General features: G+C 43.0%; 61 protein-coding genes and 1 pseudogene (1 of these 62 only partly in view). 26 read left to right on the top strand and 36 right to left on the bottom strand.

The annotated features are described in order from the left end of the window. A protein-coding gene (locus HY035_04175; protein MBI3377586.1) for a sulfurtransferase TusA family protein crosses the window boundary here: on the bottom strand, window positions 1-160 show its 5' portion. Its footprint begins 83 nt before the window's first position; 160 of the gene's 243 nt are visible here — the first part of the coding sequence; the start codon lies at window positions 158-160; its stop codon lies beyond the left edge, outside the window. Between the two features lie 28 nt (window positions 161-188). Next, the gene (locus HY035_04170; GenBank protein MBI3377585.1) at window positions 189-668 is read right to left on the bottom strand and encodes a DsrE/DsrF/DrsH-like family protein; all 480 of its coding nucleotides are present in this window, start codon (window positions 666-668) and stop codon (window positions 189-191) included. A gap of 203 nt (window positions 669-871) precedes the next feature. On the opposite strand from HY035_04170, the gene HY035_04165 reads away from it, so the two are divergent. Then, complete coding sequence (locus HY035_04165; GenBank protein ID MBI3377584.1) at window positions 872-2230, top strand: sigma 54-interacting transcriptional regulator; 1359 nt, start codon at window positions 872-874, stop codon at window positions 2228-2230. A gap of 1 nt (window position 2231) precedes the next feature. Here the strand turns inward: HY035_04165 and HY035_04160 are convergent, their stop codons facing one another. The 8 genes from HY035_04160 to tgt form a co-directional block, all read right to left on the bottom strand. Further along, window positions 2232-3188, bottom strand: a complete 957-nt coding sequence (locus HY035_04160) for a methyltransferase domain-containing protein (GenBank protein MBI3377583.1) — start codon at window positions 3186-3188, stop codon at window positions 2232-2234. 27 nt (window positions 3189-3215) lie between these two features. Further along, window positions 3216-5300 (bottom strand): AAA family ATPase, encoded by a 2085-nt coding sequence (locus HY035_04155; GenBank protein MBI3377582.1) that lies wholly within the window; start codon window positions 5298-5300, stop codon window positions 3216-3218. Between the two features lie 4 nt (window positions 5301-5304). Further along, window positions 5305-6366, bottom strand: coding sequence for a metallophosphoesterase (locus tag HY035_04150; GenBank protein ID MBI3377581.1), 1062 nt, complete (start codon window positions 6364-6366; stop codon window positions 5305-5307). Window positions 6367-6442: 76 nt separating this feature from the next. Further along, the gene (locus HY035_04145) at window positions 6443-6787 is read right to left on the bottom strand and encodes a type II toxin-antitoxin system PemK/MazF family toxin (protein MBI3377580.1); all 345 of its coding nucleotides are present in this window, start codon (window positions 6785-6787) and stop codon (window positions 6443-6445) included. Between the two features lie 8 nt (window positions 6788-6795). Continuing rightward, window positions 6796-7035 (bottom strand): hypothetical protein, encoded by a 240-nt coding sequence (locus tag HY035_04140; protein ID MBI3377579.1) that lies wholly within the window; start codon window positions 7033-7035, stop codon window positions 6796-6798. A gap of 140 nt (window positions 7036-7175) precedes the next feature. Beyond that, a complete protein-coding gene (locus HY035_04135) occupies window positions 7176-7553 on the bottom strand; it encodes a co-chaperone GroES (GenBank protein MBI3377578.1) in 378 nt (125 codons plus the stop codon). 63 nt (window positions 7554-7616) lie between these two features. Beyond that, window positions 7617-8516 carry a cation transporter gene (locus tag HY035_04130; protein ID MBI3377577.1) on the bottom strand — a complete coding sequence of 300 codons (900 nt, stop codon included), beginning with the start codon at window positions 8514-8516 and terminating at the stop codon, window positions 7617-7619. Next, window positions 8495-9640: a tRNA guanosine(34) transglycosylase Tgt gene (gene tgt / locus HY035_04125; protein MBI3377576.1), complete on the bottom strand. Its 1146-nt coding sequence runs from the start codon at window positions 9638-9640 to the stop codon at window positions 8495-8497. Before tgt ends, HY035_04130 begins: the two co-directional genes overlap by 22 nt. Before the next feature lie 285 nt (window positions 9641-9925). Here tgt and pyrE point away from each other — a divergent pair, with 285 nt between their 5' ends. Then, on the top strand, window positions 9926-10483 hold the full coding sequence (gene pyrE / locus HY035_04120) for an orotate phosphoribosyltransferase (GenBank protein MBI3377575.1): 558 nt from the start codon (window positions 9926-9928) through the stop codon (window positions 10481-10483). Here the strand turns inward: pyrE and glnE are convergent. Next, on the bottom strand, window positions 10474-13254 hold the full coding sequence (gene glnE, locus HY035_04115) for a bifunctional [glutamate--ammonia ligase]-adenylyl-L-tyrosine phosphorylase/[glutamate--ammonia-ligase] adenylyltransferase (protein ID MBI3377574.1): 2781 nt from the start codon (window positions 13252-13254) through the stop codon (window positions 10474-10476). The genes pyrE and glnE overlap by 10 nt on opposite strands. A gap of 388 nt (window positions 13255-13642) precedes the next feature. Between glnE and HY035_04110 the strand changes: the two genes are divergently transcribed. Continuing rightward, complete coding sequence (locus HY035_04110; GenBank protein ID MBI3377573.1) at window positions 13643-13831, top strand: CooT family nickel-binding protein; 189 nt, start codon at window positions 13643-13645, stop codon at window positions 13829-13831. Window positions 13832-13872: 41 nt separating this feature from the next. Here HY035_04110 and HY035_04105 read toward each other — a convergent pair whose 3' ends face one another. Then, complete coding sequence (locus HY035_04105; GenBank protein MBI3377572.1) at window positions 13873-14100, bottom strand: NifU family protein; 228 nt, start codon at window positions 14098-14100, stop codon at window positions 13873-13875. Window positions 14101-14250: 150 nt separating this feature from the next. On the opposite strand from HY035_04105, the gene HY035_04100 reads away from it, so the two are divergent. Further along, window positions 14251-14718, top strand: a complete 468-nt coding sequence (locus tag HY035_04100) for a hypothetical protein (GenBank protein ID MBI3377571.1) — start codon at window positions 14251-14253, stop codon at window positions 14716-14718. Window positions 14719-14752: 34 nt separating this feature from the next. On the opposite strand, the gene HY035_04095 is transcribed toward HY035_04100, so the two are convergent. The 15 genes from HY035_04095 to HY035_04025 form a co-directional block, all read right to left on the bottom strand. Next, on the bottom strand, window positions 14753-15496 hold the full coding sequence (locus HY035_04095; protein MBI3377570.1) for a glycine zipper family protein: 744 nt from the start codon (window positions 15494-15496) through the stop codon (window positions 14753-14755). A 67-nt stretch (window positions 15497-15563) separates the two neighbouring features. Further along, complete coding sequence (gene mnmA / locus HY035_04090) at window positions 15564-16748, bottom strand: tRNA 2-thiouridine(34) synthase MnmA (protein ID MBI3377569.1); 1185 nt, start codon at window positions 16746-16748, stop codon at window positions 15564-15566. Window positions 16749-16751: 3 nt separating this feature from the next. Then, window positions 16752-17624 (bottom strand): M28 family peptidase, encoded by an 873-nt coding sequence (locus HY035_04085; GenBank protein MBI3377568.1) that lies wholly within the window; start codon window positions 17622-17624, stop codon window positions 16752-16754. Between the two features lie 197 nt (window positions 17625-17821). Further along, entirely contained in the window at window positions 17822-19966 is a 2145-nt protein-coding gene (locus HY035_04080) for a cysteine--tRNA ligase (protein MBI3377567.1), read from the bottom strand. Window positions 19967-20048: 82 nt separating this feature from the next. Further along, window positions 20049-20426 (bottom strand): metallopeptidase family protein, encoded by a 378-nt coding sequence (locus HY035_04075; protein ID MBI3377566.1) that lies wholly within the window; start codon window positions 20424-20426, stop codon window positions 20049-20051. 120 nt (window positions 20427-20546) lie between these two features. Next, the gene (locus tag HY035_04070; GenBank protein ID MBI3377565.1) at window positions 20547-21086 is read right to left on the bottom strand and encodes a DUF4337 domain-containing protein; all 540 of its coding nucleotides are present in this window, start codon (window positions 21084-21086) and stop codon (window positions 20547-20549) included. Between the two features lie 25 nt (window positions 21087-21111). Then, window positions 21112-22272 (bottom strand): metallophosphoesterase, encoded by a 1161-nt coding sequence (locus HY035_04065; GenBank protein MBI3377564.1) that lies wholly within the window; start codon window positions 22270-22272, stop codon window positions 21112-21114. Window positions 22273-22375: 103 nt separating this feature from the next. After that, window positions 22376-23551, bottom strand: coding sequence for an MFS transporter (locus tag HY035_04060; GenBank protein MBI3377563.1), 1176 nt, complete (start codon window positions 23549-23551; stop codon window positions 22376-22378). Window positions 23552-23681: 130 nt separating this feature from the next. Beyond that, a complete protein-coding gene (locus HY035_04055) occupies window positions 23682-24242 on the bottom strand; it encodes an HDIG domain-containing protein (GenBank protein ID MBI3377562.1) in 561 nt (186 codons plus the stop codon). A gap of 166 nt (window positions 24243-24408) precedes the next feature. Continuing rightward, on the bottom strand, window positions 24409-24693 hold the full coding sequence (locus HY035_04050; protein MBI3377561.1) for a hypothetical protein: 285 nt from the start codon (window positions 24691-24693) through the stop codon (window positions 24409-24411). Window positions 24694-24710: 17 nt separating this feature from the next. Further along, complete coding sequence (locus HY035_04045) at window positions 24711-25694, bottom strand: chromate resistance protein (protein MBI3377560.1); 984 nt, start codon at window positions 25692-25694, stop codon at window positions 24711-24713. A gap of 92 nt (window positions 25695-25786) precedes the next feature. Continuing rightward, window positions 25787-26809 carry a cation transporter gene (locus tag HY035_04040; protein ID MBI3377559.1) on the bottom strand — a complete coding sequence of 341 codons (1023 nt, stop codon included), beginning with the start codon at window positions 26807-26809 and terminating at the stop codon, window positions 25787-25789. Continuing rightward, window positions 26806-27444 (bottom strand): fused MFS/spermidine synthase, encoded by a 639-nt coding sequence (locus tag HY035_04035; protein ID MBI3377558.1) that lies wholly within the window; start codon window positions 27442-27444, stop codon window positions 26806-26808. Before HY035_04035 ends, HY035_04040 begins: the two co-directional genes overlap by 4 nt. Continuing rightward, window positions 27444-28361, bottom strand: a complete 918-nt coding sequence (locus HY035_04030; protein MBI3377557.1) for a fused MFS/spermidine synthase — start codon at window positions 28359-28361, stop codon at window positions 27444-27446. Before HY035_04030 ends, HY035_04035 begins: the two co-directional genes overlap by 1 nt. 600 nt (window positions 28362-28961) lie before the next feature. Beyond that, window positions 28962-29375 carry a hypothetical protein gene (locus tag HY035_04025; GenBank protein ID MBI3377556.1) on the bottom strand — a complete coding sequence of 138 codons (414 nt, stop codon included), beginning with the start codon at window positions 29373-29375 and terminating at the stop codon, window positions 28962-28964. Window positions 29376-29389: 14 nt separating this feature from the next. Here HY035_04025 and HY035_04020 point away from each other — a divergent pair. Then, window positions 29390-29638: pseudogene (locus HY035_04020) on the top strand (elongation factor 4). Between the two features lie 84 nt (window positions 29639-29722). On the opposite strand, the gene HY035_04015 reads toward HY035_04020, so the two are convergent. After that, a complete protein-coding gene (locus HY035_04015) occupies window positions 29723-30277 on the bottom strand; it encodes a phosphatase PAP2 family protein (protein ID MBI3377555.1) in 555 nt (184 codons plus the stop codon). A 206-nt stretch (window positions 30278-30483) separates the two neighbouring features. On the opposite strand from HY035_04015, the gene hemW reads away from it, so the two are divergent. Both hemW and HY035_04005 read left to right on the top strand, forming a co-directional pair. Then, the gene (gene hemW, locus HY035_04010; protein MBI3377554.1) at window positions 30484-31707 is read left to right on the top strand and encodes a radical SAM family heme chaperone HemW; all 1224 of its coding nucleotides are present in this window, start codon (window positions 30484-30486) and stop codon (window positions 31705-31707) included. Between the two features lie 194 nt (window positions 31708-31901). Then, window positions 31902-32816: a branched-chain amino acid transaminase gene (locus HY035_04005; protein MBI3377553.1), complete on the top strand. Its 915-nt coding sequence runs from the start codon at window positions 31902-31904 to the stop codon at window positions 32814-32816. Window positions 32817-32886: 70 nt separating this feature from the next. On the opposite strand, the gene HY035_04000 is transcribed toward HY035_04005, so the two are convergent. Further along, window positions 32887-33219 carry a cytochrome c3 family protein gene (locus HY035_04000; protein ID MBI3377552.1) on the bottom strand — a complete coding sequence of 111 codons (333 nt, stop codon included), beginning with the start codon at window positions 33217-33219 and terminating at the stop codon, window positions 32887-32889. A 267-nt stretch (window positions 33220-33486) separates the two neighbouring features. On the opposite strand from HY035_04000, the gene rfaE1 reads away from it, so the two are divergent. Then, a complete protein-coding gene (rfaE1, locus tag HY035_03995) occupies window positions 33487-34455 on the top strand; it encodes a D-glycero-beta-D-manno-heptose-7-phosphate kinase (protein ID MBI3377551.1) in 969 nt (322 codons plus the stop codon). Here rfaE1 and HY035_03990 read toward each other — a convergent pair. Next, window positions 34448-34810 (bottom strand): response regulator, encoded by a 363-nt coding sequence (locus HY035_03990; protein ID MBI3377550.1) that lies wholly within the window; start codon window positions 34808-34810, stop codon window positions 34448-34450. The two genes, rfaE1 and HY035_03990, sit on opposite strands and share 8 nt — an antisense overlap. Before the next feature lie 101 nt (window positions 34811-34911). Here HY035_03990 and HY035_03985 point away from each other — a divergent pair, with 101 nt between their 5' ends. Continuing rightward, window positions 34912-35316 (top strand): helix-turn-helix transcriptional regulator, encoded by a 405-nt coding sequence (locus HY035_03985; GenBank protein ID MBI3377549.1) that lies wholly within the window; start codon window positions 34912-34914, stop codon window positions 35314-35316. Here HY035_03985 and rimI read toward each other — a convergent pair. The 3 genes from rimI to HY035_03970 all read right to left on the bottom strand — a co-directional run bounded on the left by rimI (window position 35297) and on the right by HY035_03970 (window position 37749). After that, on the bottom strand, window positions 35297-35761 hold the full coding sequence (gene rimI / locus HY035_03980) for a ribosomal protein S18-alanine N-acetyltransferase (protein MBI3377548.1): 465 nt from the start codon (window positions 35759-35761) through the stop codon (window positions 35297-35299). The genes HY035_03985 and rimI overlap by 20 nt on opposite strands. Continuing rightward, the gene (gene tsaB, locus HY035_03975; GenBank protein MBI3377547.1) at window positions 35743-36447 is read right to left on the bottom strand and encodes a tRNA (adenosine(37)-N6)-threonylcarbamoyltransferase complex dimerization subunit type 1 TsaB; all 705 of its coding nucleotides are present in this window, start codon (window positions 36445-36447) and stop codon (window positions 35743-35745) included. Before tsaB ends, rimI begins: the two co-directional genes overlap by 19 nt. 96 nt (window positions 36448-36543) lie before the next feature. Further along, window positions 36544-37749, bottom strand: a complete 1206-nt coding sequence (locus HY035_03970) for an MFS transporter (GenBank protein MBI3377546.1) — start codon at window positions 37747-37749, stop codon at window positions 36544-36546. A gap of 73 nt (window positions 37750-37822) precedes the next feature. Here HY035_03970 and HY035_03965 point away from each other — a divergent pair, with 73 nt between their 5' ends. The 10 genes from HY035_03965 to HY035_03920 all read left to right on the top strand — a co-directional run bounded on the left by HY035_03965 (window position 37823) and on the right by HY035_03920 (window position 48278). Beyond that, window positions 37823-38725, top strand: coding sequence for a zinc ABC transporter substrate-binding protein (locus HY035_03965; GenBank protein ID MBI3377545.1), 903 nt, complete (start codon window positions 37823-37825; stop codon window positions 38723-38725). Next, window positions 38722-39492: an ABC transporter ATP-binding protein gene (locus HY035_03960; protein MBI3377544.1), complete on the top strand. Its 771-nt coding sequence runs from the start codon at window positions 38722-38724 to the stop codon at window positions 39490-39492. The genes HY035_03965 and HY035_03960 overlap by 4 nt, the downstream gene beginning before the upstream one ends. Continuing rightward, a complete protein-coding gene (locus HY035_03955) occupies window positions 39492-40286 on the top strand; it encodes a metal ABC transporter permease (GenBank protein ID MBI3377543.1) in 795 nt (264 codons plus the stop codon). The genes HY035_03960 and HY035_03955 overlap by 1 nt, the downstream gene beginning before the upstream one ends. Before the next feature lie 53 nt (window positions 40287-40339). Then, on the top strand, window positions 40340-40819 hold the full coding sequence (locus HY035_03950; protein ID MBI3377542.1) for a cytidine deaminase: 480 nt from the start codon (window positions 40340-40342) through the stop codon (window positions 40817-40819). Between the two features lies 1 nt (window position 40820). After that, entirely contained in the window at window positions 40821-41609 is a 789-nt protein-coding gene (locus tag HY035_03945) for a TIGR00159 family protein (protein ID MBI3377541.1), read from the top strand. Beyond that, on the top strand, window positions 41606-42247 hold the full coding sequence (locus HY035_03940; protein ID MBI3377540.1) for a YbbR-like domain-containing protein: 642 nt from the start codon (window positions 41606-41608) through the stop codon (window positions 42245-42247). Before HY035_03945 ends, HY035_03940 begins: the two co-directional genes overlap by 4 nt. A gap of 139 nt (window positions 42248-42386) precedes the next feature. Then, the gene (locus HY035_03935; protein ID MBI3377539.1) at window positions 42387-43730 is read left to right on the top strand and encodes a phosphoglucosamine mutase; all 1344 of its coding nucleotides are present in this window, start codon (window positions 42387-42389) and stop codon (window positions 43728-43730) included. 16 nt (window positions 43731-43746) lie between these two features. Continuing rightward, window positions 43747-46131 carry a DNA internalization-related competence protein ComEC/Rec2 gene (locus HY035_03930; protein MBI3377538.1) on the top strand — a complete coding sequence of 795 codons (2385 nt, stop codon included), beginning with the start codon at window positions 43747-43749 and terminating at the stop codon, window positions 46129-46131. A gap of 913 nt (window positions 46132-47044) precedes the next feature. Continuing rightward, on the top strand, window positions 47045-47491 hold the full coding sequence (locus HY035_03925; GenBank protein MBI3377537.1) for a hypothetical protein: 447 nt from the start codon (window positions 47045-47047) through the stop codon (window positions 47489-47491). Between the two features lie 25 nt (window positions 47492-47516). Continuing rightward, the gene (locus HY035_03920; protein MBI3377536.1) at window positions 47517-48278 is read left to right on the top strand and encodes an AAA family ATPase; all 762 of its coding nucleotides are present in this window, start codon (window positions 47517-47519) and stop codon (window positions 48276-48278) included. A gap of 14 nt (window positions 48279-48292) precedes the next feature. Here HY035_03920 and galT read toward each other — a convergent pair whose 3' ends face one another. Together galT and bioF are read right to left on the bottom strand one after the other, a co-directional pair. Then, complete coding sequence (gene galT, locus HY035_03915; protein MBI3377535.1) at window positions 48293-49291, bottom strand: galactose-1-phosphate uridylyltransferase; 999 nt, start codon at window positions 49289-49291, stop codon at window positions 48293-48295. A 115-nt stretch (window positions 49292-49406) separates the two neighbouring features. Then, window positions 49407-50564, bottom strand: coding sequence for an 8-amino-7-oxononanoate synthase (gene bioF / locus HY035_03910; GenBank protein MBI3377534.1), 1158 nt, complete (start codon window positions 50562-50564; stop codon window positions 49407-49409). A 165-nt stretch (window positions 50565-50729) separates the two neighbouring features. On the opposite strand from bioF, the gene HY035_03905 reads away from it, so the two are divergent. From HY035_03905 to HY035_03875, 7 genes are all read left to right on the top strand, one after another. Beyond that, window positions 50730-51152, top strand: coding sequence for an ATP synthase F0 subunit B (locus tag HY035_03905; protein ID MBI3377533.1), 423 nt, complete (start codon window positions 50730-50732; stop codon window positions 51150-51152). After that, window positions 51149-51772 carry a F0F1 ATP synthase subunit B gene (gene atpF / locus HY035_03900; GenBank protein MBI3377532.1) on the top strand — a complete coding sequence of 208 codons (624 nt, stop codon included), beginning with the start codon at window positions 51149-51151 and terminating at the stop codon, window positions 51770-51772. The genes HY035_03905 and atpF overlap by 4 nt, the downstream gene beginning before the upstream one ends. Then, complete coding sequence (atpH, locus tag HY035_03895) at window positions 51769-52308, top strand: ATP synthase F1 subunit delta (protein MBI3377531.1); 540 nt, start codon at window positions 51769-51771, stop codon at window positions 52306-52308. The genes atpF and atpH overlap by 4 nt, the downstream gene beginning before the upstream one ends. Window positions 52309-52312: 4 nt before the next feature. Further along, complete coding sequence (locus tag HY035_03890) at window positions 52313-53821, top strand: F0F1 ATP synthase subunit alpha (protein MBI3377530.1); 1509 nt, start codon at window positions 52313-52315, stop codon at window positions 53819-53821. Further along, entirely contained in the window at window positions 53822-54691 is an 870-nt protein-coding gene (atpG, locus tag HY035_03885; protein MBI3377529.1) for an ATP synthase F1 subunit gamma, read from the top strand. It abuts the gene before it with no gap. Between the two features lie 104 nt (window positions 54692-54795). Continuing rightward, window positions 54796-56220 carry a F0F1 ATP synthase subunit beta gene (gene atpD, locus HY035_03880; GenBank protein ID MBI3377528.1) on the top strand — a complete coding sequence of 475 codons (1425 nt, stop codon included), beginning with the start codon at window positions 54796-54798 and terminating at the stop codon, window positions 56218-56220. A 39-nt stretch (window positions 56221-56259) separates the two neighbouring features. Next, window positions 56260-56670: a F0F1 ATP synthase subunit epsilon gene (locus tag HY035_03875; GenBank protein MBI3377527.1), complete on the top strand. Its 411-nt coding sequence runs from the start codon at window positions 56260-56262 to the stop codon at window positions 56668-56670. 63 nt (window positions 56671-56733) lie between these two features. On the opposite strand, the gene HY035_03870 is transcribed toward HY035_03875, so the two are convergent. Next, window positions 56734-57384: hypothetical protein (locus tag HY035_03870; protein ID MBI3377526.1), on the bottom strand; the 651-nt coding region annotated here is incomplete at its 5' end.

Raw genomic sequence — 57384 nt, 5'->3', positions numbered from 1 at the left:
GCATTGCCGGGATATCTGACTTCGCGCCTTTATCTGTCAGCTCAACTAAAAGAACCTGTCCGCTCTCCATAGAATCCAGCGCCTTCTTTGTCTTCACCACAGGCATCGGGCAGTTTAATCCCTTACAGTCCAGAAACACATTAGCCTCTGATTTGTTCATATTTTTCACCTCCATCTATCATAATTATTCAAATAAACAGGTTTATATTCGCGTCCAGGGCAAAATCCAGAAACTCCGCTGCCCCTGCTATTTCAACTCCTTCAATAAGGTCTTCCTTTTCAACCCCCGTCATTTCGAGTGTTGGAGCACAGGCTATCATTCTGACACCGGCTTCTAAGCAAACCTGCAAGAGTTCCGGTATAGTTGGCCAGTTAATCTTTTTAATCATGCCTTTCATCATTATGCTCGCCATGGCCGTCATCCCCGGCAAAACACCAAGAATGTTAGGAAACGGAATAGGTGACGGCATAGCAGGATTTGCAATTGGAGCAACTTTAAGGGAGCGGATCTTCTTTTTGTTCACTATATCAACTCCATACAGCGTAAAAAATATCCCTACTTCCACATCCATCGCCGCTGCTGTTGAGGCAAGTATCAAAGGCGGGTATGCCATATCCAGCGTCCCTTTTGATGCAATAATCGCCATTCTCTTTTTCTTGTCTTCCATATCTCCTCCAAAAAAGATTTTGAATCTTAAAAAGCAAATTCCATGCCTCACGTTTTATGTCTGAGGCAAGAGAATGTACCGTCTAAAAATCCTTTAAATTCAATAAGTTCTCTGCATCACAAAATTATCTGCTTGACAGCAGCGTTAATTTTATTGTTAAATTTTGTTAAATAAATGTTAAGGGGGTTTCAATGCTTAACAGAATGGAAGGCTTTTTCAAAGATACAAACTTCTTGATGAGTGTGCTCGAAACCATGGCAGATGGACTTATGGTAGTGGACAAAGAAATGAATATTTTGTTCTTCAACCGTGCTGCTGAAGAGATGACGGGCTATCAAAGAGATGAAGTTATGGGCAAGCTGTGTGCAATATTGGATACAGATATCTGTGTACTATTGCCCAATTTAGAAAATGGCAAAAAATGCAAGCTCTTTGAGAAAGGCCGCGCTGTCAATAAGAGATGCAATATAAAGGCAAAGGATGGGAGGACAGTTTATCTGCTGAAAAATGCGGTTGTTTTAAAGGATGACAGCGGCGAAGCTATATGTGCTATAGAGGTAATAACAGATATATCTTCATTATTACTGAAAGAACTGGAGATCGAGGAACTTAGAAACGAGCTCAAGAATGAATATGGTTTTATGGGCTTAATAGGCACAAGCCGGGTAATGCAAAAATTATATGAACAGATCAAAAACACATATATGAGTGAAGCCCCTGTTGTAATATGCGGTGAAAGCGGAACCGGCAAAGAACTTGTTGCCCATGCAATACACAAATTAAGCAGGAGACAAAAAGGTCCTTTCATAAAAGTCAACTGCGCTGCTTTAAATGAATCTTTGCTTGAAAGTGAGCTTTTCGGTCATGTAAAGGGGGCCTTCACCGGGGCTATAAAAGATAGAGAGGGCAGGTTTGAGGCTGCTAAAAATGGCAGTATTTTCCTGGATGAGATTGGTGATATGTCTCCGTCTATGCAGGCTAAACTTTTGAGGGTACTTCAAGAAGGTGAAATAGATCGTGTAGGAGACCATAGACCTGTTCATGTAAATGTAAGACTGATCAGCGCTACAAACAAAGACCTGTGCAATCTTGTAGACTCAGGACAGCTTAGAGAAGACTTCTTCTATAGAGTAAATGTTATCCCAATCTATACCCCTCCTTTAAGGGAAAGGGAAAAAGACCTTCCCATCTTAATATCTCATTTCCTAAAACAAATAAATCTCATTAATCAGAGAGACATACAGGGGATTACACCGGAGGCATTAGGCGCAATGAAGGCATATCGCTGGCCCGGTAATGTTCGGCAGCTGATAAGCGCCCTTGAATATGCGGCAATAACCTGTCAGAACGGGATAATAGGCATTTCTAACCTTCCGGAGTCTATCTTGCAGACGGAAGAGAAATCAGACTCTCAGGGGAAAAATTATAAAAATCGCGATTACATTATTTCTGCCTTATCAAAACACAACTGGAATAAAACCATTACTGCAAAGCATCTCGGTATAAGCAGGGTTACGCTCTGGAAGATGATTAAAGAATTAAATATCGAAGTTGTGAAATGAATTACAGATTGAAAGCCTGAATAATAACCGCCTCACCAATGAGTTTTTCTTCTATTTTTCTGAACCCTGTTTTTGAAAGCCAGTTTTTTATCTCGTCAGTAGAATAGCTTCTTCCGCCTTCTGTATTGACGAGCATGTTAACAGAGAAGAGCGCCCCCTGCGGAGGATGCGCCCTGTCTTTCAGGAGCCTGAATTCCTGAATGACTATCCTCCCGAGTTTGTTCAAGGCCCTTTTGCATTTCTTAAGCAAATAGAGATTATCTTTTTCTGAAAGTGAATGCATTATCTGGCTTGCAAAGATGAGGTCGTAGCCTTTGCCGATGTTGTCATGAATAAAGTCGCCCTCTATGAAGTTTATATTTTTAATTCCCTCTTTTTTCACGACACGCCTTGCGATCTTTACGGTCTCAGGCCTGTCAAAGAGCGTGACGTCAATTCCTTTTTTAGCCATCTCAATGGAATATGTTCCCGGCCCTCCGCCGAGGTCAAGTGCGGTTTTTGCTCCCCCTGCTCCAATTGCTTTAATAACGGATTTAACTTTCAATGATGCAATATTATGCATGCCCATAATAAACGCCTCATGGTCGTGAGCCTTTCTGATTGGCTTCCCCGTCTTTATAGTCTTGTCCAGTTCTGACCAGTTCTGCCAGAGCGAATCAGCATGTCTGAGAATATCACCATGATAATAAGCGCTGCCTCTGACAAGAAACTTTGCTGAAATCGGAGCGTTTGAATATTTGCCTCTGTTCTTTTTCAGAAGCCTTATTCCTGTAATGGCATCAAGCAGTATCTCTGTAGCCCTTAAATTTGTCTTTAGTTTTTTTGCGATTGCCTTTGCCGATTGAGGTTTAATAAGATAATCAAAAATCCTGTAGTTGTTTGCAGTCAGCAGCACCCTCGAAGCCCAGAACCCTCCCCAGAGTTTTCTTAATTCTCCTGCCTCTTTAAGCGCTGACATGATTCCCCCCGTTGATATCGGATGCTCTCATAACTCTAAACTTTTATAGTCTTCTCTTAATTCTTTACCAACTTCATCAAACAGTCCTTTTATATGATTATCCATAGTTAAGTAGATTATTTGCCATCCTTTTTTTGTAATATCAGCCAGTTGTTCTACTACAGTTTTTCGTCTTTCCCAATCAGTGTGTTGAAACGCATCATCTAAGATAAGAAAAAGACTGTCTTGTTTTAATAATTTTGAACTAAACCCAATCCGCAATGCCAACATTACTTGTTCTTTTGCCCCTGTACTCAAATCTTTTAGGGAAAAATTGCTATAGTCATCAGAGACTGTTAAGTTGTCTCCATCTAACGCAAGTTTATTATAACGCTGTGTCAGGTCTTTTAATGGCTTTAATACCATATCAGATTCTAATCCTTCTCGTATTTTTATATCCTCCTCATTCCGTAATTGAGAGATTACTCTATGAACTATAATTCCTGCTATAATTTTAGCTTCTAACTCATTTAATTGATTTTGCTTTTCAAGTCGCTTGTTACGTAGATTCTCTAAAAGCTGCTCCCAGCCAATACTTAAATCATCTCCTGTTTTGCTGCATACTTTAGGTTTCAGGTCTTCAAAATCTTTTTCTTTTATTCCAATTTTATTTTTAATTTCGTTGAGTTTTCGTTCAACCTTCTCAATCTCCTCTTGACTATATTTAACTCCAACATCCTCATGCAAATAATCTGTCTCATCCACTCTCAGTTTATTTAATTTTAGTTGTCTTTCCTTAATCTCATTTTTCAAATTATTAATTTTTTGCTTTATGCCGCTCAAAGTTGAATTCCAATTGGATTTTTCAATTTCTTGGCCTGCAAGATTAATAAATTTTTGTTGAATAGAAAAATAATCATTAGATAATTCTCTATCTAAATTTTTTAATTGCTCATCTAAAGTTTCTGCTTTATCATAAAATTTTCTTTGCATCTCCAGTTCAGTTTCTATTAAAGCAATATCTGTTAATTCTTTCCCAGTCCGATTCGTAAATTCTACTTTGATTTTGTTTAGTTCTCCATTTTGACCCGTGTGTTTTGAGGCGTCATATAATTTCTTGATATACATTACAGCAACCGCAAGCGTACCTAAAAAAGATACAATGCTGGCAAATTTTTGTTCGGAAAAAATTAGAATAACTGTAATTACAGCTAAGATACCCCCTACGAAAAGCAAAAGGTTGCTGGGTTTTTCAATGATCTCTGTAGTCAAATCCTTATAGTTGGATAATGCCTTCTGCAACCAACTGAAGTTTTTGCTCCTTTCCACCGCATCTTTATAATCTTTCCCCAATTTCTCATGAGACCCCATTTTGCTTATATACAAAGAAAGGGCAGTTTCTATTTGCTTTAATCCATCTTCTGAAATTTTGCTTAATTCTGTTTCTAATTCTTTGACCTTCTCTGCAATTAAATATGCTTCATGGAATTTTGCCTTGGTAAGTTTTTCTAACTGCTCCTGTAATGATTTTTCTTGTATTTTATAGGTTTCTATTATTCCCTTTAAATATTTAGTTTCGATTTCTGCAAACAATTTATCAATTTCCACTAATTCTTCTTTTAACGAGTAATAATCTTTACCGCCTCGCCTATCCATAATGATTCTGCCATCCTCCAATTGGGCAGACTTCACAGTTTTTGAAATGTTATCATTATCAATTTTATCCAAAAGACTAATGCCTGATAAAATTTCCTTCATAAAATTTTTACTAATACCGTCATTGGTGTCTTCTATCAAAGATTCTGCCCCTTTTGACACAATAAGTTTAACCATCGAAGGTAGTAATCCTCTTCCGTCTTTTTCCCAATAATCTTCAAGTTTGTTTCTGGTTGAGGGAGAAAACTCAACTGGACTATTGACCAAACCACTAATCCAAACCTTTCCTGAACCGCCTTCTCTAACGCATTTCCAACGGTCTTTATTTTTAAACAAAGCACAGATAATAAATTCAGTTAAAAAAGTTTTCCCCTTTTCATTCGGACTGTATATGAGATTTAAGAGACTTAATTCTTTATTAAATTCCTGAATTGGCCCAAGATTTTTAACACTTATCTTATCAATTTTGATTCCCATACTTTTACTCATTCAAAATAATTTTAAGTGCTTGCTCTAACATATCATCTCTTTTAGTTCTTTCATCCCCAAAATTCCATTCTAATCTCTCTATTTCTTCTTTTACCTTTTCTACTATACTGATACGCTCCGTGTCATTAAATACAGCCACTTCAGTCAAATCAGGTTCTTCATCATTGTAGAAAGCGATTTCTCTCAAAGTAGCTTTTATAACTGTTTCAAGTTGTTTTTTGTCAGAAGTGTACCCTTTAACTTTCAAGCGAATTTTTGCTTTAGATATTTCATTTTCATTGAGATTCCATCTTTCAACCACACCAACTATTTTATTTTTGATAAAATCAAATTCATCTTCGGTTGGCAATACTATTAAAGTCTCGTTAAAGAATATATAATCTGTATCAACCGTTTTAGAAGTAATATTAATGCTATTTGTATCAACAATTAAAAAACTTCTTTCCCCTGTTTCATTAATATCCAGTCCACAAGGTGAACCTGCATAGAAAACTTTACCGAGTTCCATTCTTTTATGGATATGACCTAATACAACTTTTGCGGGCTTATAATACTCTATGTCAGTCCTGCTTAATGGCATATAAATGCCCGGCTCATAGGGATTTGGAAGTCGAGAGCCTTCTAAGTAATCACCATGTCCAATCAACACCCAACGTTCAGACAAGTCATCTTTGTATTTTGCGATAATTTCCCCCATAGATTTATCGGGTATATAAGGTGTGAAAAAGAAATATAATGGAGGTTCTCCCAATGGTAGAATTTTGGGTTCATTGAAAATTTCAATATTATCCGCTGTAAAATATTTAGAGCTTACACTTGAATCATGATTCCCTGGGATAATATAGAATTTAATTTGTTCATATTTTTTCTGTTTACAAAATTCATCAAGTTCAGAGTAATTCTGGCTTTCTTTATTAAACAAATCCCCTGCAATAATCAGTATTTTAATGTCTTCGTCAAACATTTGATTAATAATATTCTCCAATGCATTCCACCGCTCAAGGTATTCTTCTCTTGATTTCAAATGTAAATCTGCTGTAACAGCTATTTTCATATTTGCGTCCCCTTTTTATTATAAGAATTGGGTGACTTGTTGGAAATTTTAAAAGAATGTCCCATTTTTATTTTTTCTACAAATTCAAATGCACTTTTAATGCCTCGTTTATGTTTTCACAGATGCTGTAGTCTGCGATTAGTCCAATCGTGTCTTTGAGTCTTTGTTTTGATATTGTCCTTATCTGATGTGCAAGGACAACTGAATCGTGAGGAAGTCCGGCAGTGCCTTTTTTTAATAAAACTTCATTCGGATAAATCTTTCTTCCTTCTTTTAATGAGGTCAACGGCAGGACGGTTACAACAGGCATAACTATATTAAAATCTTCATCGCTTATAACTAAGACAGGTCTTTTCCCTCTCTGTTCCGAACCGGTAACAGGATTCAGATCCGCTGAAAAGATTCTCCACTTATAATTCATTTATTGCCCTAGTCAAAATCTGCATATTCAAAATCTTTTTCAACCTCTTTTATATCAGAAAGGAAAAGAGGATCTTTGCTTGCCCGAATAATAGCTTGTCTTATGTTGTCTTTCTTTATACTTTCAATTTCGTCTTTTATTGCAGACTCAACAAAGGCATTCATTGATTTAAAAACACCTTTCTCAACAATTTCTTTAGCCTGTGCTATTACTGTTTCATTCAGAACAAATGTTGCTTTTTTGCCCATCGCTAACTCCTTATGCCATTTTTTTATAATGTAGCATATGGAAGCTAATATTGCCAGCAATTAATGCTGGTAAAAATGCAGGCATATCAAACCGCTTAGAAATCACTTTTATCTTAACCGAGTGGATTTTAAGGATAAATTCATGTTTCTTCCTCCACAATATCCGTTCTTACCAGTGTGAGTATGGCAGAATGGGGGACTATAAGGTATTTTTTGTCTTCAAACTCTATCTCTATAGCGGCGTCTTTAAGGAAGATTGCATAATCGCCTTCTGCCGCCTGCAAAGGTATGTATTTCAATTCCTGCCTCTTTTTTGCAGACCACGGCTCTTCAAGAATTACATTCGGGTCATGGACAGGATAGCCCGGGCCGGTTTTTATAACATACCCTCCCTGTACTTTGTCTTTTTCTTTCACCGTGGGCGGAAGATAAAGCCCTGTGCTGGTTCTGTCTCCTTTCTCATCAGGCTCTATCAAAACCCTGTCGCCTACAACTATAAGATTCTTTTTGGCTTTCATAACAGATATTTTAGAATATTTTTGTGACAATTAGCTCTTCTCCCGTTCCTGTGATTGAAAAATTCATTTGCAGTCATTTCCTTCAGGTTCTACATGTACGACGATGTCAATAACAGCAGGGAAGTTGCCCTTAATTTTTTCTTCAACTGCGTCGGCAATCTCATGAGCCTTTTCAATCGGCATCTTAGGATCAACAAGGATATGCAGGTCCAGATAGATTGAGTGCTCTGTCCCCCTTGTTCTTATATCATGACACCCTTTTACGCCCTCAACACTTTTTATCACACCCTCAAGAGCCGTTGTATCAATGCAGATTGTGTCGACGAGGACATCAGAGGCTTTTTTAAGGATTTCATATCCGATTCTTGCTATAAGAAATGCTATGACAAGCCCTGCAATTGTATCTGCTGATAAGCCTGCTATGCGAAAGCCGGATTTTGTGATTACAAGGCTTACAATTACACCGACAGAGGCCAATATGTCGCTCTTTGTGTGCATCGCATCAGCAACAAGAAAATCACTTTTAAGCTCTACACCCCTTTTTCTTTCATAGATAGTAACGAATATATTTACAGCCATTGTTATCAGCATTACGGCAAAGCTTATTGAGGTAACTTGAGTATCATGATATTCAACAATCGAATGATAAACCTGTTTGAGAATTTGCAAACAGGTAGCAAATATCATCACGCCTATGATTATAGTAAACAGGGTCTCGTATTTTCTATGGCCGTAAGGGTGGTTTTCATCAGGCGGATGATATGCTATCCAGATACCGATTAATCCGACAATATTTGATACTCCGTCAAAGAATGAATGAAACCCGTCAGATGTCATGGCTATTGAATTGGTCATATAGCCGTAGATAACCTTTGCAAGAGAAACAGCCGCGTTTAAAGCAAGAGTTACGATAAGGACTTTTCTTATCGCAGGCGCATTATTTACCGGAGCAACATTTCCCATCTGTCCTTGAACTCCCTGAACTGTCCATTATTAATAGCTTCACGCATTTTTCTGAAAAAGTCTATGTAAAAATAAAGATTGTGTATCGTGTTCAGTCTCATCGAAAGTATCTCCTTTGCAAGGAATAGATGCCTCAGATATGCCTTAGAAAAATTCCTGCACGCATAACATCCGCAGTTTTCATCCAACGGAGAATTATCGGCTTTGTATTCTGTCCTCTTGATGCTGATTCTTCCCGTGCTTGTAAAAAGCGTGCCGTTCCTTGCATTCCTTGTAGGCATCACGCAGTCAAACATGTCAAAGCCTGCCTCAACTGCGGCGAGCATGTCATTCAGATCACCAATACCCATGAGATAGCGTGGTTTATCTTCAGGCATAAGCGGAGCAATAAAATTTATTATTTCATGCATCTCTTCTTTCGGCTCTCCAACACTTAATCCGCCAACTGCATATCCGTCAAAACCTATCTCAATAAGTTCTTCAAGGCTTCTCTTACGCAAATCCTTATAAATTCCACCCTGAATTATTCCAAACAACGATTGAGTTTTGAGTTTTGAGTTTTGAGTTGTTAAACTTCCTGAACTCTTAACTCTTAACTCCGAACTCATAAACTCTTTACACCTTCTCGCCCATTTTGTTGTCAGTTCAAGTGATTTAACCGCATATTCATAAGAAGCAGGATACGGCGTGCATTCATCAAATGCCATGCATATATCAGCGTCGAGGTCAGACTGAATCTCCATGGCCTCATCAGGCCCGATAAAGTGCATTGAGCCATCAAGGTGAGACCTGAAATGAACGCCTTTTTCATTTATGCTTCTCAACGCCGAGAGGCTGAAGACCTGAAAACCGCCGCTGTCAGTTAATATCGGCTTGTCCCAGTTCATGAATTTATGCAGGCCTCCGAGAGATGCTATTGTTTTATGCCCCGGTCTGAGATAAAGATGATATGTATTGCAGAGAATCACCTCAGCGCCGATTTCTTTCAGTTCTTCGGGAGACATTGCCTTCACTGTTCCCTGCGTTCCCACAGGCATGAATGCGGGAGTATTGATAACGCCGCGTTTTGTGGTTATGATTCCCAAACGCGCATTTGCATCTTTGCCCAATAATTCAAATTTCATGGTTACATTATTTTACTGATAGTTTAAACAAAAATCAGCCGAAAAATAGACATAGAAAGTTGTCATTGCGAGGATTCCTCGTCTGTCATTGCGAGCGAAGCGAAGCAATCTCTTATGACAGACTCGGAACAGGCTCCGCAATCTCAAGCTTTCACAGAAAGATTGCCACGAACCCTTCGGGTTCTCGCAATGACAGGTAATTCAAGCGTTTATAGTTCTATGTCTATTTTTCGGAATCAGCCCGGACATTGACAACCTTTTGCATTTGTTGTATTTTCAATCACGATGAAAAAACGCCTCATAGAACTTATTTTTGAAAAGGCTTTCAAATACAGCGAAGAGCCTGTATTTAAACTTGTATCAGGCAGAATGTCCAACTATTATTTCAACTGCAAAGCAGTTACTTTGCATCCCGAAGGAATGTATCTTATCGGCAATCTCATCTATGAAATGATAAAAGATTCAGGCGCTAAAGCCATCGGAGGCCTCACGCTCGGTGCAGACCCTGTTGCGTATGCTGTCTCATACACATCTCATTTAAAAGGGAAACCTGTTGAGACCTTTGTAGTGAGGAAATCGGCAAAATCGCACGGCACAATGTTGTGGATAGAAGGCAATGTCAAAGAAGGCGACAGGGTTGTGATTGTTGATGATGTTATTACAACAGGCAAATCAACCATTGAGGCAATTACAAGGGCAAAAGCGGCAGGGCTTGAAATAGTAAGGGTAATCGCTCTCATTGACAGGCAGGAAGGCGGCAGGGAAAACATTGAGGCATCAGGCTATAAAGTGGACTCCCTAATCCTCAGGGATGATGTAATGGCGCTTTACCGTCAGACATAAATATCATAGACATCTCTCACGCCTTTTCTTGTTCCCTCAAGATGCCGCAGGAATTCATCTTTATTTTTAAATCCGAGAAATTCTGCCGCTGCGATTAAAATGTTCTCATCGTCTTTCTTCAGGATATCACGTTCCCTGAGCCTGAGATAACTCTCAAGTGTTCTGTAAGAGATGTATGCACCCTTCATGGATTCTGCATGTGATTCATTGATTATTCCTGAGAGATGCAATCTCCTTATGGCATCAAAAGTATTCTGGACAAGAAGAGAAGGGCACTGGGCACAATTCTTCAGCTGCAGATACTGAACCGTGAATTCAAGCTCTTCAAGCCCACCGTATCCAAGTTTTATGTCATAACCCATTGTCTCCTTTGAAAGCTCTTTTTGTATCCTTTCTCTCATGCCGCGCATTTCAGAGGCGGACACACTGCTTCCGTGCGCGATTAAAATATCCCTTGCCATGTCCATAAAACACTGACCGGTTCTTTTATCTCCGGCAACAGGCCTTGCCTTAAGAAGCGCCTGAAATTCCCAGAATGCGGCATTCTTTGAGTAGTAACCCCTGAATGATGACATTGATGAAACAAGAGTCCCCTTTGTGCCGTCAGGCCTGAGCCTCATGTCAACCCTGTATGCGGCGCCTTCGCGTGTATATGAAATAAGAAGCCTAATGAGTTGTTCGGCAACCCTTGTATCCTCTTCCGTCACATCGCCTACAGAGGCAAAGATGATGTCAAGGTCAGAGTTGAATGTAATCTCTCTGCCTCCGAGTTTGCCAAAACCTATCATCGCCGATTCTCCGCATAGATGTTTAAGGCTCACAGAAAGAATTGCCTCAGCAGTCCTGCTTAATCTTTTTGTAAGGCCTATCACGTTTATCTTTTTCCGGAGAAACAGAAGGCTGAGCCTTATCTCTTCAACCTGACGCATAAGGCGGATAGCATCGCTTATAGCTGTCCCGCTTTCTATGCTTTCTCTTAATTCTATCTGCAATGCCTTCAAGCTTTTTTTAAGGAGCATCTCATGCCCTATCATCTCAAGATAGTCAGGCCTTCGTATCACAGCCTTTGAAATATACTCGCTTTGTGAAAAGAGATTTGTGAGCACCGGGATAAGCTCCTTATTTTCCTTAAATGCATCAAGATAGGATTCTCTGGCGCTCAAAAATGAGGCAAAAGACTGAAGATGATTCAGCGCCATGTCCGGATTGCTGCTTTTGACCGCCGCATCAACAAATGACGGCAGTATCTCACCGAGAAGCCTTCTGCCCCTCAGCGTCTGGTAATTGTAGGTTGAATTTTTTATAAGCTGGATATTGCGCATCCCTCGCTCAACATCTTTAATTCCTATTTTGCCAAGATACTCTTTAACCTCCGGGTCTGAAAGTTCCTCATCAAAAAGAGCCGCTCCGTCTGACTGCGCTTTCTCTTCTTCTCTGAATAGCGAGTTGTATATAGTTCTCACACTCTTCCTTCTGGCCTCAAGTTCCTTCAAAAAAGATTCCCTGCCTGAAAATCCCATTTTTTTGCTAAGCGCATTCAGTTCATTTTCACCATTTTCACCGGCCGGCAGGCTGTGAGTCTGGAGGTCATTCATCTGCTGCAGCCTGTGCTCAAGCGTCCTTAGAAATCTGTAGTTATCCAGAAGCACAGAATAGTCAGTCTGTCCGATAAAGTTTTTCTGCAAAAGCATATGCAGAGCCTTTTGAGTAACCCTTTCCCTTAATACAGGCTCCTTGCCTGCATAGATAAGCTGAAGGGCATGGGTAAAAAACTCTATCTCCCTTATGCCGCCGTATCCTCTTTTAATATCATTTTTTTTGAATGCTGAATCTATGCGCGTCTTTATCTGCCGTATCTCGTCAATTGCACTGAAATCAAGATATTTCCTGTAAACAAACGGCTTAATCATTTCCATGAACTCATTCCCGAGGATTGAATCGCCTGCTATGGGCCTGGCCCTCAGGAGCATTGCCCTCTCCCATGCCCTGCCCCATGATTCATAGTATGTCTCATAACCTGACAGCGGCAATGCAATGCTTCCTCTTTGTCCCTCAGGCCTTAATCTTAGATCCACCCTGTAGATAAAACCGTCTTCTGTATTTGCGGATAAAAATCTGTTAAGATTCTCTCCTAATTTGCAGTAATACTCGTGATTGGTTATCCTGTTCGCTGTAATACCCTGCGGTGTTGTTGTGCCTGAAGTTTCTCCTTCTGCAGTCCCATATACAAACATTATGTCTATGTCTGAACTGAAATTAAGTTCATCGCTTCCGAGCTTCCCGACAGAAATAACTGTAAATGCGTCCTTTTCAGGTTCGCCGTATGTTTCAGTCAGTGACTTTTTAACAACCTTTAGCGATTCATCCACGATTACATCCGCAAGCATGCTCAGTTCAAACATCGTCTCTGTAAGGTCAGCCTCTTTGAGAATATCTCTGAGTGTTATCCTGAGAAGCTCTTTTTTCTTGAACCTGCATACAACCTTTGCATCTTCATCACTGCTCATTAATTTTTCCCTTAAAGAGGCTGAGAGGGATTCCATGTCCGCAGTTTTCTCTGTTTCAGCGAGCGTATCAAACAGTATCTCAGGGGTTGAGATGCAGAAATTCGCGAGGAACTGGCTGTAGCTGAAAAGAAGAGATATTGGTATTATGTCAGCCTTCAGCTTATCAATATAATCAGGATTGTTAGCGCAGAATGTGGCAAGATTTTTAAAGCCCCTCTCAGGATCAGGCGTTGAGCCTGCCGCGTCTCTGAGCATCTTTTCCATAGGTAATTGTTGCACGAAACAGAAGGTTTCAACAAGAGGGAGTATGTGGTTACGCTGCACTGTCGCCGAACACCTTTTCGCTTTTTGCACTCGAAAGGAGGCTGTGTCTGGATTAAGGCAAGATTCACGGGTCTGTCAGAATAGGGGCTGAAGTCTCTGAGCGGATAGCCCCGCCTGAGAAATTGTAATTTCATATTATATTGAACCGGGTTGCACCCGTGCAGAGATAGTTTAAGATTGCCGAAAGACAGATACAGCCTCCTTTCATAGAAAGCGAAAAGCAATCCTATGTATCAGGCATATCAGATCGCGCCTTAGAAAACTGTCGCCATATGCCATGGATTTGATTTATACTTTATAAAAGACACTAATAGAATGGAGATAAACCATGTGTGATGTAAACGTATATATACTGAAAGACGGCACGGAAGAACTTTACTTTGAGAATGTTGACACAATAAAACCTGCGCAGGGAAAGATATACCTTAAAAACCTGTTCGGCGAGCAAAAGGTGCTTGAAGGAAATATAAAAGAGATTGCGCTCTTAAAACACAGGATAGTTCTGGAGAAAAAATAAGACATCTCCGAAACATAACCTGCTTACAGCGCTCAGCTTGATTAAAATGCCTCTACAGCTTTTACTTCAGGGATGCTCTTTTTCAGTTCCGCTTCGATTCCGCCTTTAAGTGTCATTGTTGACATAGGGCAGCTGCCGCATGCGCCCGTGAGTTTGACCTTTACGGTGTTGTCCTCTGTTACATCCACAAGCTGCACATCTCCGCCGTCACGCTGAAGAAAAGGCCTCACCCTGTCAAGCACTTCCTGTATCTTTGTCTTGTCAAGCATTTAAAACCCCCTCTGAATATTTATTGCCTTATGTCTAATTGTAAATCATTCTCACATCCAAAAGTAATGATATAAATCATATAATTGTAAGAAATGCCAAAACCAAATATAATATAAAGAATCTCAAGTAAGTATGCAACAGGAGGCGTCATGTTTCTGCCATTATTAATTGCAATTCACGTCATCGGAGTAATCCTATGGATAGGCGGCGTTGCCTTTGTGACAATGGTGGTATTCCCTATGATAATGAGGCTGGAGAACTCTCTTGAGAAAGTGCTTTTCTTTCAGGGAATTGAACACAGGTTTGCAAAGATAGCAAAAACCTCGGTGGTTGTTGTTGGTGTGACAGGTGTTTTACTTTTGCAGATTACAGGCAAATGGAATATTATGTTTAAAGCCTCAGGCGTTGGGCCTACGCTGATGGCTGTTGTCTGGTTATTCTATGTCCTTGTATTGATGTTTGAGGGCAGATTATTCAAAGCGATATTCAGCAGCGAGGCACAGCAGGATGCCGCAAAGGTCTTTTACAGGCTTTCGGTTTTTCACTGGGTAATCCTCGGATTGAGCCTTCTTGCAGTAGGCGTGGGCGTATGGGCAGGGCACGGGGGAAGATTTTGATAAAAAATATTTCCAGCTAAAAAATGCTATGGATCTAAAATTTCATTATCAAAACATGCGCAGCCCCTGTATCTTTTTCAACTATCTGCATCCTGACCTGCTTTACAGACTTTGCCTCACCCGGAAAGAAGATAATGCCGTATGCCATGGTGCTTGGTTCTATCGGCTTAGATTGAAGCGACTTCTGCTTTAAATCACTAATAATACTCTGACGCGCCTCTTTTGCATCATATCCTTTTGCTCCGCCAACAACAACTCCGCCTGCTGTGCCTAAAGCTGCGCCTCTGCCTGTCATCTTAGCCACATCCTGTCCTGTCACAATGCCTATTGCTGCGCCGATTGCTGCTCCTGCAATAGCGCCAAGGAAACCATGGTAAGCTCCTTCCTTAAAGACCTCTTTGGTCTGGACATATTTCGTTGCACGCTCGTATGCGATATTGCCGGCAAGAATGGGCCAGAGGTTGCCTTCATTGTCCTCAAGAAATGTCTGCGATGAATTTATCTCAAGCGAGTGTTTCCCCTGATTGTCAAACACAACCTGAACAGGCAGCATGCCGGCGCCGCGGATATCAAAACCAAATGCTTCCTGAGCCTCATCAGCATCCGTATAAGCCTTTGCCCCAACCGTAGCGCCTGAGATATTCTGGGCATTCGGATAGCTGCCGGGCGCCTTGAACGGCAGCGGCTGAGCCTGATAGCTTGTGGCGCAGGAAATCAAAAAAACAGAAGAGAGAATCACACAAAAAATTTTCATCAGCATTCTTTTTTTCTTTTTCATGACAATGCCTCCTTGCTCATAAAACAGACTATCTCTATATCTTTACATTAATTATATCACCAAACTATCAACTGAGCGATCTGTTCAGTTCAACTTTTGTAATTACTCCTCCTCCGATGACAATGTCTCCGTCATAAAAGACTGCGCTCTGCCCCGGTGCAGGAGCCCACTGAGGTTTATCAAAGATAACCTTAACTGTATCCGCATTTTCGCTTAGATGTATTGCCGCGGGCTCAGGCTTCATCATAGAGCGGATTTTTACGGTGGCACAGAACACCCCCCCTTGCCCCCCCTTACTAAGGGGGGGATTTGGGGGGGTGAGCCAGTTTAATTCGCTGACTCCAAACTCCTTTATCTTTGCATGTTCCTGAGAGCCGACATAGACTATATTTTTAACAGCATCGATCTTCACGACATATAAAGGATGGGGGGAAGAAATGCCGAGCCCCTTCCTCTGGCCGATTGTGTAATGATATATCCCTTTATGCTCTCCAAGTATTTTTCCGTTCATGTTCATAACAGGCCCAGGACCGCATGTGAACTGAGAGATATTGTCAATAAACTTAAAATAATTCCTATCTCCTATAAAACATATTTCCTGACTTTCAGGCCTCCGGGCAGAAGGAAGACCGAGATTGTTTGCAAGTTTTCTTACGTCTTCTTTTTTATAATCTCCAAGAGGGAATAGAATTCTCTTAAGCTCTTCCTGCCTTAAGACATAGAGGAAATACGACTGGTCTTTCTTTGGGTCAATGCCTTTTAACAGTGACGACTGACAAATGACGAGTGACGAGTCAAGTAACTCCGAACTCTGAACTCTTAACTCTCGCCTCGGCGAGCCGCCTGAGGTGGCTGAATTTTGCACTACTCTCGCATAATGTCCTGTTGCGATGAATTCAGCGCCTCTCTTATCCGCCTCTTTCAGAAGATAGGAGAATTTTATGTGCCTGTTGCATAATATGCACGGATTAGGAGTTAACCCTTTTGTATATGAATCGACAAACGGTTCAATGACTTTCTCTATAAAATCATTCCTGACATCAACTGAACTGTGAGGGATTCCAATGGCAGATGCTGTTTTTGAAGCGTCTTCTATCGCCTGCAAAGAGCAGCAGGTTGTAGCATCTGTCCTCCCCCTCGCCTCAAAGAGTATAAAACTCAGTCCTTCAACCTCGTATCCCTTCTCTTTGAGGAGATATGCGGTTACAGAAGAATCAACCCCTCCGCTCATCCCGACAATTACCTTTGGCATGGTTTATTTATCCGTCATGAAGCTCCCAAGCGCCTTATAAAGCCCCTCTATAAATTCCGCCATCTTTTTATAGTCAAGTTTTTCTGCCGTGTCGCTGTGGGCGTGGTAATGAGGATTTCTGTAGAATGCCGTGTCTGTAATCATGAACGCATCATAGCCGAATTTCCAGAATGACATATGGTCTGAGAAATCAATTCCCGGGACAAGAGATATGGTGTTGATGGATTGCACGGGAAAAGACGATGATTTTTGGAATGCCTTTTTTATTTTCTGTGTGAACTTCCTTGAGCCGATGTCCCCGACAAATGAAAGAAAGTTTCCCTTCTTAGGGTAAAACCATCTAAAAAATGGAAGTGGATAATACTGGCATCCGTCTTTATCGCAGAAATACCCTATCATCTCAAGAGATACCATCCCCTCAATCTTTAACCCCTCTTTCTTAAGGCTTTCTGCGTAAACATAACTTCCCATATTCTTTGTCCTGAAAAACGGAGGCTCTTCCAACGCGAAAGCAACAAGGCGGATTGTGTAGGGCAGTGGCTTTTCAGAAGCAAGACGCGCAAGCTCAAGAATCCCTGCAACTCCGCTTGCATTGTCATCAGCGCCCGGAGTGCCGATTATGGTATCGTAATGCGCTCCTATGACAATGATTTTATCTTTATCGGACGTGCCTTTGATCTCTGCCTCTATGTTGTAGTAGGTCTTGTCTTCAGCCTTGAATGACTGCCTCTCTACATTGCACTTGTAAGAGCGGAATTTCTCTTCTATAAAATCAGCGGCCTTGTTGAGTTTTTCTGTCTCCTGATAAGTTCTTGTGCCTATATCCTCTGAGAGGTGTTTTACGTGGGATTTAAGATTTGTCTCTAAAATATCCATAGCTGACGCATTTGCACTAATTGCAACACAAACGATTAAAAACAGCGTTCTTAAAAGACACATTCTAATAGATTTAATATAAAAAATGAAGTGTCATTGCGAGGAACGGAGTGACGAAGCAATCCCCGAGAATAAGATTGCCACGCCCTTCGGGCTCGCAATGACAATGCAACGATATTTAATGCGTTATTTTTGATTTACCCAACCTTAATCTTCCAAGCTGTCCCGTCTTTCTTGTCCTCAAGTATTATTCCCTTCTCATCAAGTTCCTTTCTTATTGCGTCTGCCGCTGCCCAGTCCTTTTTCTGTCTCGCCTCTTCCCTTGATGTTATCCTGTTCAGAATATCTTTTTCTGCCAGAGGGATCTTCTTTGTCCTTATCAATGCAGCTTGCCATTCATCAGGGGTCTTTCTGAAGATGTTCAGAACACTGCCTGCCTCTTTTAGAAGCCCCATTGCCCTCGTAACAAGCTCTTTCGCCTTTTGACCCGACGGCTTGGTGTCAAGGAATCTGTTTGCCTCTCTTATGAGTTCAAAGATATTGCCAACTGCAAGGGCGGTATTGAAATCGTCATCCATCGCAGTCAGGAATTTTCCCTTGAATGAATTGACTACATCTTCAAATGTTTTTTCCGGAGGAGAAGTCTTGCCTCCTGAGTCTTCTCTTGAGATAAAATCAGCAATCCTTGTCAGTGTCGTATAATACCTGTCAATTGAAACCTCTGCCTCTTTAAGCAGTTCGTCAGAGAATTCTATCGGGCTTCTGTAATGAGTTGAGAGCAGGAAGAACCTTATCGCCTCGGCATCATATTTATCAAGGACTTCTTTTATCGTAAAGAAGTTCCCGATGGACTTTGACATCTTCTCCTTGTCAATTGTGATAAAGCCGTTGTGCATCCAGTATCTGACAAATGGCTTGCCTGTAAATGCCTCTGACTGGGCAATCTCGTTTTCATGATGCGGGAATATCAAGTCCGCGCCTCCGCCGTGAATGTCAAAGCTCTCAGCAAGATGCTTCATTGACATTGCAGTGCACTCTATGTGCCATCCGGGCCTTCCCTTTCCCCACGGGCTTTCCCAGAAAGGCTCGCCTTCCTTTGACGCCTTCCAGAGCGCAAAGTCCATCGGGTCTTTTTTTCTTTCATCCACCTCAACCCTTGCGCCAGCCATCATATCTTCCTTGTCTCTCTTTGAGAGCTTTCCGTATTCAGTAAATTTATTCACCTCAAAATAAACGCTTCCGTCCCTCTCGTAGGCATATCCTTTATCTATAAGCCCCTTTACAATCTCTATCATCTCTTTTATATGCTCTGTAGCCTTGGGCTCTATGTCAGCGCGCGCGACTCCGAGGCTGTCCATGTCGCTGTAAAATTCTTCCGTATATTTCCTTGCAACCTCATTCCACGGAATTCCCTCTTTCTTTGCCCTGTTGATTATCTTGTCGTCAATGTCCGTGAAGTTCCTGATGAACCTGACGTTAAAGCCTTTGTATCTCAGGTATCTCTGGATAACGTCAAAGACTATGGCGCTTCTCGCATGTCCTATATGGCAGTTGTCATACACAGTGACGCCGCATACATACATATCCACACTGCCTTCAGTTAAAGGAACAAAGTCCTCTTTTTCAGCAGTCAGCGTGTTATAAATCCGCATCCTTCCTCCTTGTTTTGGTTCAGCGGCAACTCTTTCTTCTTTCTCCAGAGACACTATTCTATGAGAAAGCCCTTCCACATGGGATTCCAGTTCTTTTAATTTTTCAGAGACAGGGTCAGGGAAATAATCATAGAATTCCACAAGGCCTTCTTCCGTGGTCATCCTCACAACCTTTTTCTTTGTTATCCTGCCCGGCACTCCAACACAGATTGAATTGTCAGGGATGGATTTTAGTATCACTGAATTTGCTCCTATAACAACATTGTTTCCTATCTCTATCGCGCCGAGTATCTTTGCGCCAGCTCCGACCGTGACATTATTGCCGAGAGTCGGATGCCTTTTGCCTTTTTCTTTTCCTGTGCCGCCTAATGTCACACCCTGATACAGCAGAACGTTTTCCCCGATTTCTGTTGTCTCTCCTATCACAACACCCATGCCGTGGTCAATGAAAAGTCCGGGGCCTATCTTTGCCGCAGGATGTATCTCAATGCCCGTGAAAAGTCTTACTATGTGTGAGAGAAATCGCGGGATTACAGGGATGCTGAGGTTCCAGAGGATATGGTTTATCCTGTGAAGGAGTATTGCGTGGAAACCCGGATAGGCGAACATCACCTCAAGGCTGTTTTTTGCAGCGGGGTCTTTCTCGAAAACAGCCTTAAAATCTTGCCTTATATCTCCCCATAAGCCCATGGATATGTATTATACAATAAAAACATTATTTGCTTTAAAGATGATTCATAGAAATCAATCTGCAATAAAACAAAAATAGTCTTCATTCGTATTTTCTCATATCCTTCTCTGAAAGTCCGAAGTAGTGGCCGACTTCGTGGATGAGTGTCTTCCAAATCTGTTCAACAAGCTCCTCTTCCGTTGAGCATATGTCTTCGATATTCCTCTGATAAAGGATTATCCTGTCAGGCAGGGGATAAGGAATGGTAAAAAACCCTTCCTTATCCGCATGGGGAACTCCGCTGTAGAGCCCGAGCAGGCGATTTCTCTTTAAGTTTAATCTTTCTGCATCTTCCCTGCATGGATAATCCTCTACGGCGATCGTGATATTCATGAAATATTTTCTGTAATCTTCAGGCAATCTTTCAAGAGCCTTTTCTGCAAGCTCTCTGAATCGCTCCCTGCTCACCCTGAAAGCCATACCTTATTTTACAAAAAATACTGTATGTTTGAACAAACAGCAGACAATGATACAAACGAAGAGGTAAGGCTCATCGCAAAAGAAGCAGTTGAGGAGAGAAGAAATCAATTTTAGTTTTTTTTATTTTATAAACAGGAAGAAGCCGTTAACAAAATAAACAAGCCCGAGGCTCCCTACAATCATGCCCAAAATCCAGAGAACCTTCTTCTTCATCAATGCTGCAATTGATGACAGAAGTATTGCTATCTGAAGGAATATCACTGCAACGCCGAATGCCTTGGAGTGTTTCTGTGTTTCGTCTCTTACTGTTTCAAGGTCTCTCGCGTCTTTTTCTATCTTTGTCTTTTCCTCATCATATTTTTTTATCTTCTTGGAATAAGCCTCTATCCTCTTTTCGTAATCACTCGCAACCGCTTTCGGAATCCTTGCGCCCGATGATTTAAGCTCAAGCTCGAATCTTTCTTTCTGCAATTCATAGAGATAGCCCTTAATGCTTTTTGCCTGATAATAAGCCCATTGGTCTGATGCCTGAGATTGCGCAAGAACCGATTTGGTTGAAAATCCGCCGCCCCTGAAAGTTGAGAGAGTCGCGCATACCGCAAATATTACAGTCGTGAGCGCAAGATAATTCAGCCATTTTTCTTTTTTCTCTTCTGCCATATGTTTCTCCTGAATGATTTAAAATTTATATATCTGTCTCAAGAACAATCCTGACAAGCTCATTTTTTTGCAGATGAGTTTCAATGTTCACTGTCACGGTCCCGTCTCCGTTATCCTTAAGCCCGCTGATTTTTGCCTGATGCTCTTTCGTTTGCCCTCTGCTTGATATGCTGAATGCCTTGGCCTTATATTTATCCGCATCTGCGCGCGGCATCTTTAAAGCAAGATTTCTTATATAAATGTCTGTATGTGATGTATTTGAAACCTCTATCTCAGCTTTCTGCTCAAAACCGTCATTGCCTGAGATATTCCGTACATGCAGATTATAAGGCGCTATCACATCAATAACCATATCTCTATCCTTAACTTTGACAATTAAATAATGAAAGAATCCGCCCTTTGACGGCGATTGATCCAATGGCGAGCCGCCTCCGCCGGTGATGAAGTATTTTATCCCGTCTTTCACTGTCTCGCTGAATAGATGCTCATGCCCCGCAAAAACTGCTCTTACTCCGTATTTTTTGAAAAGTCTGTGGAGATTATCCCTGTTTGACTTATCCTTGAAAGACTTACCCTTATTCAGTTCACCGTCAAGCGCAGAGAAAAGCGGCCTGTGCATAAGAACAAATATATTTTCTGCATTCTTGTTTGCCTCAATGTCTTTTTCCAGCCACTTTAACTGCTCTCCCTGTATAGTTCCTTCCCTGCCTGCCTCATCCGTATCGAGCAGGATGAAATGAGAATTACCGTAGTCAAAAGAGCCGTAAAGATTTCTGAAGCGATCTTTTATATAATTTTCTCTCTCAAGGGCGCCGCCGGCCTCATGGTTGCCGATAACATTAAAGAACGGGGTGTCCAGTGATTTTATCCTGCTCAGGAAATAATCAATCTCATTTTTAAATCTCTGAAAAGACCCTCCGTATCCGTAATATGCATCTCCGACGCTTAAAATGAAAGAAGGTGAAATCATGTTCATCTCATCAAGCATTTTCAAAAATGCCTCCGAATACGGCCTGTCCCTGCGTGAGGGCCTGAAATCTCCGAATACAGCAAAAGTAAATTCTCCGGTTGACGGCTGTATAAGCGCTGCCGGATTAAGATGAGTAAAAGGCTTATCGCTTACAGCAAAAGATACGCCTGCTGAAAGGAGCAAAAGGATGATGATAAGATTAATTTTTCTTAACAAATTCTTTTCCTGCATAATATGGAGCCCTTATAAAACAGATGGATAGCTAATTATAAAACAAAATTTATGAAATATGGATATTCAATTCCGCTGGCGCTGCAGATTAACCGGTCTGTTTCACTGTAGAAAAACGGAATACGATAGCCGCTGTCACAAGCACTAACGCAGCTCCTGCAAAAGACACGCCATAGCCCAAATAATAAGCGACAATGCCTGAAAACAATGGTCCGGTTGTGTGTCCTATGTCCATTATTGAGCCGAGAATCCCCATCGCAGAGCCGTGCGTCTCTTTTCTGCTCAGGTCTGCTATGAATGCGGATGTGGCGGATGTGACTATTGAGAGGCTTAAACCAAAGAGAATGCTTAGAATAAGAAGCGGGAAAAATGTTTTAAAAAATGCAAAGCTCCCGATGCAGATTGCTCCGATTATCGCACCGCCAAATATCTGGGGCTGCCTTCCGTGCCTGTCAGAAAACCTTCCCATTACGGGTTTTGCGAAGGCAAGCGTTATCACCTGTGCTGAAAGGAATATCCCTATCTCATAGGCGCTAAGACCTGCATTTATCGAATAAAGAGGGAGGAATGTCTCGAATGTCCCGTATGCGAAGAGTATGGACGCCTCGACAGCGCTCGTGATTAAAATGCCTCTTGCGGTTATTACCTCCCTGAACGACTTCAGCGCCTCTCTCAGCGGCATGCTGCCAGCCTGCTTCTTTTCTGTTTTGGGGAGTCTCAATGCAAATGCCATTGTGATTATTCCCGACACTCCACAAACAAGATAGACAGTCTTATAGCTGAGTCCCGGATTGAACACCATTGCACCTATTATGCTGCCGCCTATTACTGGCGCCATGAACCTGCCTGCAAGTGTGGATGTTGAGAACCATCCTATTTTTTCTCCCCTTTCTGTGTGGAAAAGGTCTGATACCATTGCCATAGAAACAGGGATAAAAATGGCTGTCGCAAGTCCGTGATAAAACCTTATTATTGCAAGTTGCCAGATATTTGAAGCAATGAGATATAGGAAAGGCGCTGTGGAAAATACCATTGCCGAAAAGATGAGCATTCTTTTTCTCCCGAACCTGTCCGATAGTATTCCGGCAGGAATGCTTGCAACTATCCCTGTGAATGCTGAAACAGAGGCAATAAATCCAACGCCTGATGGGTCTGCGCCCAAGTGAGAGGCAAACATGGGCAGTACAGGACTTTTGGATATTGTTGAACTGAATATGGCAAAAAGCCCTGTGGAACAGAGCAGTATGAATGGGCTTGATCTCATTTATCCCTTATCTTTTTTCGTCATTGCGGCTTGTCCGCAATCCTTCCGACTTATTTTGAATCGTAAAGAAAGATTCCCGACAAGCGGGAATGACGGATTAAGTGGCTGGAATGACATAGGGAAACGGCAGTTATTCCACCACTTCTTGTTTCATTAATCCCTGAATCTCTAAATGGTATCCAAGATACCGCCTCATGGTCTTTTCGCTCTTCCCGTATTTTGGATATGTTTTCAGTATGTCCTCGAATCTTGTTTCTGCCTCTGATTCTGATTTAATTTCAACAATCCCGTCAGTGATTATATCTACGAGCCTGTCCGCATAAATGACTATCCTTTCTTCAAGCGCTTTCAAGGTATAGTCTTTTACAGGTAGTCCCAGTTCCCTTGTCTCTTCCTCTGTAAGCCCGCCTCTGATATGCTTCTCCATAATATCTGTTATGGCTTGCGGCAATCCCAACTTTCTCCCCATTTCAGCTCCGATTTTCCCGTGTTCAATCTCATGCGTCTTTGCCTTGCCTAAGTCGTGAAAAAGCGCGCCTCTGCCTATGAGTTCCATGTCTACATTTGCTTTAGCGCGTCCTGCAATCTCAAGGGCTTTTTCTGCGACTTTTATGCAGTGTTTTATATCATCTTCAGAAACCCCTGCCTTTCTGAGAACATCTATATCCGAATCCTGAATTTTATAGTCCATAGTATCTTCCTTTTCTCCGAAAAATAGACATAGAACTGTAAACGCCTTGAATTGACTGTCATTGCGAGCACCCGAAGGGTGCGAAGCAATCTCATCACAAATGGCGAGATTGCTTCGCTTCGCTCGCAATGACAACTTTCTATGTCTATTTTTTGGTCTTTTAATATTACTTCACCCCGAAATACGCCAGTGTATCTGCAATCGCCCTCTCTAAGTCATGTTGTAAATGCTCAAACTTCGCCTTTACGTCATCATGAATATGTTGTATATATTCATGCAGAGCCTCTCTGCCGTATTTTTCTTCTATTGCCTTCCCGTATTCATAAATCTTTGTGATGTCATGCCTCTCTGCCTTTTTATCAGGGTCAAGGTCAAGCCATTCATGGACATCATTGTATTCTTTGCCTGTTCTTCCTATGCTTGCTTTTATGTGCTCTTCAATGGGCGGCATTGTGTCCTCCTTTTAGTCTAAGTTTTAGATGCGTAAAGCATCTCAAATGCTTCCATCCCCTTTTCCAATGCCTCTGCATCGGCCTTAGCTGTTTTTCTTATGCCGCTGAGCAGGCCTTCTATCCCCTTTGCTTCGGCATTGCTGTATTTCCCGTCCTTTATATCAAGCTCATGGACTATCTCTGCGATCTTCCTGAGCGTCTTATCTTTAAGGTTGAATGACTTAACGAGGACTTCAAACGTGCACATCTCGCCGATATGGGTGAACTCGCCGTCTCTTACGTCAAAGGCAGTAACTCCCTTGCCAAGACTGTCTATATCTTTCTCGTCAATGAACCTGAAGACTGCATTCTTGTCTATAAACTTTTTTATCAGCCATGCGGATGCCATCCTGTCAACAAACGGTCTCTTCCGTGTAGCCCATGTCATGGACTGATAGTCTTCTGCCCGTTTTTGCGTAAGCGTAACCTTCTGTTCTTTTACACCATGACCTGAAATTCCCTTAAGCCCCGACTCCAATTCCTTTATATTCTTTTTAAGATTTTCTCCAGCCTTTGACGAGAAGAAATCCACTGCCTGTATTCCTTCAAATTCTTTCCTGATTCTGGCCATCTGCTCCATCAGTTTTTTATTATTCTGCGTTCCTCCTCCTTTTCTTACGCTGTTTATTCTTCTTTCAAGCTCCTCCAGATTTTTCATAAGGACGCTGTAATCCTTTTCCCGCTGCTGATTAAAAAGGCTGATAATTTCGCTGTTTTTCATTGTTTCAATATTTTCAACCCTGACAAATGCGGCGTCTCCTTTCATTGATGCAACTTCCGAAACAAGCCACTGAAAAAACTCATAATGTTCCTCGCTGTAAGGGAGCGCATAGACTGCTCCTTTAAGCTGTATTGCCCCTGCCTTTGAAAGCCTTCTCCATATCTTCATCCTGCTGCTTACAGGTTTCGAGGGAACGCTGTAAAAGAAAAACAGCCAGCCTGATTTAGCATCACGTATCATTTGATACTAATGTAATAGATGTTACATAGGATGTCAAGAAAAAGTTTCTCCCGGTGAGCGGGATATGGCTTTACAAAGGTAGAGGTCTTGAGCTAATGGGAATGAGAAGATATATCATCGTGAGAATGATTGTCTATGGAATGGTGGCGCTCTCCCGCTGCATTTGCCGGATCAACATGGATCGAAACATGGGAGAGATACCTGAGGTGATGGAGCAGCTGATGCCGCACCTCCAGTGCAATTTTGTGCCCCTCTTCAACGGAGTATCCCGGATTAACAGTGATACTTACCTCTGCATTGAGCCTATGGCCGATCCACCGCACTCGTACGTCGGTTATGTTCTCCACTCCATGGACATGCTCTACGGCATGCCTGATCTCTTCAATAACTTCAGGGTCCACCCCATCAAGAAGCCTCTTGAAAACCTCTCTGCCCGATGTCCATACGATATGAAGGATGACGGCTGTAATTACAAGTCCCACGATAGGGTCGGCCATTGGATATCCGAGCCAAGCGCCAGCAACGCCGAGAAGAACGGCAAGGCTTGTCAACCCATCGACACGCGCATGGTGGCCGTCGGCGATGAGCGCCGCGCTGCCGATTTCTTTTCCGACCCTGAGACGAAACAGTGCAACGGCTTCATTTCCGGCAAAACCGATGATTGATGCAATAGCCACCATCGGCAAGTATTCCATCGCCCGTGGATGCAATAAGCGGTCGATAGACTGATAGCCCGCGATAACGGCACTGGATAGAATAGTGAGCACAATGGTCACACCAGCCAAGTCCTCAACGCGTCCGTAGCCGTAAGTAAACTGCCTTGAAGGTCCCCTTCTGACGAGGGTAAAAGCGATCCAGAGGGGAATGGCGGTAAAGGCATCCCCGATGTTATGAACCGTATCAGCAAGAAGAGCAACACTCCCGGAAATCAGGACGATGACGACCTGAAAAAGGGCGGTCGCTGATAACCACAGAAATGACCATTTAACAGCATGGATTCCTTTTTGAGTCGTAAAGATTGATGGATCTACGACCCCATGGATATGCCCATGAGCGTCGTGCGAATGATCATGCTCCTTCCGGCTACTGTCGCTAAAGACCGGCGTGTTTCTCATTCCACCTGCCCCCTCTGTAAGGCTGCTTCAGGCTGTCCAATCTTGCACTGTAATCCCATGAAGAGAAGAGGAATTGCGATAGCAACGAGAATCGCCCCCTGTGCCATGATCAGGGCATTGACTCCAGCAACGGTAATCAGATAGAAAGAGGTAAGGAGTGTTCCAATGATGCTGCCGAAGGTGGAGAGCGCATAGAGAGTTCCAATCGTTTTCCCTGAGGTATGAAGGCTGCAGATCATCAGCTTTGCGGTGTAGGGGCTTACGATTCCGAGAAAAACAGAAGGCAGCAAGAAGAGTGCTGTTGATGCAAGCAAAGGGCTGATTCTCACGCCGAGGTCTTTCATGAATATCCAATCCGATATCGACGGGCTATAGAGCGGAAAAGACAAAAAGAGAACTCCAGGGACGATAATCATAATGCCGAGCTTTCTTGAAGAGGGATTGATATCGGCAAGCCTGCCGCCAAAGTAATATCCCGCCGAAAGTCCCGCAAGGAAAACACTAATAAGGCTTCCCCATACGAAGACAGAACTGCCGAAATTTGGAGCCAAGACCCTGCTCCCCAGAATTTCGAAGGACATTACGACTGCTCCGCAGGTAAAAACGACTAAACTTATTATTGTATTCTGGCTCATTATTGTGCCCCCGATTTTTGGTATTTGTAAAGATTTACCGGGGCAAAATCATCCGTGAGCACCTTTGAGTTTGTTTTGTAATCGTCACAGTGTTCACAGGTCCATCCGATTTTGCCAAGATCTATATCCATTTTCTTTGATGCCTGTATTTTCTGCGCGATGGAGAAAAGCTCTTCCTTGTCTCTTATCCTGTTTTTCAGTGTCGCAATGAATATGAAATTGTTGGATTTTCTGCCTTTAAAGATATATAGCTGGGAGAAGACCTTGTCGTATGTTACAACCATCGAATCAAAGAATTTGTTTCTGAATGGAGATAAGACATTTGAAGCGACAACGCCGCCTTCTTTCAGCCTGCTTTTTACCTCTTTAAGGAATTCCACTGTAGTCAGATGAAATGGTATATAATCATTCTGATATGCATCGAGGAAAATAATATCATACTTTTTCTGAGTTCTCTTAATGAACAGTCTGCCGTCATTAATATGCACCTTCATCCTTTCATTTCCCTTAAAATAAAAATACTTTCGGGCAACCATCTCTATATCAGGATCAATCTCTGCAATATCTATATTTGCTTCCGGATAGTACTTGTTAAAATATCGCGGCATAGCGCCCGCTCCAAGCCCGACAAATAATACATCCCTTGGCTCTCTGTCCAGAAATGCAAGTGAAATGAAAGATATTTGGGAATATTCAAAGAGAAGTCTGTCCGGTGCATTAAGGTATATCCCGCCCTGAGAAATCTCTCTCTTATTATTCCTGATGTATCTTTCATTTTTTGCGGTGTCTTCTATCACTGAGATATATTGATAAAGCGAGTTCTTTTCAAAGAGAAGCTTCTCCGATGGTTCAAGGGCCAAACTGTATGCACCCCATGCCAACAGCAGAGAAACCGCGATTAAAATTCTTTGTATCATAAAAGACTCCTTAACAAACAAGATTAAGCAACAAAAGTGAAAAGAGTTCGCTGAGCTTGGAAGTTAGCAGGCAGGCGGCGAGAGACCAGAGAATATCTTTACGAAACTGCTCTTAGGCTTGCTTCGTTTAAGATCGGAGATAGAGCCCTCACCCTTACCAGAATTGAATGCAAGGGTATTGGTTGTAATGAAAGAAACCTGTTGGATATTCTTTACTGGTTCATAAGAAGCATGTGACCTTGCGAAATCCTTCTTCAGATGCAAATGGGGAGAGGTTTGCTTGCGACCGTAGGACAGACCTTTATGAATGTTCCTATCGGAATGCTCAATGGATGCATGGTGCTCGTCAGGAATTATAGAGTGTGCGTAAGAACGGTCATGCTGGTGGTAGAGAGGCGTCAAGAAAGAGGACACAAGAGAGAGGACAAAGAAGAGGCTTGCTAATTTATATTGCTGAAAGAACTTACTCAACCTCATATAATAATTTTAACCTATATAGCGTGCTGAAGGAAAGAGGATAATGGTAATCATGTGCCTTGCCTTATAGCAGGAGGGCATTCAATGTCCATCAAGAAGGATTACGTTTTTTAGACATATGCGTTAAGACTTGAACTCATCTATGCCTTTGTAGTTAATCCCCATTGACTCTGCAATAGCCTTGTTGGTAACTCCGCCTTTATAAGTATTCAGGGCTGTTTTTATTTCAGAATCTTCCCTTATCGCCTTCTCAATTCCTTTATTTGCAAGAAGTTTGACATAAGGAAGCGTTGCATTCGTGAGCGCGAGTGTTGAGGTCCTTGGATATGCGCCGGGCATATTTGCAACACAGTAATGTATTATTCCATCCACTTCATAAACAGGGTTGTCATGTGTTGTCGGTTTTGATGTCTCAATGCACCCTCCCTGATCAACTGACACATCAATTATCACAGCGCCTTTTTTCATTGTCTTAAGCATATCTCTGGTAATAAGCACCGGCGTTCTTCCTCCGGGCACAAGCACAGCCCCAACAATAAATTACAAGTGAAAAGCTGAGGGGGATTATACCGAGGCAGATGTATGAGGTCGTGATTCAGGCAGCGATAGGAAGCAAGATTATAGCGCGTGAGAGCGTAAGGGCGCTGAGGAAAGATGTTCTTGCAAAGTGCTACGGCGGTGATATAAGCCGTAAGAGAAAGCTCCTTGAGAAGCAGAAGGAGGGGAAGAAGAGGATGAAACAGATTGGCAGGATAGAACTTCCTCAGGAGGCGTTTCTGGCAGTGTTGAAGGTGAAGTGAGCAACTTAGCGGTGCGGGCTTGCAGTATCAAGAAATGCGGGAAATATCCCGATATTCTCTTATGTCATTTCTATATATCTCGTTCTAAAAAGTGTGACTCAGCGCGATACCGTGATACTTGCCATGGGCATCCGCCTGAACATGCCAGCCTTTGTATGGCTCGGTGAAGATGTAGCTGCTGAGTACGCCGATGCCCGCGCCTACCGCCACATCTTGTGGATGATGTTGCCGAGACTCAACACGACTGTACCCCACAAAGGATGCGGCTACATAAGCCGGTATCCCATACTCCCAGCCATAACGTTCACACATGAACTCGGCGGCGGAGAAGGAAATGGAAGTGTGTCCTGAAGGAAAGGAATGTCTTCCCCCGTTGGGGCGCTTCTCGTCCACAGCGTATTTGAGGCCGTAGGTAACACCGAGCGTAAGTGTGGCTGATTCCCCAAACTGTAACGCTCCTTTGCCGTCCTTCAAACCAATTGTCAGCCCGACCGCGGTTGCTGGCAGAACTAACTGCAACACATCGCCTGCAGTCTCTATCCCACCGCTTGCTTTTACTTCTCCAACAGTGGTGAGGCACAGAAAAAGCCCCACGAGGAAAGAGGCAGCATGATGGATGTAAGGAGCCAAAATACGCATTGATTTCATGGTTATACTCCTTTTTGAAATGTTTTGCTGGTGAGTACGCCTTGAAATTTACTTTTTACTGGACACATGAGTCAATATAGCACAAAGGGGAAAATTAAGGAAGATAAATTTTGGATAAAAGACAGTATTGAAATAGCATTTAATCCAGAGCGAAAAGCCCCTAAAAATATCTCCTTATTTTTGTGTTACTCTAATCCATGCCTGAATCCCTTTATATCCACATTCCTTTCTGCATAAGAAAATGCCTTTACTGCGATTTTCTTTCCGTGACTTATAATGAAGCGCTTGCAAAGGCATACACAGACGCCCTATGCAAAGAGTTGGTTCTGAAAAAAGAGCTTGCAGGAGAATTAAAGACAATATACATCGGCGGTGGGACGCCGACAATTCTTCCCGATGAATGCTTCAGACAGCTCTTTACATGCCTGCAAAACAATTATTCCTTGTCGCCTTCTCCTGAGATTACTGTTGAGGCAAATCCGGGAACTGTTGATAAATCGAAGATAGATGCAATGCTTTCCCTTGGAGTGAATAGAATAAGCATTGGAGTCCAGTCATTCAATGATGATGAATTAAAGACACTTGGTAGAATCCACACATCCGATGAGGCATTAAGGGCAATAGAATTAGTCAAAAACTCAGGCATTAATAATTTTTCAATAGACCTGATATACGGAATTCCAGGACAGACAATGGATTCATGGAAAAAGACTGTATCAAAGGCAGCAGCTTTTACCCTTTCGCCAACCCATATCTCCTCGTATGAACTCACGCCTGAAAAAAATACGCCGTTATATGGATTAATTGAAAAAGACAAAATCAAAATGCCTGATGAAGATTTGGTTTTATCAATGTATAACTACGCGATAGACTATCTTGCATCCAGAGGCTATGAGCATTATGAAATATCAAACTTTGCATTAACAGAATTTTCAGAAAATCACCCCCACCTTAACCCTCCCCCATCTATCTCCCCCTCCACTTGCGGGAGGGGGTTAGGGGGAGGGGGTAAAGCTGCATTCAAATGTCTCCACAACTTAAATTACTGGGACAGAGGAGAGTACATAAGCGCAGGAGCCGGAGCGCACTCTTTTATCAGAGGCTTCCGCTCAAAAAACACAGATGATATCAGGAGATACATCAAAGACCTGAATAAAGGAACAATCCCTCAGTCTGAGTCAACGGAGATTAAGCGCGATGACGCAATTAAGGAGTTTATATTTCTTGGCCTTAGAAAGACCGAAGGGATAAGTCTTGCAAAAGCAAAAGAGCTTGGACTGGACATGCCCTGCGTTTGCAGAGAATTAATTGAAGAGGGATATCTTGAGATAAATGGTGATTATCTGAGTCTCACGAGAAAAGGGCTTCCAATAGCAAATACTATTATTGTAAGGATATTTGAAGGATTAGGGCTTGACTGAGAATTTATTGATTCCTGTAATATTAATGTCCTATCTTCGTATTTCTGTCATTCCGGGCTTGACCCGGAATCCAGAGAGAAAAGACTGGATTTCTGCTTTCGCAGGAATGACGCTACATCGGACATTTATTATGCAGGTTTCAATAGCTGGTTTTGCGCTGGATTTATAATTATGTTTGTTATAAAATAATTCCTATGATAAAGAAGACGGAAAAGATATGGATGGACGGCAGGTTTGTGGATTGGGATGACGCCAATGTGCATGTAATGACTCATACCCTTCATTACGGGCTTGGAGTTTTTGAAGGCATAAGGTGTTATGAGACAAAAGGCGGGCCCGCAATCTTCAGGCTCAAGGAGCATGTTCAGAGGCTCTTTAAGTCAGCCCATATTTTTCTGCTTGCTATTCCTTATTCAGAAAAAGAAATTGAAGAGGCGATAATAAAGACAGTTAAGATAAATAAGATTAAGGAATGCTACATAAGGCCCTTGGTGTATATAGGATACGGAGCCATGGGCATACATCCCAAAGATAATCCTGTGAAGGTTGCCGTCAGCGTATGGCCGTGGGGCGCATACCTTGGTGACGAGGGACTGAAGAACGGCATAAGGGTTAAGGTGTCATCCTTCATAAGGAACCATGTAAACTCACAGATGAGCAGGGCTAAGGCATGCGGATATTACATCAATTCTCAGCTTGCAAAGAAAGAGGCAATATCATTAGGCTACGACGAAGCGCTTCTGCTTGACACAGACGGATATGTGGCTGAAGGGAGCGGCGAGAATATATTTATTGTAAGAAACGGCAGGCTGAAGACTACGCCTTTGACTTCGGCGCTTGAGGGAATTACAAGAGACAGCATAATGAAGATTGCGCGGGATATAAAGATTGAAGTCATAGAAGAACGGTTCACAAGGGATGAGCTCTACATAGCGGATGAGGCGTTTTTTACAGGCACAGCAGCAGAGATTACTCCGATAAGAGAGGTTGACGGCAGAGTAATCGGAGAAGGAAAGGCAGGAAGGATTACAAAGAAACTGCAGTCTGTATTTTTTGACAGTGTGAAGGGGAAGAATAAAAAATACGGATCATGGATTACAAGAATCTGAAACATATCCGCATTCAAAAATAAAAAAGCCCTGCAATTGCAGGGCTTTTTTATTTTTCTGAAGCTATTGTTCAGTACCCTGCAGCTGATTTTTTGTGGCACTTTGTGCAGCTTGCTCCATCGCTTGCCTTGAAAGCCTTTGTGCCGTCATGACATGCACCGCAGAACTTTCCTGCATTGATATCTGCCATCTTCATATTTGTTGAACCTTTTTTCATCTGGAATATCTTTGTATGGCAGTCGTTACATTTAAGCCCCTTGTCAGCATGGATCTTGCCGTCAAAAGTGACTTTGCCCAGTGCGCCGCCTTTAAACTCTGCTGTTTTTCCCGGAGGGACTGCCATTGCACTGCCCACAAATGCTACTGCTATTATCAGAGCTACGATTATCGTTAATTTCTTCATTTCTTCACCTCCTCTCTCAAAAGATTCTCTCCTAAAATAGATTAGGAATCAAATTACATGCCAGTTAATCCATTTGATTTTAAACCTTAATCTAAATAGATGCTCTTCCTTTTTGAAGAATATATCCCCAATTTGGAAATTATAGAGTAAGCTCAATATAATAAATATGTTCCTTTACTGTCAAGTGGAAAGCGAGTTTTATGGTTTAAGCATTGCCCTTAAATAATGGGATTGCTTTTTAAAGCCCGATATTTTATTCTTAGAAGCATGAATTATTCCAAGATATTCAATAATTTCAGCAGAAAAAAAATACTCGTAATAGGCGACCTGGTCCTGGACCGCTATATCTGGGGCAAGGTCAGCAGGATATCTCCTGAGGCGCCTGTCCCTGTTGTAGAGGTTACACATGAGAATTTCCTTTTAGGCGGAGCGGCCAATGTTGCGCATAATATCGTCAGCCTTGAAGGGCAGGTTACTGTTGTCGGAATAGTCGGCAAAGACAGGACAGGCGATGTCTTAAGAAGCATTCTTGATGAAAAGGGCATTGGCTCATGTATCTTTGACGACCAGAGGCCCACAATAGTCAAGACAAGAGTAATAGCCCATAACCAGCAGGTTGTGAGGTTTGACAGAGAGGATAAGAGGAAGGTTGCAGGCAAAACATTCGAGGCGATTATTGACTGCATAAAGAGCGCTGTCAGAGACCACGATGCAGTGATAATATCCGACTATAAAAAAGGCATTGTCTCATCAGAGCTTATGGCAGAGGTGGTGAAGGCTTCAAGGGCAAAAAATAAATTTATTGCTGTTGACCCAAAGACAGGGCATTTTCACTGTTATAAGAATGTCTCTCTGATAACGCCGAATATTATGGAGGCGTCGCACGGAGCGGGAATTGAGATAAAAGACGAAAAATCGCTGATTAAGGCAGGCAGGATACTTCTTAAGAAACTTCCATGCAAATCAGCGCTGATAACAAGAGGAGAGGAAGGCATGAGCCTTTTTGAGAAAGGCCGGGTCACGCATATCCCCACAGTTGCAAGGCATGTTTATGATGTTACGGGAGCAGGCGATACGGTTATCGCAGCCTTTGCCCTTGCCCATGCATCAGGCGCAACCATGCACCAGGCAGCGGTTATTGCGAATCATGCGGCAGGCATTGTTGTGGGAGAAGTCGGGACAGCAGTGACAACACCGGCGAGGATTATGGAATCAATAAGGAATTTTTCTAAGTAGAGCAGATTCCCTCAATTATATTTTTTAGCGCGTAAGGGCTGAAAGGCTTGGCTATAAAAAGATTTGCTCCGGCAGCTAAGAATCCCTGCTCTTCCTCCGAGACGCTCATACCTATTATTGCCAATGATTTTTTAATATCGCGCGCTTTTTTTATAAGTTCTATGCCGTTCATCTCAGGTACCAGATAGTCAGTTATAAGGACGTCATAGCTGCCTGTCTCTATCAGCGCTATCGCCTCTTTTCCATTGCTGACACAGTCTACATCATAGCCGCACAGAGTTAAAAATTCATTTAACAATTTTCTTACGAGGGGATCATCCTCAGCAACCAAGATTTTTTTATTATTAGTCTTCACGCCCAAAATAATACTACTTAGAGTTGTGTTTGTCAATTCTTACCACAACTGCCGGTTTATAGACATTTTATATCGCAACAAGCAAAATTATGCAGCATATTATGACAAGAGACACAGACAAAAGACATATTGGAAGTTTGATAAGAATTGTGAGAAAGGCAGCAGGGCTGTCCCAGATGGGGTTAGCGGAAAGGGTGGGTATTTCCTATCAACAGATTCAGAAATACGAAAAAGGAGTGAGCGAGATCAGTGTATCGCGTCTTTCCCAGATTGCACATGCCTTGAATATCCCCTTGAGCAGGTTTGTTCCGGATGAAGAAAAGATGATGGTATCTGAAGCCGTCAGCCCGTATGGCGCACTGAGCGATAATGAGATTGAACTTCTCAGCCTCTTCAGAAGAATAAAGGATAAAAAATTGAAAGATGGATTTTTGATTGCAATAAAAAGTATCGCTGAGTTATCGGAAAAGAGCCATATCAAAAAACCTAAAGCCTCAGCATCATAATCACTGCATCTTCTTTTGGCTCTGTGTAATATACTTTTCTTGTTCCAACAACGCTGAATCCAAAGCCTTCATAAAGTTCCCTTGCGGCATTGTTTGACGCCCTCACCTCAAGATATAAAAACCTGCAGGCGTTTTCTTTCAGTTCTTCAAGGATGTTTTCAACCAGCGTATTTGCAATTCCCCTTCCTCTGAAATCAGGATGGACTGCAAGATTCAGGATATGCCCCTCGTCGGCAACCTGGTTTGCACATATATATCCGGCGATCCTGTCATCTATGACAGCAACCTTTGGAATGGAACGCTGCTTATAGATTTCATTAAAAAACAATGTTTCCGACCACGGCGTGCTGAATGAGAGGCGCTCAATTGCAACTACAGAAGGCAGGTCAGATTCCTGCATTGCCCTTATTGTAAGTCCTTTTCGCCTTAGCGAATTTTCGACCACTTTACCTCTGCCTCTGATTTTCTTATGTACATGGGGGTTAGGCTGATAGGTTCTGAAAATTCTCCTGCTTTAGCCTTTTTAAGCCCAAGAACCGCAACATTCGCAGGAGAAGGGACTGTTTTTTCAGGAGATGCAAATATAGCCTTTTCACCCATGGCCTCAATTATCTTATCCCTGTAAAGCGCAGCTCCCTCTCCGGCGAATATGAATTTATCATCATGTGTAACGCGCAACACATCGCATGCAAACTCTTCAGGCTTTGCTGAGGTCTCATTTATCAGCCTTGTGAAATTCTCTCCTTCCCATTTGAACAATGCCGCATAGACTTCTTTTTTTCTTGCATCAAGCATTGTGCAGACAGGGTATTTACTGTAAGGGAAATTCCACGCGAGCGCTTCAAGCGTCGGCACAGAGACTATTTGTTTTCCTGTCGCATAGGAAAACCCCTTGACTGTGCTCACTCCGATTCTCAGGCCTGTGAAGGAACCGGGGCCTGTTGCCACTGCAAAGACGTCAATATCGGATATTTTAATGCCTGACTGTTTGAGGCAGCGCTCAATCTCTGTCATAAGCCTCTCTGAATGTGTTGACCTGACATTGAGCCTGCTTTCTGCAATCAGCAGGGATTCATCCAGGATTGCTATTCCGCCGAGCATTGTTGATGTGTCTATCGCAAGTATTTTCATTTGCAAATATACCTTTCAAGGAGGCTATAACTGTCTTTCGGCAATATTAAACTACCGCTGCGAAAATATGTGCCTGCATTCTATAGATTAATAATATCAAATTTCTTTCCGCAAGTGCTTCAAAGAAAAAATTGACGCTCCTGCAAGGCATACCAGCGCTGCCGCTGCAACGGTGTATGTGGTCCCTATGCGCTCTGACATTATGCCCATGAGAAAATTCCCTATCGGTGTAAAGCCGAGAAATACAAAGGAATAAACGCTCATTACCCTTCCTCTGAGATTGTCGGGTGTTGACAGTTGGATAAAGCTGTTTGCTGTTGCAAGAAAACTTACTATTCCCCAGCCAGCCATGATTAGCAGTAAAAGTGAAACCGCAAAGACCCGTGAGAACGATGCAAAGAATAGTGCAAGAGAAAAACACATCCCTGACAGAGACATTAATCTCAATTTATCTTTCACATCACGCTTGAATGCGAGCATGAGGGCTGCTGAAAGAGCGCCTAATCCGGTGGCGCTTACAAGAAAGCCCAGTCCAGTTGGCCCGGCATTGAATATCTCCTCGGCGAATACAGGCAGGAAGCTTATAAACGGGATTCCGAAGAGGCTGAAGACGGCAATGAGGATTATCATGTAAAAAATGTCCTTTTGGCTCTTTATAAAATAAAAACCTTCGGCAAGGTCTCTTAAAAAACTTTCCTGAGATATTCTTATCTCGCCTTTTGCATTTATCATTGAGAGGGCAATTATCACAGGAATAAAACTCGCGGCGTTCAGATAAAAACATGAGGGAAGCCCCATATATGCTATCGCCAGTCCGGCAAAGACAGGGCCTATGAGGCGCGCGCCGTTAAAGGCGGCAGAATTGAGTGCAATTGCATTTAGGAGATGCCCTTTGCCGACCATCTCAAAGACGAACGACTGTCTTGCAGGCATGTCAAAAGCATTTACTGTGCCGAGAAAAAATGCAAAGAAGATTACCTGATACACGGTTATTATGCCTGAATCCGTGAATATGCCGAGCAGAAGCGCGGGGACTATGGATAATGCCTGCGTTGCAATAAGCAGGTTTCTCTTCCTGAATCTGTCTGCCGCAATGCCTCCGATTAATGTAAAGAGAAGTATCGGAAGGGTTGATGCGGCTGCCACCATTCCTAGATAAAAAGGAGATTTCGTTAAGGAGTATACCAGCCATCCCTGCGCAACAGACTGCATCCATGTGCCTGAGAGGGAAATCAACTGGCTGAACCAGAAGAGGCGGAAGTCCCTGAAATATAATGCCGATGACTTTTCCTGGTTTTCCATTATGATATTTTACACGAACTGCTCTCTCTTGACAGTAATTTCAAACACCGCTACCATAGAGGACATTAAAGATATGAAAAGATTTATCGTAATTTTTATAGCAGTGTTTTTGTCTTTTGCTCATGCCTCCTTTGCAGAAAAGATAAAAGTTGTTGCAAGTATTCAGCCTCTCGGTGATGTCACAAAACAGGTCGGCAAAGACAGGGTCAGTGTAAAGGTAATGCTGCCCCCTGCTGCCTCGCCGCATACATTTGAGCCCACGCCATTGGATATGATGGAGATACAGAATTCAAAGATTTTTGTAAAGGCAGGCGCGGGGCTTGAATTCTGGGCAGAGAAGATGATGAAGGCATCTTCTAACAGGAATCTCATTATAGTTGATGCAGCATCAGGGCTTCCCCTGATAAGGCATGTTCATTCTCATGCGGAGGGAGATACCTATGAAAAAAAAGAACATTCAGAATCTGCCGACCCTCATGTGTGGCTTGACCCTGTATTAATGAAAACAGTTGTGGATAAGGTAAAGAATGCTCTCTCCAGGGCTGACCCCGGGGGAGAGGCTTATTACAGAGAGAATGCTGAGAAATATAAAAAAGATTTAGATGCCCTTCACATCGAGATTATGAATAGAGTAAAAAGTTTCCGTGTAAAAGAGTATGTAACCTTTCATCCTGCATGGAACTATTTTTCAAAAAGATACGGGCTCAGGGTTACAGGGGTTATAGAGGAATCTCCCGGCAGGGAGCCTTCTCCGAAACATATTGCAAAGATTGTAAGTGAGATAAAGAAGATAAACTCAAAAATTGTCTTTGCAGAGCCGCAGTTCAATCCAAAGATTGCAGAGGTGATTGCAAAGGAGGCAGGCGCTAAGGTTTTGTTTCTTGATCCGATTGGCGGCGCTAATGTTAAAGGCAGAGATACATATATAGGCCTTATGAAATATAACCTTTCAATAATGGAAGAGGGAATGAAGTGAAAGCGCTGGAAATAAAAAACCTTTCTGTTGTTCTGAGCGGCAAAGAGATACTGAAGGATATAAACCTCTCTCTTGAAGAAGGGAAATTCCTCGGCATTGTCGGGCCTAACGGCAGCGGCAAGACAACATTTCTGAAGTCAATACTCGGCCTTATTAAGCATTCTACAGGAGATGTAAGGGTGCTGGGTAAATCTTCCGGGGAATGTTTGAAAGCAGGAGTTTTCGGTTATGTGCCGCAGCATCTTAACCTTGATATTAATTTCCCTGCAAGGGCGATAGATGTTGTAACAATGGGATTATATGGCAGGCTCGGATTTTTCAGATGGCCTTCAAAAAAGGACAAAGAAAAGGCGCGTGAATATATAGAGCTTATCGGGATGTCGGGGCATGAGAATTTTTCCTTTGGCGAGATGTCAGGCGGAGAGCAGCAGCGCATCTCTATTGCAAGGGCGCTTGTGAGCAATCCGAAAATGCTAATACTTGATGAGCCGAGCACAGGCATAGATGTTGTGGGGCAGGAGGATTTTTATCATCTCCTTAAAGGATTTCAGAAGAGACTCGGACTGACAATTATCATGGTGTCGCATGATATCGGCGCTGTGACAGCCTATGTTGATGAAATTGCCTGTTTGAATAAAATTCTCTATTACCACGGCGCGCCTCTTGGCGCGCTTGACGAAAATGTGCTTGAAAGGCTCTACGGCAAGAATGTGGATATACTGATACATTCTGACTTATGCGATAAATGCGAGAGGCTGAGAAAATAATGGAAATCTTGTCATACGGGTTCATGCAGAGGGCGGTTATCACGGGGATTGTTGTTAGCATTCTCACAGGGATAATATCTGTGTTTGTTGTCATGAGAAGGGTTGCATTTGTCGGCTCAGGCATTTCCCATGCGGCATTCGGAGGAGTCGCAATAGGTTTTCTTGCGGGAGTAAATCCTGTCATAACGGCGATGATATATTCCATCTTTGTGGCATTCGGAATTGAGAAAATAAGCTCAAAGGGCAGGGTGGCGGAAGATACCGCCATAGGCGTATTCTTTTCAAGCTCAATGGCTCTCGGCATAGTTCTGATAAGCCTTTCAAAAAGTTACAATGTAGATCTTTTCGGCTATCTCTTCGGAAGCATACTCGCAATAAGCGAAAGCGAGATGTGGCTGACGATTGCAGTGACGGTCGTAATCCTTGCTGCGATTATGATGATTATGAAGGAGCTTTTGTTTACGACATTCAATGAAGAGCTTGCGATTGTAAGCGGTATCCCGACACGTCTGATTAAATCGCTCTTTCTGCTCTCTATGGCAGTGGCGATTGTTATCTCTATCAAGGTTGTGGGGATTATCCTTGTTTCCGCCCTTCTTGTCATCCCCGGCGCTGTTGCACAACTGCTTTCAAGAAGTTTTTATCCGATGATGCTCATATCATGCGCTGTTGCGCTTTTTTCTACGATAGCAGGGCTTTATCTTTCATATCAGTTTGACCTCTCGCCTGGCGGCGCAATCGTCCTGATAATCACAGCGCTCTTTTTCGCTGCGTTTTTGAGGGCGAGAAAATAACATTCTTTATAGCCATCTTTGCATTTTGCACTCTGAATTTAATAATATAGAATATGCCTAAAATCAAAAAGAAGAGTAAGAGGCCGGGCTGGGATGAATATTTCATAAACATAGCCAAGGCTGTCTCAACAAGGGCTACATGCCTCAGGCGCAAATACGGCGCTGTAATTACGAAAGACAATATTATCGTGAGCACAGGGTATAACGGCGCTCCCGCAGGCATGAAGGATTGTCTTGAAGTTGGAAAATGCACGAGAAAGGAACTTCAAATCCCTCACGGCGAAAGATACGAACTCTGCCACAGCGTTCACGCAGAGGTAAATGCAGTAATACGCGCAGCAGTTCATGAACTTGAAGGCGCAACCATTTATATATCGGGCGCGGATGATAGCGCTGATGAATGCCATTCAGAGCCGTGCATGATGTGCAAAAGGATAATACTCAATGCGCGGATTGCAAGGGTGGTTTATTCGGATGGTAACGGAAACTTTCATGTAATAAATCCTAAAGACTGGCTTAAAAAGAGAGTCTGAAGTGGAAATATTCAGGCAATTAAGGTGGCAGGATATTCTGGACATTATTCTCGTGTCCCTTCTGCTTTACCGTCTGCTTCTGTTTATAAAAGGCACAAAGGCCGTTCAGATGCTTATAGGCATCGGAGTGCTGCTGCTGGCCTCTCTCCTTTCAGGTTATACAGGACTTTATACGATGGACTGGATAATCCAGAGCTTCTGGGCGCAGATAGTTATAGCGCTTATAGTGCTCTTCCAGCCTGAGATACGAAGGGCGCTTGCGCGTATGGGCGAGACTCCGTTTCTGCAGTCATTCACTTCAGCCGAGGAACTCAAATCTCTGGAAGAAATTGTCAAGGCTTCAGTGGCCCTTGCAAACAGAAAGATTGGAGCACTGATTGTTATTGAGCGTGAAACAAGCCTGAATGAATTTGTTGAGATAGGAACAGCGCTTGACGCAAAGGTTACGCGCGAAATACTTCTCAGCATCTTTCATCCTTCATCTCCGATACACGACGGAGCGGTTATTATAAAAGGCAACAGGATTATCGCAGCAGGTTGTTTTCTTCCCATAATGCTCAGCACCGAGGTTGATAAAGCCATGGGCACAAGGCACAGGGCAGGCCTCGGGCTTACAGAAGAAACAGATGCGGTTGCTATTATAGTTTCTGAAGAAACAGGCAATATCTCTATGGCTATTGCCGGAAAACTCGAAACCCATATTGACATGGGGACGCTCCGTGATATATTAACGGATATGTTCACATCCAAGAAGTCGGAGACTCGACTCTACGAGAAGGCGGCGCAATGAGAAGGCGCTTGCTTGAGAATTTCGGATTGAAAGTTACTGCGGTTATCATGGCGATAATCTTGTGGTTTTTTGTTATCTCAAAGGGACAGTCTGAGATATCACTTGACATTCCTATGGAACTCAAAAATATGCCGCAGGGGCTTGAAAGCATTAAGCAGGGAGTGAAATCTGTAAATGTGAGCCTGAAAGGACAGGATAGAATTCTCAGGAATATGAAACCGTCTGATGTAAGAGTTCATGTGGATTTGAGCAAGGCAAAAAAAGGGAGAGGAATATACTATATAAACAAGGACGATATTAAAATCCCCCATACAATTAACATTACAGGAATAACCCCCTCGTCTGTATGGATTGTGCTGGAAGAGACGCTTATTAAGACCGTGCCTGTAAATGCAATTGTGGCCGGCAGTCCCAAGGAAGGGTTTGTTGTGAGTTCTGTGGAAATTTTGCCTAAGGAGTTGGCCATTGAGGGAGTAAGGACAGAGACAGGCAAAGTAAAATTTCTGAGGACCGAGCCTGTGGATATTTCAGACGCTGATAAAACTTTTACGCAGACTGTGCGCATTGACATGGCCGGCAGGAATATAAGGACTGATATGCAGGAAGTCAGCGTAAAGGTTGTTATAAAAAGAAAGTGAACAGTGTAAGTGTGAAAAAACAGTGTCATTCCCCGATTTAATCGGGGAATCCAGAAAAGAGGAACTGGATTCTCTGGTCAAGCCAGAGAATGACAAATTATAAATAACTTACAAATCAATTAGTTAGAGGTATTTTCAGATGAAATTATTCGGTACAGACGGCATAAGAGGCAGGGTAAATAAGCATCCCATGACTCCTGAAAATGTGCTCAGGATCGGAATGGCGGCAGCTAAGGTTCTGAGGAAAAAGCACGGCAGGAATATGGTTCTGATAGGAAAGGACACAAGGCTTTCAGGGTATATGATAGAAAGCGCCCTTACCTCCGGAATTTGCTCAATGGGGATGAACGTAACGCTTGTGGGGCCTATACCGACTCCCGGAGTGGCATTTCTTACAAGGGCTTTGAGGCTTGACGCAGGGATTGTGATATCGGCATCGCATAATCCTTACGAGGATAACGGAATAAAGTTTTTTTCATCTGACGGGTTCAAGCTTCCCGGTGAAATAGAAAAGAGCATAGAAGAGCTTGTGGTGGATGACGGGCTTGGCACAAAAAGGCCTTCTGGTTCTGATATAGGGAAGGCATACAGGCTTGATGATGCAACAGGCAGGTATATTGAATATATAAAATCAACTGTGCCCAAAGGCGTGACGCTTGAAGGGATAAAGGTTGTTGTTGACTGCGCAAACGGAGCTGCGTATAAAACAACACCGTGGGTTCTGCGTGAACTCGGCGCTGAAGTTACAGTGATAAATGATAAGCCTGACGGCGTTAACATTAATGACGGCTGCGGAGCGCTCTATCCTGAAATGCTTCAGAAGGCTGTCAGGCAGCACAGGGCTCATGCCGGCATTGCGCATGACGGCGATGCTGACAGGACTATTTTCTGTGATGAAAAAGGCAGAATCGTTGATGGAGATCAGATTATAGGGATATGCGCGAGAGAGTTTAAAAGGGAAGGAAGGCTTAAAGGCAATACAGTTGTCTCCACGGTTATGAGCAACCTTGGGCTTGAGCATTATCTTGCAAGGAATGGGATTAAATTTATAAGGACCAAGGTCGGAGACAGATTTGTTGCCGAGAAGATGCGCGCAGGCGGATATAACTTTGGCGGAGAACAGTCCGGGCATATAATATTCTCTGATTACAATACAACAGGGGACGGGCCTATCACCGCCCTTCATGTGCTTTATCTGATGAGGAAAAGAGGCAAGCCTTTCTCCAAACTTGTATCTGATATAACGCTGTATCCTCAGATTCTCATAAATATTGAGACAGAAAAGAGAAAGGACTTTAAATCAATCCCTGAAATAGGGGCGGCAATCAGGAAGGCCGAGGAGAGACTCGCCGGCAACGGCAGGATACTTGTAAGGCCGTCAGGCACAGAGCCGAAGATAAGAGTGATGGTTGAGGGTAAAGAGAGGCGGTTGATAGAGAAGCTGGGGAATGAAATCTCAAAAGTTGTGAGAGAATATTTATAAGTAATATGGATTAAGAATGGCATTTTTCATCTCATTTCTTGCCGGCGTTATCCTGTTTTATTCATTTCATTATTTCCCCTTCACAAGCAGTATCATATTTTTTCTGTTTCTTGCCGGCCTGATTTTTAAGAAAAGATACCTGTTAATCCCTGTCCTTGTTTTCGGAGTTTTATATGCCTTTTTCAGATATGCGCCTGAGGCTGATTTTTCTAATATCAGGGGAAAAGAAATAATCGTATCAGGGGAGTTCAGTTCAGATGCGGTTGCGGCATCTACAGGAAAATTTATTCAGGAGTTTCATGTAAGCTCGGCAGCAGATGAGGAAACAGGAAAGGCATTAAAAGAGATTGAGGAAAAAGATATTTTTATTTTTTCCGATTATGAGTTTATAGCAGGAGAGCGATACAATATAGCAGTCAAGATAGGCAAAGACAATAGAAAGTTCAATCCCGGAAGGACCGAAAACAACAATCTCTATGCAAACCTTATTGAAGTTAAAGACTTAAGGGGCGGCAAAAAAAGCGTATGGGCAGTGTTTGAAGATGCAAGGGCGAAACTTAACAGATATGTTACAGAGAACTTCAGCGCTGATTCAGGCGCACTTGTTTCTGCCATAACCACAGGGCAGAGAGGCAATATGAGCGACGGATTGAAAGACGCCTTTAGCTCAACAGGGCTTGCGCATATTTTAAGCATTTCAGGCACGCATTTCGGAATCTTCTCTGTTCTCCTGTTCGGTTTATTCAGGTTTGTAATAAAATTTCTGCCATACAGTTTGCTCCAGAGGATTACACTCTACTTCACGCCGTCTCAGGGGGCGGCGGCTCTGAGCCTTCCGTTCATGCTTGCATATCTTGCTCTCTCAGGGTGGAGCATTCCTGCAGTTAGGTCTTTTATAATGATAAGCCTGTTTCTCATCGGGCTTTTGATAGGCAGAAAAAGATTCTGGCTTAACTCGCTCTTGTTTGCCGCTTTTGTGATTGTCTTGTGGAATCCCGAGTCTCTGTTCAGCCTTTCTTTTCAGCTCTCATTCCTTGCAGTGCTTTTTATCGGGTTTTCAATAGAGATGGGCAGAGCAGAGGAGCAACAAAACAGCACAGCAGCAGGACAACAAATCTCAAAAACTACTGCGCTGCTGCTCTACTGCGCTACTGCTCTTCGGGCTTCCCTTCTACTTACGCTTGCAGCCTCTCTTGGAACAGCGCCTCTGGTTGCATATCACTTTCATTATTTTTCCATTATATCTCCGCTGTCCAATCTCTTAATCACGCCGCTGATAGGTTTTCTGCTCTTGCCTCTGTCGCTGATATCGTCTTTCATGTTTCTTTTTACAGGACATTATATGTTCGGCTCTCTGGTAAAAACAGTAACTGACATTACTGTCTATTCCGTGAGATTTATGGCGGAATTCCAGTTTTCAGATATAAAGATTCCTGCATTCCCCGTGTTTGCAGTAATAATCTTTTATGTAGGATTTGTTTTTTATTTTTTCGTAAGCAAGAAGAAACTGGTCCCTGTAATCACTTTTCTCCTGATGATAGCCTATGTGTCGGCGCATATCTTTTTAAGAGGCGGCGAAATGGGAATAACGTATCTTGATGTCGGGCAGGGAGACGGAGCAGTAATAGAACTCCCCGATAAAAAAGTTGTTGTGATGGATACAGGAAGAAGCGGCCGCGAAGTTTCTGCATTTTTGAAATATCTCGGTATGAAAAGCATAGACGCCCTTGTTCTCTCACATGCAGATTCTGACCATGCGGGAGGAACAGATTATCTGACGGCACGGTTTAAGGTTAAAGAGATGTGGGACAGCGGACGCATTATTTATCCGGAGGGAAACAGCACGGGTATAGTTCGCAGGATGCTTGAGAGGGGCGATGTGATTGAAGGTAATGGATATAAGATATATGCGCTTCATCCGTATAAAGAATTTTACGCCATGAGAGGAGACAGCGATAACGGAGGGAATAACAGTTCACTGGTATTAAAGATAGAATCTGCCTCAGGCGGAAGGAAGAAATCATTTTTATTCACAGGAGATATTGAAGATGAAGCACAAGAGGATATAATCCATCTTGGCAAATGGCTTAAGAGTGATGTTGTTAAAGTCCCGCATCACGGCGGCAGGACATCAGCGTATAAACCATTCTATGATGCGGCATCTCCTGAGATTGCAGTAATAAGCGTGGGAAGGGATAATGCCTATGGACATCCGCATCGGGAAACGCTTGAAATGCTTGAAGGCGCAAAAATATACCGCACGGACATGAGCGGCGCTGTAAAAATAACAGAGAAGGACGGCAGGCTTGAAGTTAAAACGCACAGAGACTATAGATTTTCAAAGACAGAAAGCCTTGCAGGAGAGATAAAGAATATACAAAGACTTTTCAGGGTGTGGTGAGGGGAAACATAGTAAGCCTGAGAAAGATTCTTTGAGCTTTTAGGAAAAGCAGGATAAGAATTTTATTCCCTTCGGAGGCTTAACGATTCGGCTGACCCGCTGGAGCAACCACCCCGGAACAAAACCAAACGGCGTTTATTCCGCGTCGGGTTGATGGATAGGTTATGTGATTATAAATTATTTTTTGCATTTTGGACATTCAGTTCGCGATAGTAGCCAAATTAACCATTGATTTGAACTTTTACCGCTAATTCCTTGCCATAACCATAGTGTCTTGCAATTCGGACAGCGGATTGATACAATCCCAAATATTAAACTGGCAAATGCAACAATTATGCCGCATAGCACTAAAGATACAGCCAAAGAATCAGGTTGCGCATCTGCGATATTGACGCCATAAAATAATGAAGCAACTCCGAGAATTGTTAGCATGAAAGCTAAATTAAGCTTCCACATTTGTCCAGTTTTTTTGATTATTGAATTATCAAACATTCTTTAACACATAACGATGATTATACGAATTTCTTATTTATTGCCATGATGTAAGCAATATACCATAAAAGTAGAAATTTTGGGAGGTATTATCTTGGCCAAATCTTAAATGATTTTCTTTCATGAATCCGGTATGCCTGAAAGCCCCTCATATCAAGCGTGAAATCTTCATCGATCTCCTCAGCCAGAACCACAAGCGTAGCATCGGCAAAGTCCATGGGAATGTCTTTATATTTTTCTGCTGAAGATAAATGAAAGGCTTTTTATGGGGGGAATTGTTATAATATTAACATGATAGAGAAGGTTGTGCGAAGGGAAAACCTGAAAGATTTCTCAGAGATAAAAGAGAACCTTGCTTACTGGTTGTCCAGAAAACCCGATGAACGTGTCGCTGCTCTTGAGCAGTTGAGGAGACAACACAATGGAAGCTCAGCAAGATTTCAGAGATCTGCTCGCGTTATTCAACACCCACAAAGTTGATTACATAATAGTCGGCGCACATGCTCTTGCATATTATGGTGCCCCGCGATATACAGGAGACATAGATATTTTTGTCCGCTCCGATCCAGAGAACGCTAAAAACATTCTCTCTGCGCTTGAAAAATTTGGTTTTGGTTCTCTTGGGCTGACTGTTGAGGATTTCACAATTCATGGCAGGGTAGTCCAGCTTGGCGTTGCGCCGGTTCGAATAGACATTGTGACATCGCTTACAGGAATATCATGGGAAGAAGCATTTGCAAGTCGTGTTACGGGAACTTATGGGGGCATAGCGGTGCACTATATAGGACGGGAACAGTTCATTCAAAATAAACGCGCTATTGGAAGAAAAAAAGATATTGCTGATCTGGAGGCAATTGGCGAGGAATGATTAAGACTGACTGGATAAATAAAATATGGCGTTTGTGATTGCGCTTGCAGGAAAAGGCGGGACAGGGAAAACAAGCATATCTGCGCTGACTGTCAAGTATCTCGTTGAAAAAAAGAAAAAGGCTGTGCTTGCAGTTGATGCTGACAGCAATTCCTGCCTGAACGAGGCATTGGGCGTTGATGTCCATGCGACAATCGGCCATCTGAGAGAGGAATCCCTCCAGACAATAAGAGGCGGAATGGAAAGGCCCGGCGGCATGTCAATGGAGCAGTTGTTTGACTATCAGGTTCAGCGGTCAGTCATAGAGGCAAAGGGTTTTGATTTGATGGTAATGGGAAGGCCTGAGGGCCCCGGCTGTTACTGCGCTGCGAATAACATAATCAGAAAATACACTGACAAGCTTTCAGAGACATATTCTTATGTTGTGATAGACAATGAGGCGGGCATGGAGCATCTGAGCAGGAGGACTACGCATAAGGTTGACCTGCTGCTGATAATAAGCGACCCGACTGTAAGGGGCATCAAAACAGCAAGGAGGATTGCAGACCTCGTAAAAGAGCTGGACCTTGATATTGATAAGCATATGCTGATAATCAACAGGGTAACAGGCGATGAGGGCGATGAACTCAAAAAACTTGCCGGGTCTCTCGGGCTTGAAGTTGCCGGTGTCGTTCCTCAGGATAAGAATGTTTTTCAATACGACCTTCAGGGTAGAGCAATCGTGGAACTGCCGGAGGATTCACTTGCCATAAAAACTGTTTACGATATTCTTGGTAAATTTGTGTAGATACAAGGCAGGCATTAGGAATCAGTTTTAACTTTTCTCAAAAACTCCGCAATCTCTTCAGGCAGGGACGTGTTTATATACATGCCTGAGCCGAGTTCAAATCCTGCTGCCTGAATTACCCTCGGCACAATACTCAGATACCAGTGGAAATATTCGGAGCCGCTTTCCTTCGGGCTTTCAGAGCGAATGACATAGTTGTAGTCAGGGTTATCCAGTCCGTGATAAATCTTAGAGAGCGCTGTTTTTAGATTATATGCAAGGTCAGCTATTTCTTCCTCGCTTATGTCTCCAAAAGATGCATTATGCTTTTTGGGGAATATCCATGTGTGAAACGGAGACAGCGCCGCATACGGGATGAATGTCACGAAATGGTTTGTATCCAATATTATCCGCCTGCCCTCTGAAAGTTCAGACCTCACGGTAGCGCACATCAGGCATTCTCCTGTATTGTCAAAATATCTTGTTGTCTCATCCATTCTGTCCCTTACCTGCATCGGAGTTACAGGCGTGCCTACAATCTGTGAATGGGCATGTTCGATTGATGTGCCTGCCTTCTCTCCGTTGTTTTTGAAGATTATTACATGCTCTGTTCTGGAATCGTTATAGATGTCAAGAAAACGGTTTTTATAAACCCTTAAAATATCAGCTACATCCTCTACAGGCATAAGCGCTGTTGGCATATTGTGGAGGGCTGACTCTATTATTACCTCGTGCCTTCCGACACCGGTGACAAGATGTTTCAAGCCTTCGTTTATCCGCTTTCGTTCTCCTTCAAAGCTCAGCGCGGAAAACTTATTAGGCGTTACCCTTATCTTCCAGTTCCCGTCAGAGGACACCTTCATTATTTCTCCGGGGGTTTTGTCTTCATTGCCGGGGCAGAAAGGGCAGTTTTTGTCATGTTCAGGCAGATATTTTTTGTCTCTTCTCTGGCGGAATTCATCAGGCCGTTTTGCCCGCTCGGTTGCGATTATTACCCACTCTCTTGTTATAAGGTTTAATCTGAGCTCAGGCATAATATAAGCATATCATATTTTGGAACAGCAGAGCAGAAGTGCAGTAGAGCAATAGTTCCACAGTCAAAAAATTCACTGGAAAACGGCTGCGCTGCTGCGCTACTGGGCTACTGCTCTAAAGTTTTATACTGTCTAATGCTTTTATCAGCCTTTCAATATCTTCAGTTGTATGAGCGGCTGTCACTGTTATTCTTATCCGCGGTTCTTTTACAGACGGCGGCCTTATCGCAGACGCAAAGATGCCGTTTTCCATAAGATGCCGTGATATTCTCAGCGCTTTTTCAACTGTTCCTGTCCTGACAGGGATTATCGGTGTTTCGCTGCCCATAATATCATAACCGAGTTTTGTAATTCCGTGAACAGCGTGTTCTCTGTTGGACCATAGTTTGTTAAGGAGTTCCGGCTCTTTTTCTATCACCTCTAATGCGGCAATTGAGGCTGCGGCAGCGCATGAAGGCAGGGCTGTGGAAAATATAAAACTTCTTGCAGTGTTAAGTATCCACTCTATGGCGTCTTTGCTTCCGGCAGCAAATGCTCCGAATGAACCCAGCGCCTTTGAGAAAGTTCCCATCTGTATAATCCACGGCCCCGGCTTTATGCCAAAATGCGCGAGTGCGCCTTTTCCGTTTCCAAGCACACCTGTGCCGTGAGCGTCGTCTATATAGAGAAGAAAGTTAGGAGTTGAGAGTGTAGAGTTAAAAGTTAAGCAAAGATTAAAAATCTCCTTTAACGGAGCGATGTCGCCATCCATGCTGAATACGGAATCTGTGATGATTATTTTCCTCTTTGCTTTTTCTTTTTCTATCAACTCTGAAAGGTGCCCTATATCTTTGTGCCTGTAAATTATTTTCTTTGCCTTGCTCAGCCTGCATCCGTCAACTATGCTTGCATGGTTGAGCTCATCGCTGAATATCACGTCTTCTTCATCAGCAATTGCAGGGATTATCCCTATATTTGCCGAATAGCCTGAATTAAAGATAAGGGCTGATTCTGTTCCCTTGAATTCTGCTGTCTTTTTTTCAAGTTCACTATGAAGAATACTTCCGCCGCAGAGAAGCCTTGATGCGCCTGAGCCGAAACCGAACATCGCAATAGCTTTCTTTGAGGATTCAATTACGTGAGGGTGATTTGCAAGTCCGAGATAGTTGTTTGACGAAAAATTTATGTAGTTTTTCCCGTCCATTGATATTCTTGAACCTTGCGGAGAATTGCAATTTTTTATCTCCCGCAGGAGATTCATTTTTTTGAGCCGGATGAGTGATTCAGAGAACATTTCTGCTATTATACCTCACAAATTAGGAAAACTTATAAAACGATTTAAAAAATTCTTCCTGAGTTTTAAGCCTTTCCCTTGACAAAGGAAAAAAATATGTGATAAATTTCATCGTTTTCACTTTTGATTATCAAAAAAATCTATCAATAAAAACAGGGTGGAGCAATGTTAGAACTTATACCAAGAGACTTTCTTATCTTGCTTGCAAATTTTTTAGGATTGCTGATTGCCCTCAACTATATTCTCTTTAAACCCATGCTCAAGCTGTTCAAAGAAAGAGAAGACAATATAAGCGGCGCGCTCGGTTCTGCGAAGGAGATGTTCCAAAAGAAAGACGAGGCCATTGCGAGGCTGAATAAGGACTTAGCGGATGCCAGAGACAAGGCGAAGGAGGCGTTTGAAACCCTCAGGGCAGAAGGCGGGAACAGGCAGAGGGAACTCTTTTCAGGCGCCGAGACAGAGGCATCCGGAATGCTTCAGAAGGCGAGAACAGAACTGAGGGCAGAGGCTGAAAAGGCAAGACAGGCCTTACGGGCTGATGTGGATAAATTCTCAGATGAAATCGTAAGGAAGTTGTTAAAGGCATGAAAAAAATTCAAAATTCAAAAACTGACAACTCGTCACTCATTACTCCTCACTCGTTAATCATTTTAGCATCCTGCATCCTCTATCTCGCATCTGTAAGTATTGTTTTCGCAAGCGGAGGCGGGGAAGAAGGAAGCGCAGGAGCGATAGCTAAGGACTACTTCTGGAAGATTATAAATTTTGGAATTCTTTTCTTTGTTTTATATAAGTTCGGGAAAAAGCCGTTACAGTCTTTCCTGAAACAGAGGACTGAGCTTATAGAGAAGAGCCTCAAGGAAGCAAAGGAGACAAAGGAACTGGCTCAGAAAGCCCTTGCAGAGGTTGAAGAAAGGCTTAAGGCAAGGGATAGAGAGATAGGGGAGATTGTTTCATCAGCAAAAGAGTCGGGAGAAAAGGAGAAGGCGCGGCTTATTGAAGAAGGCAGCAGGATGAAAGAAAAGATACTGGAGCAGGCAAGGACTAATATAGTTTATGAGGTTAAAAGGGCTAAGGAAACAATAATGGAAGAGGCATCTGCCATTGCAATAGAACTTGCAGAGAAAAAACTTAAAGAAAAACTTACTAAAGAAGAGCAGCTTAAACTGCTCGAGGAATCTTTAGCAAAGATAGAAGGCAAAAATTGAAGCCGGCAAAAGAAGCTAAAAAATACGCAAAGACTCTTATAAATGTTGTAGACATCGATGGTGTGCCTCAGGCGCTAACTGAGCTTACGGCGATAGAAAACCTTATGGTGAAGAGCAGAGATTTCAGGAGCTTTCTGTTAAACCCGGCATTTTCTCAGCCGGACAGGGAGAAGGCATTGAAAAAGATGGCAGAAAGCGCAGGGTTTTCTGAAAAGGTTGTCAGGTTTGTAATGCATCTTTCAGAGTTCAGGATAATTGCCGCTCTGCCTGAAATAATTAAGATAGCCGCCGCCATTTATCTTGAGAAGAAAAAGCGCGCAAGGGCCACTGTTTTAACTTCTATAGAGATAAGCAAAGATTATGAGGAGAGGCTTAAGCGTTCATTAAAGAAATTGACGGAGAGGGATGTGGATATAGAATTTATTATGGAACCTGCTTTGCTTGGAGGAATCCTTGTAAAAGTAGGCAGCACAATGTATGACACAAGTATAAAAGGCCAATTGAGGCTTTTAAAAGATGAGCTTATAAAGGGGTGATTAGATGGAAATTAAGGTTGACGAGATAAGTGAACTTCTAAGAAAACAGATAACAGACTTTGAAAAGAAGGTTGATGTCAGCGAGATTGGCACTGTCGTGTCAGTTGGCGACGGTATAGCGAGGATTTACGGGCTTGACAAATGCATGTCTTCGGAGCTTCTCGAATTCCCGAATAATATTATGGGAATGGCGCTCAATCTTGAAGAAGATAGTGTGGGTGCGGTTCTCTTCGGAGAGGACTCGTTTATTCATGAAGGCGATATTGTTAAACGCACAGGCAGGATTATGTCCGTGCCTGTGGGTGAAGCGATGAGAGGAAGGGTTGTCAATGCAATAGGGCAGCCGATTGACGGAAAGGGCCCTATTAACACAAAAGATTTCAGGATAGTTGATGTTGTTGCCCCGGGTATTGTCGACAGGCAGCCTGTTTCCGAACCTATGCAGACAGGCCTTAAGGCAATAGATTCCATGATACCGGTAGGAAGAGGACAGAGAGAGCTTATTATCGGCGACCGTCAGGTTGGAAAGACAGCGGTTGCTATTGATGCAATCATAAACCAGAAGGGCGGAGATGTTACATGCATATATGTTGCGGTCGGACAGAAGCGTTCAAATGTAGCGCGTGTTATGAAGACTCTGGAAGAAAACGGCGCGATGGAGCACACAATCATAGTTTCCGCAACAGCAAGCGAGCCCGCGCCTTTGCAGTACATTGCTCCATACACAGGATGCTCAATAGGCGAGTATTTCAGGGATAACGGCAAACATGCATTGATAATATACGATGACCTCAGCAAGCAGGCTACGGCGTACAGGCAGTTGTCGCTGCTTCTCAGACGGCCGCCCGGACGTGAGGCCTTCCCCGGAGATGTTTTCTATCTGCATTCAAGGCTTCTTGAAAGGGCTGCAAAACTTTCTAAAGAACTCGGAGGCGGCTCTCTTACGGCATTGCCGATAATAGAAACACAGGCCGGCGACGTTTCAGGTTATATTCCGACAAACGTTATCTCTATCACAGACGGCCAGATATATCTTGAACCTGAACTTTTCTATGCAGGCATAAGGCCTGCCGTTAATGTAGGCCTCTCAGTCAGCCGTGTCGGCGGAGCTGCGCAGACAAAGGCGATGAAGCAGGTCGCAGGCACACTAAGGCTGGACCTTGCGCAGTTCAGGGAGCTTGCCGCATTTGCGCAGTTCGGAAGCGACCTTGACAAGACAACACTGGCACAGATAGAGAGAGGCAAAAGGATGGTCGAACTCCTTAAGCAGGACCAGTTTGTGCCTATGACAATGATAGATCAGGTTATGGTTCTTTTTGCCGCAACACAGGGATTCATTGATGATATTCCCGTGGAATCAGTCAAGAAGTTTGAGCAGGAATTCCTGCGCTATATAAATGACCGCAAGTCGGATATCAAGAAAGAGCTTGGAGAAAAGAAGGCGATTGATGACGCCCTCAAGGCAAAACTAACATCAGCTGTTGAAGATTTCAAGAAAGGATTTCAGGCGTAAATGCCTACACTTAGAGATATAAAACGCAGAATAAAGGCTGTTCATAGCACCAGCAAGATAACGAAGGCTATGAAGATGGTTGCTGCTTCCAAATTCAGGAAGGCGCAGCAGAGGATGTTTGAGCTGAGGCCGTATGCCGACAGGATGAGCGCTGTACTTTCAAGCCTTGCAGGCGGTGCGGAGAGCGAGATACATCCGCTCCTTGCGGTAAGGCCCCGGAAGAATGTGGATATCATTGTTCTTACAAGCGACAGGGGGCTCTGCGGCGCTTTTAATTCTAATATACTGAGAGCTGCTTCAAAACATATATCGAATCTGAAGAAAGAGGGATTTGAAGTTACTGTAAGCGCTATTGGAAGAAAGGCGGTCGACTATTTCAAGAGGAGAAATGTCCCTCTGAAAAAAAGCTGGACAGGCATTTCAGGGAGAATTTCATATGTGAATGCCCAGGAAATAGCAGCGGATATTATTGAGAGCTATACAAATGAGGCCACCGATGAAATCATTCTTGCATACAATGAGTTTAAATCAGTTGCTGCGCAAAAGGTTGTTGTCACAAGGCTTCTCCCCTTGGCGTCAATAGAGGCAACTGCGGAAACACTGCCGGTTTTTAATTTCATATATGAGCCTTCAAAGGAAGATATATTCAATAATCTGCTTCCTAAGAATGTTGAGATACAGATATTCAGGGCCTTGCTTGAATCACAGGCCTCGGAAGAGGCTGCAAGGATGTCTGCAATGGAGAATGCGACAAAGGCTGCCAATGATATGATAAACAGCCTGACTCTCCAGTTTAATAAGGCAAGACAGGCGTCAATTACCAAGGAACTTATGGATATAGTCGGCGGCGTTGAGGCGCTAAAGGGATAAATTCAAAATTTAAGATTTAAAATTCAAAAATGCAAAATTATGGAAAAATTAAAATAAGTTCCTTAACTTTTAACTTTGAATTTAAATAGATATGGGGGTATAGGATGAGCAATATTGGAAAAGTATCACAGGTTATAGGCGCAGTTGTTGATGTTGAATTCGAAGGCAAGATGCCTGAAATATTGAATGCGGTAACAGTGGAGCAGAAAGGGGATGCCTCAAAGGGGATACCTGATATCAAGATAACACTGGAAGTAGCATCACATCTTGGCGACAACAAGGCCAGAACGGTTGCAATGTCAGCAACAGACGGGCTTGTAAGAGGAACGCCTGTAGTTGACACAGGCCAGCCTATCACTGTTCCTGTTGGAAAGGCAGTGCTTGGAAGAATACTTAATGTCATAGGCGAAGGTGTTGATAAACTCGGCCCCGTAATTTCTGAACATAGATTGCCGATTCACAGGCCGGCTCCGGAGTTTAGTGAGCAGGAACCGACCACACAGGTCTTTGAAACGGGGGTTAAGGTTTTTGACCTCCTTGTCCCATTCGTCAGAGGCGGTAAGATGGGAATGTTCGGCGGCGCAGGTGTCGGCAAGACAGTTGTTATCATGGAGATGATTCATAACATTGCCATGAAGCATGGCGGAGTTTCAGTATTTGCGGGTGTCGGTGAAAGGACCAGAGAAGGGAATGACCTTTACGGTGAGATGAAGCATTCAGGCGTTCTCGAAAAAGTCGCCCTAATTTACGGACAGATGAACGAGCCGCCCGGAGCAAGGGCCAGGGTTGCGCTGACAGCCCTTACATGCGCAGAGTACTTCAGGGATGAGGGGCAGGACGTTCTAATATTCATAGACAACATATTCAGATATACGCTTGCCGGCGCAGAGCTTTCAGCTCTCCTTGGAAGAATGCCTTCTGCTGTCGGATACCAGCCGACACTCGGAACCGACATGGGAATTTTGCAGGAGAGGATTACAACAACAAAGAAAGGCGCGATCACTTCAATGCAGGCAATCTATGTTCCTGCTGATGACCTTACAGACCCTGCTGTTGCTACAGCATTCACGCACCTTGACGGGACAGTCGTTCTCTCAAGGCAGATATCGGAGCTCGGGATCTATCCTGCAGTTGACCCTCTGGATTCCACATCAAGAATTCTTGATCCAAAGGTTATAGGGGAAGAGCACTATGCGGTTGCAAGGAGTGTTCAGAAGATACTCCAGAGATATAAAGAGCTTCAGGATATTATCGCAATCTTGGGTATGGAAGAGCTTTCAGAGGATGACAAACTGATAGTATCAAGGGCAAGAAAGATGCAGAGATTTTTAAGCCAGCCGTTCCATGTTGCAGAGGTGTTTACAGGGAGACCCGGTAAATACGTTAAGGTTGCAGACACAATCAGGAGCTTCAAGGCTATTGTAGATGGGAAATATGATGATGTTCCTGAACAGGCTTTCTATATGACAGGGACTATTGAAGAGGTTGAGGAAAACGCAAAGAAGCTTGGTTGGTCGAGACAGGTGTAAACTAAAAGTTAAAAATTGAAAGTTAAGGAATAAGGAAAAGTGGAAAACAAATTAAAATTAGAGATAGTCACACCTCACGGCCTGATATACAGCGAAGAGGTGGATGAGGTTACCGCTAACGGAAGCGAGGGAGAATTCTGCGTGCTTCCGGGGCATGCGCCTTATGTGACAACGCTAAAGATAGGTATGCTCATAGCAAAAACAGCCAAAGAATCCAAGTATTTTTTCGTTAACTGGGGATATGCAGAGATAGGCGCTGATAAAGTTCTTGTTCTTGCTGACAGTGCAGAGATATCAGAAGAGATAGACGTTGAGAGGGCCAAGGCTGCGATGAAGAGGGCTGAGGAAAGGCTGAAAAAGTGCGAGGAGTGCGATTTTCACCGCGCTGAGGCATCGCTTGAAAGAGCAGCCACAAGGATACAGATCGCCCAGATGCGGATTCCTAAGTAGTTAGATATTGCCACCGAGATGAAAAGCAGTCAAAAGAGTTATCACTGGACGGAAAAATACGGGTCATTTATCCAACACCTCCCTAATCCTCTTCAGGAGTTCATGAGGCGGAGCAGGTTTTGATATAAAGTTCAGCCCCTCTTCAAGTATCCCCTTTTTGTGTATGAAGTCAGCGGGATAACCGCTTGAAAAAAGTGCTTTTACATCAGGCTTTATTTCCTTTGCCTCTATTACTTTATACCCTGCCTCTTCAAGCACTAACTTCATGAGTTTCCTTACTTCTTCTTCATCCTCTGCCAGAAGGATTGTCTCTGTCCCGCCTGATAGTGTGATAGGTTCTTCTTTTTTTGTCTTTTCAGTTTCTTTTTCAATAACAGGCAGGTATATCTTGAATGTGGTGCCTTTGCCGGGTTCGCTGTAGCAGGTGATATACCCGCTGTGCTGTTTGATTATGCCGTACACCATTGAAAGCCCAAGCCCTGTGCCTTTGCCTACTTCTTTTGTTGTAAAGAAGGGCTCAAATATCCTCTGTCTTGTCCTTTCATCCATGCCGTGCCCTGTGTCTGTAACTGTTATCACTGCATACGTCCCGGGCTTTCCATACTCATGTATCTTAAGAAAGTCCATGTCAAGCTCTTCAAGCCCTGTCTCTATTGTCAGTGTGCCTCCTTCGGGCATTGCGTCTCTTGCATTGGCTGCAAGGTTCATTAAGAC

This window comes from Nitrospirota bacterium (assembly GCA_016195565.1).
Lineage (GTDB): Bacteria > Nitrospirota > Thermodesulfovibrionia > Thermodesulfovibrionales > UBA1546 > UBA1546.
The sequence above is the reverse complement of the archived record's forward strand: the minus strand, read 5'-3'. Positions and strand labels throughout refer to the sequence as shown.

Coding starts and splice junctions, on each gene's coding strand:
- HY035_04170 (MBI3377585.1), bottom strand. CDS start 668: ATGGAAGACAAGAAAAAGAGAATGGCGATTATTGCATCAAAAGGGACG.
- HY035_04165 (MBI3377584.1), top strand. CDS start 872: ATGGAAGGCTTTTTCAAAGATACAAACTTCTTGATGAGTGTGCTCGAA.
- HY035_04160 (MBI3377583.1), bottom strand. CDS start 3,188: ATGTCAGCGCTTAAAGAGGCAGGAGAATTAAGAAAACTCTGGGGAGGG.
- HY035_04155 (MBI3377582.1), bottom strand. CDS start 5,300: ATGGGAATCAAAATTGATAAGATAAGTGTTAAAAATCTTGGGCCAATT.
- HY035_04150 (MBI3377581.1), bottom strand. CDS start 6,366: ATGAAAATAGCTGTTACAGCAGATTTACATTTGAAATCAAGAGAAGAA.
- HY035_04145 (MBI3377580.1), bottom strand. CDS start 6,787: ATGAATTATAAGTGGAGAATCTTTTCAGCGGATCTGAATCCTGTTACC.
- HY035_04140 (MBI3377579.1), bottom strand. CDS start 7,035: ATGGGCAAAAAAGCAACATTTGTTCTGAATGAAACAGTAATAGCACAG.
- HY035_04135 (MBI3377578.1), bottom strand. CDS start 7,553: ATGAAAGCCAAAAAGAATCTTATAGTTGTAGGCGACAGGGTTTTGATA.
- HY035_04130 (MBI3377577.1), bottom strand. CDS start 8,516: ATGGGAAATGTTGCTCCGGTAAATAATGCGCCTGCGATAAGAAAAGTC.
- tgt (MBI3377576.1), bottom strand. CDS start 9,640: ATGAAATTTGAATTATTGGGCAAAGATGCAAATGCGCGTTTGGGAATC.
- pyrE (MBI3377575.1), top strand. CDS start 9,926: ATGAAAAAACGCCTCATAGAACTTATTTTTGAAAAGGCTTTCAAATAC.
- glnE (MBI3377574.1), bottom strand. CDS start 13,254: ATGGAAAAGATGCTCAGAGACGCGGCAGGCTCAACGCCTGATCCTGAG.
- HY035_04110 (MBI3377573.1), top strand. CDS start 13,643: ATGTGTGATGTAAACGTATATATACTGAAAGACGGCACGGAAGAACTT.
- HY035_04105 (MBI3377572.1), bottom strand. CDS start 14,100: ATGCTTGACAAGACAAAGATACAGGAAGTGCTTGACAGGGTGAGGCCT.
- HY035_04100 (MBI3377571.1), top strand. CDS start 14,251: ATGTTTCTGCCATTATTAATTGCAATTCACGTCATCGGAGTAATCCTA.
- HY035_04095 (MBI3377570.1), bottom strand. CDS start 15,496: ATGAAAAAGAAAAAAAGAATGCTGATGAAAATTTTTTGTGTGATTCTC.
- mnmA (MBI3377569.1), bottom strand. CDS start 16,748: ATGCCAAAGGTAATTGTCGGGATGAGCGGAGGGGTTGATTCTTCTGTA.
- HY035_04085 (MBI3377568.1), bottom strand. CDS start 17,624: ATGGATATTTTAGAGACAAATCTTAAATCCCACGTAAAACACCTCTCA.
- HY035_04080 (MBI3377567.1), bottom strand. CDS start 19,966: ATGGGCTTATGGGGAGATATAAGGCAAGATTTTAAGGCTGTTTTCGAG.
- HY035_04075 (MBI3377566.1), bottom strand. CDS start 20,426: ATGGCTTTCAGGGTGAGCAGGGAGCGATTCAGAGAGCTTGCAGAAAAG.
- HY035_04070 (MBI3377565.1), bottom strand. CDS start 21,086: ATGGCAGAAGAGAAAAAAGAAAAATGGCTGAATTATCTTGCGCTCACG.
- HY035_04060 (MBI3377563.1), bottom strand. CDS start 23,551: ATGAGATCAAGCCCATTCATACTGCTCTGTTCCACAGGGCTTTTTGCC.
- HY035_04055 (MBI3377562.1), bottom strand. CDS start 24,242: ATGGACTATAAAATTCAGGATTCGGATATAGATGTTCTCAGAAAGGCA.
- HY035_04050 (MBI3377561.1), bottom strand. CDS start 24,693: ATGCCGCCCATTGAAGAGCACATAAAAGCAAGCATAGGAAGAACAGGC.
- HY035_04045 (MBI3377560.1), bottom strand. CDS start 25,694: ATGATACGTGATGCTAAATCAGGCTGGCTGTTTTTCTTTTACAGCGTT.
- HY035_04040 (MBI3377559.1), bottom strand. CDS start 26,809: ATGAGAAACACGCCGGTCTTTAGCGACAGTAGCCGGAAGGAGCATGAT.
- HY035_04035 (MBI3377558.1), bottom strand. CDS start 27,444: ATGAGCCAGAATACAATAATAAGTTTAGTCGTTTTTACCTGCGGAGCA.
- HY035_04030 (MBI3377557.1), bottom strand. CDS start 28,361: ATGATACAAAGAATTTTAATCGCGGTTTCTCTGCTGTTGGCATGGGGT.
- HY035_04015 (MBI3377555.1), bottom strand. CDS start 30,277: ATGCGTATTTTGGCTCCTTACATCCATCATGCTGCCTCTTTCCTCGTG.
- hemW (MBI3377554.1), top strand. CDS start 30,484: ATGCCTGAATCCCTTTATATCCACATTCCTTTCTGCATAAGAAAATGC.
- HY035_04005 (MBI3377553.1), top strand. CDS start 31,902: ATGATAAAGAAGACGGAAAAGATATGGATGGACGGCAGGTTTGTGGAT.
- HY035_04000 (MBI3377552.1), bottom strand. CDS start 33,219: ATGAAGAAATTAACGATAATCGTAGCTCTGATAATAGCAGTAGCATTT.
- rfaE1 (MBI3377551.1), top strand. CDS start 33,487: ATGAATTATTCCAAGATATTCAATAATTTCAGCAGAAAAAAAATACTC.
- HY035_03985 (MBI3377549.1), top strand. CDS start 34,912: ATGACAAGAGACACAGACAAAAGACATATTGGAAGTTTGATAAGAATT.
- tsaB (MBI3377547.1), bottom strand. CDS start 36,447: ATGAAAATACTTGCGATAGACACATCAACAATGCTCGGCGGAATAGCA.
- HY035_03970 (MBI3377546.1), bottom strand. CDS start 37,749: ATGGAAAACCAGGAAAAGTCATCGGCATTATATTTCAGGGACTTCCGC.
- HY035_03965 (MBI3377545.1), top strand. CDS start 37,823: ATGAAAAGATTTATCGTAATTTTTATAGCAGTGTTTTTGTCTTTTGCT.
- HY035_03955 (MBI3377543.1), top strand. CDS start 39,492: ATGGAAATCTTGTCATACGGGTTCATGCAGAGGGCGGTTATCACGGGG.
- HY035_03950 (MBI3377542.1), top strand. CDS start 40,340: ATGCCTAAAATCAAAAAGAAGAGTAAGAGGCCGGGCTGGGATGAATAT.
- HY035_03940 (MBI3377540.1), top strand. CDS start 41,606: ATGAGAAGGCGCTTGCTTGAGAATTTCGGATTGAAAGTTACTGCGGTT.
- HY035_03935 (MBI3377539.1), top strand. CDS start 42,387: ATGAAATTATTCGGTACAGACGGCATAAGAGGCAGGGTAAATAAGCAT.
- HY035_03930 (MBI3377538.1), top strand. CDS start 43,747: ATGGCATTTTTCATCTCATTTCTTGCCGGCGTTATCCTGTTTTATTCA.
- HY035_03925 (MBI3377537.1), top strand. CDS start 47,045: ATGGAAGCTCAGCAAGATTTCAGAGATCTGCTCGCGTTATTCAACACC.
- HY035_03920 (MBI3377536.1), top strand. CDS start 47,517: ATGGCGTTTGTGATTGCGCTTGCAGGAAAAGGCGGGACAGGGAAAACA.
- galT (MBI3377535.1), bottom strand. CDS start 49,291: ATGCCTGAGCTCAGATTAAACCTTATAACAAGAGAGTGGGTAATAATC.
- bioF (MBI3377534.1), bottom strand. CDS start 50,564: ATGTTCTCTGAATCACTCATCCGGCTCAAAAAAATGAATCTCCTGCGG.
- HY035_03905 (MBI3377533.1), top strand. CDS start 50,730: ATGTTAGAACTTATACCAAGAGACTTTCTTATCTTGCTTGCAAATTTT.
- atpF (MBI3377532.1), top strand. CDS start 51,149: ATGAAAAAAATTCAAAATTCAAAAACTGACAACTCGTCACTCATTACT.
- HY035_03890 (MBI3377530.1), top strand. CDS start 52,313: ATGGAAATTAAGGTTGACGAGATAAGTGAACTTCTAAGAAAACAGATA.
- atpG (MBI3377529.1), top strand. CDS start 53,822: ATGCCTACACTTAGAGATATAAAACGCAGAATAAAGGCTGTTCATAGC.
- atpD (MBI3377528.1), top strand. CDS start 54,796: ATGAGCAATATTGGAAAAGTATCACAGGTTATAGGCGCAGTTGTTGAT.